We start from the raw sequence: 57,297 nt of genomic DNA, 5'->3' as shown, positions 1-57,297 counted from the left end.
CTCGTATACGGATTTAAAGGTATCATCTAATTGCTGTATATACCTTGGTAGAGATAAGCATTACTATACGGTACCATGCCAGCACATCGCAAAGACAGCACATGTCGCATATACCCGTACTTTGGTAAAAATCTACATCGAAGGAGAACTTGTTGCCACACATCAAAGAGACTATAGGCAGGGCAAATACACCATTGTAGAGGAGCACCTGGAAAGTCATTCAAAGGCATATCGCCAGATAAGTGCAGGCAAGTATATAGAACGTGCCAGTCATGCCCTAAAGGAACTTGGCGATGTAGTACACCACATCTTTTACAATTCAAGCATGCCACCTGAGGTACACTACAGAACATGTGAAGGATTGCTGCAACTGCAACGCAGCAGTGATCCGACTATCTTTCGAATAGCTTGTCAGACAGCCTTGAAGTATGGACGATGCAACTATGGCTTCATACGCTCACTCGTAGAAAGCAAGTGCGCCGGGGTATCCGCCTCACAGCCCGACCTTTTCTCTCCTGGCGAACATGAGAACATACGCGGAAAAGAGCAGTTTAAATAATAAGCTGCACATTATAATCCTTATAATCCCAATTATTATTAACCCACTAAAAAAATTATTATGGATGAAATTACAAATGCCCTAAAAAGTCTTAGAATGCCCGGAATGGCGCATCACTGGACTACTATGCAGGAGACACGCCAAGCTGACGCACTCTCTCTTAAGGATGGTCTGCAACTGCTTATACAGGCCGAGTTGGATAACCGTACACAAAGTCGTAACTCGCGGCTTGTTAAAAATGCCCGCTTCCGTTATCAGGCTTCTATCAGCCAAGTTATTTACGACAGTAAAAGAGGAGTAGACAAACAGAAGGTACTCAACCTGGCCACATGCGACTATGTAAGAAAAGGAGTAGCGGTACTCATTACAGGAGCGGCAGGTACAGGCAAGAGTTGGATAGGAACAGCATTGGGCTATCAAGCCTGTATGAATGGACTACGGGTTGCATACTACAATGTGTATCGACTCTTTGAGGAAATTACACTGGCTCGCATATCCAGTACATTACACCGGTTCTTTGCAAAACTTGCACAAATGGATCTACTCATCTTGGATGACTTTGGCATCAGGGTATTAGACGGACAACAGCTACTCGATTTTATGGAAATCATAGAAGAACGTCATGGACAAAAAGCCACGATTATTATCTCCCAACTACCAGTGGCAAATTGGTATGATGTAATGAGGGGAAATACGACTGCAGCGGATGCCATATTAGACCGATTGGTGCATACCAGTGTACGCTTCGAACTCAAAGGTACCAGTATGAGGCAAAAAAAGAACACTAAAAATACTGAGATAGAAGAAAAAGACTAATTTTACATCGCCATTAGGATAAGACAGAAAAGTGAACGGGTATCACCGTTTTTAGTGGGTGGATATGGGCCGTTTTCGCCAGGGAAAAACAGGAGGATGTAAATGGTAAAATGTTACATTAGCATTACAAGATAATAGGAGTACCTCCTGACAAAGCTTCAACAAATATGACCTTAGATTAAATAATAATTACTCCTGCACTTTCAGGAGGTATCAGAAAGAAACTCATAGAATAGATAGCCTCTATAAATATTGGAAAGGGAATTCTATATATCTTTTAACGGAAAAGATAAACGAAAAATATCCTCCTTATAATTATCTATTGCAATATTTTAAAGATCCTAAAGCTTATGTGACAGGAGATGAACCGTTCTTTCAGGGTAACTTTAAAGTGATTTTTCAAGGTGAACATAGTTATATATTTAATCTGCATAATGGTAGGATATATTACATTGAACAGTGTCAAATAAGGTTCTTGGGTAAAATTATATTGGATAATTATTCAAGCTTGCAGCATCTTTTTTATATTATCGAAGATAGAGATAAAGAAGAGGTTCTTGTTTTTGGACCAATAGAGTGGGCAGAAAATCAAAACACTCCTTTACCCAATGTAAATAGGGTAAGAATTGAAGATGTTATGGATAGATTTAATTTACTCAATCCATAAAGTTATGCTCATATTACACTAATGAGATGTAGATTTAGCTGATATAATTGATGAAATTCTTATCTTCCGAAAACTTAGGTCCGATAGTCGTTAACAAATCACCTACAATGGCAGCATTGATTCCAATATATACAGCCTTCTCTATAGCATTCTTGCTTAGTTGCGAGCGTCCTCCGGCAAAACGTAGAAAAGCTGTAGGGTTAATGAATCGGAAAAGAGCAATGGTTGTTAATACCTCCTCCTCTGATAAAGAAAGAACTTTCTCTAAGGGAGTTCCCGGAATAGGTTGTAAAAGATTCAACGGTATGGATTGTATGCCCAGTTCTTTAAGTGTGAAAGCAAATTCAATGCGCTGTTCGAGCGTTTCTCCCATTCCGATGATACCACCACAGCATACGTCTATTCCAACTTCACGAGCAGCCCGGATGGTATTTAACTTCTCTTCTTGTGTATGAGTCGTACAAAGTTTGTCGAAGTAAGAAGCAGAAGTTTCAAGGTTACAATGATATCGTGTAATGCCACTATCTTTTAAACTTTTTAATTCGTCTTTAGTCAATAAACCCAGAGAGGCGCATAACTGAATGGAAGTGTTTTCCTGTAGAAGAGCAACTGTATTACATAGTTCACTGAAGTTTTTGCCGGAGAGTTTGCGCCCACTCGTCACCAGTGAAAAGCGTTTTACGCCTTGTTGGGCATTGTAGCTTGCCTGACGAAGACATTCCTCGCGTGGTATAAGATCGTAGCTTTCTGCACTTGTTTGGTAATGAGAGGATTGTGCGCACCATTTGCAATCTTCGGAACATTTACCCGATTTGGCGTTGATAATGGAACAAGTGTCGAACTGACGAGATGCTTTTTGAACAGTTATTTCGTGTGCAGCTTCGTATAATATGGGTTTAGGAATAGCTTTTGCTAAGTAAAGGCTTTCCTGAACAGATAGTTCGCCACCGTTTAGTATATGTTTTTTAATAGAGTCTATCATTCTATAAGAGTTTTATATTAACTGTCGGCAAAGATAATTCTTAACTCTTAAACTGCTGAATTCTTGCCTCTAAATACATTGTAAATCTGAATAAATAATTGTAATTTTGCGCAACACAGAAAAAAGTAAATTATGAGAGTACTGTATTACATCTATCAAATATGCATTGCTTTACCTATCTTACTGGTTTTAACTATACTGACTGCTTTAGTAACTATTATCGGTTCTTTAATAGGTGGTGCTCATATATGGGGGTATTATCCAGGTAAGATCTGGTCAATATTGATTTGTTTTTTTCTATTGATTCCCGTAAAAGTTCGGGGAAGAGAGAAGTTAAAGAAGCGAACTTCTTACGTGTTTGTGGCCAACCATCAGGGAGCTTTTGATATTTTCCTTATTTATGGCTTTCTGGGACGTAACTTTAAATGGATGATGAAGAAGAGCTTACGTTCCATCCCTTTTGTGGGTAAGGCTTGTGAGAGTGCCGGACATATATTTGTAGATCGATCCGGTCCCAAGAAAGTATTGGCAACTATCAAACAAGCCAAAGCTTCTTTAAAAGATGGAATCTCATTGGTCGTTTTCCCGGAAGGTGCCCGTAGCTTTACCGGACATATAGGGTATTTTAAAAAAGGTGCTTTCCAATTGGCCGATGATTTACAATTGCCTGTAGTACCACTTACCATTGATGGCTCTTTCGAAATACTTCCTCGAACAGGTAAATGGATACATCGCTATAGAATGATTCTGACTATACATGATCCTATTCCTCCTAAAGGTAAAGGCATAGATAATATAAAAGAAACAATGGCAGAGGCTTACGCCAAAGTTGAAAGTGCTTTACCAGAGAAGCATAAAGGCATGGTAAGGAATGAAGATCAGGAAGTCGAATAGTTATTGGCAGGAATTGTTGTATTGATATTGTTATGATTTGAACCGCAGAGTTACGCAGATGGACGCAGAGTTTTTAATCTATGAAACTACCACTCTGCGATAATCTGCGTAACTCTGCGGTTCAAAAAAAAGATCTATACTTTGATTAAAATATCATTCCCTCTCCACTTTCTTCAAACTACCACTTTCCGGATTAAACCAAACTTTGATTGTTGAATTCTTATTGAATAGGGCAGGAGCTAAATATTCTATAATTCCGAATTGGGTAATCAGTAAGTCTCCATCAAAGACTTTATCTTTTCCGTACATAATGGTTGCATTCGCTTTGCCGGGTACATTATAGGCAACCCCTTCCAGTTTTTTACTCTTCTCATCCGTTGCAGGAGGAATGGTGATGGAGTGTTGATTCTTTAAGTTGAAATAGATAGGATCGCCCGCCAGATTGTTTTTGTCGAGTACTCCCAACCTTCTTGAAAAACGAAAAGCAACTTCATTGGAGAACTCTTTGTTGGGAGTTAACTTAATGGTATATGTGCGTTCTTCTTTCTTTGTAACACCCGAGAACATTTCCAACATGGCACGTTCCTGAATATCTAATTTCTCAAGCATCAATTTTAATTGTGCACCATCGGTAGGCATGGTGTCAGCTTGTCCGCGTACTAAAGCATTTCGGCTTTCGCGGATATAATAAATTTCTTTGGATACAAGTTCGGCCATTTTGGCTGTAGAGTTGGCCATTAAGATTTCTTCGGTAAAGAAGTCTCTGGGGTTAATTGGCTTTGATGCAGGTGTTTGAGAGATACTTGCTGTTTTTGTTTTGGGAGTGGCAGGCACATTAATAGATGCAATTAAGCCATCCTCGGTTAGTTCTACCAAGGGGGCTACTGTTTTATCTTTCAGCTTAATGAAGTATGTATTTTCACTATCAGGTATCCCGACCGCTTGTGCGGAAACACTAACCAGCTCCCAATACTCTTCAGGATCTCCGGATACATTGTTAAGGCGAAGATATCTGTCGGCATATCGACTGAACTCTCCCGGTGTGTATACTACTTTATTAACTTTTACTTCAATATTTATTTCTGTTTTGGGAAGCGTGTAGAGTACACCGTAGTCTTTTCCGCGGGTTACGCCTGATAGAATCTCTGTCTGTGCGTATGCTACAGAAGATAGTAAGATGCTTATTGCGATAAGATACTTTCTCATTTAATACTATGTTATAACGTTTCTGAAACAACAAAGGTAATAAAGAAGTTTAAATATGCATCCAGGCAGCAGGTAAAAACTCAATAATGTCACTTGCTGTAAGTCCGATTACTCCATATTTTTGTCGGGCAAGATCACCTGCTATGCCATGTATAAATACTCCGATCTTAGCAGCTTCTTCGGGTGCGTAGTTTTGTGCCAGTAAGGACAGAATGATACCCGTTAATATGTCTCCACTACCGGCTGTGGCCATTCCCGGGTTGCCTGTAGAGTTGAAATATACATTGCCTTCAGGAGTTATAACAGCCGTATATGCTCCTTTTAACACAATGTATATCTTGCAATTGTGTGCCAGATCACACGCTTTCATCAAACGTTCGTAAGAGTTTCGGCATTTACCCACAAGGCGTTCCAATTCTTTTGGATGTGGAGTGAGGATAGAACCTTTAGGCAATGAAGTTAGTGCTTGCTTTTGAGTAGCTAATATATTCAATGCATCCGCATCAATTACCATAGGTGTTTGGGCAATAGATATCTGCTCCAATAAAGCAAATGCAGTTTCTTGACTCTGCCCAAGTCCCGGTCCGATTCCAATTACCTGATAATCATCATTATCCACAGGAGTACTAAAGCATAAATCATGAATGTCTGTTTTTACAATAGCCTCCGGCACAGAGGTTTGCAAGATGTTATTATTCTGTCTTGGAGCATATACAGTGAGTAACCCAACTCCGGAACGTAAGCATGCTTGGGCAGATAAGATAGAGGCACCCGCCATTCCGTAAGAACCGGCAATGAGAAGTGCGTGACCGAAGTTTCCTTTATGAGCAAATTTGCTTCGTTCTTTAATTAAAGGACGTATATTTTCCTCTTCTAACAAATAATAAGGTGTTTCGGTTTCTTCTATAGCTTGTTTACTCAATCTTATATCGAGTAATTTCCATTCGCCTACAAGGTCGCCATTCTCGGCAAATAGGAAAGAGAGCTTGGGAAGTTGCAGACTGAAAGTATAATCTGCCTGTATAATTGTAGATCGATTATTGAAAGTATTATCTTCTCCCATTAGTCCTGAAGGAATATCGATTGCTACTACAGTGGCTGGCGAAGCATTGATGTATTTCACTACAGCGGCAAACCCGCCGGTAAGGGGCTTGTTTAGTCCGGAGCCAAAGAGGCCATCAATCACTACATGCGATGAAGTGAGACTTGGAGGTACAAATTGAGTACTTACTTCTGTGAAATTAACATTCTCTATAGTTTGTAGCCTTTCCTTATTTGTTTGGCAATCGGCAGATAATTCTCCCTGCGGGTTAAATAGATAGGTGGCTACATTATAGCCTTTTCCTATTAGCATACAGGCTACAGCCAATGCATCTCCACCATTATTACCCGGACCGGCAAATATAGTGACAGGGGTGTTATGTCCCCACTGGTTGATGAAAGTATTAGTTATTGCCTGGGCAGCTCTTTCCATTAAATCGATAGAACTTATTGGCTCATGTTCTATAGTATATGCATCTAATGCGTGAATGCTTTTGCTTGGAAATATCTTCATAATTGTCTTTCTTATTTAGATTACAAATATACAATACTTCTTTGCGTTAGTGGAATAAAAAACGTACTTTTGCCCTACTTTTTAAAAGATTAGTTATGGATTCTATTAAAATTAAAGACAAATGTTTCTCTATATCTATTAAATCTGAAGAGATTCAAAAAGAAGTAACACGTGTAGCTGAAGAAATAAACCGTGATTTTGAAGGGAAGAATCCACTCTTTCTAAGTGTCCTCAACGGAGCGTTTATGTTTACCTCCGATTTGATGAAACAGATCACCATTCCTTGTGAAATATCATTTGTGAAGTTGGCTTCTTATCAAGGGGTGCTTTCTTCCGGACATATCAAAGAAGTCTTTGGCCTTACGGAAGATATAACTGATCGTGTGATTGTAATTGTAGAAGATATTGTAGATACAGGACTTACTATGCAACGCCTGCTGGAATCATTGGGCACCCGTAGCCCACGCGAAATTCATATTGCTTCTTTACTTCTGAAACCTGATAAATTGCAAGTTAGTTTAGATGTGAAATATGTAGCAATGCGAATTCCCAATGATTTTATAGTAGGATATGGATTAGATTATGATGGCTTTGGACGAAATTACCCCCACATATATACAATTGTAAACGATTAATTTTTTTTAGAGGTATTAAGATGCTAAACATTGTTATTTTTGGTGCTCCCGGATCAGGAAAGGGAACACAAGGCGAACGTATTGCCGAAAAATTCGGATTAAACCACATTTCTACAGGAGAAGTGTTGCGTACCGAAATAAAGAAAGGCAGTGAATTAGGTAAAACCGCTCAGAGATACATCGACCAAGGGCAATTGATTCCCGACGAGTTGATGATTGATATTCTGGCAGGAGTACTCGATGGTTTCATTGATAGTAAAGGAGTAATCTTCGATGGTTTTCCACGTACTATTGCCCAAGCTGAAGAGTTGAAAAAAATGTTGGCAAACAGAGGACAAGAGGTTTCAATTATGATTGATCTTGATGTTCCCGAAGCTGAACTAATGGCCCGTTTGATTAAACGTGGAAAAGATTCAGGACGTGCCGATGATAATGAAGAAACAATCAAAAAACGCTTGTTAGTGTATAACACACAAACAGCTCCATTGATTGACTGGTATAAGAACGAAGGCAAGTATTGTCATATACAAGGACATGGCCCGCTGGAGGAAATTACCGAAAAAGTACATAAAGAAATATTTTCAGTGGCTGGGGTTTAATTATTAGCCCGGCTACTATCTACTAACTACTAAATCCTACTGAAAAAAATGGCCGAATCTAATTTTGTTGATTATGTGAAGATATACTGTCGCTCCGGTAAAGGAGGGAGAGGATCTACACACATGCGTCGTGAGAAATATGTTCCTAACGGTGGCCCTGATGGGGGAGACGGAGGAAGAGGAGGCAATGTAATATTGCGCGGAAACCGAAATTACTGGACACTTCTTCATTTAAAGTACGAACGCCATGTAATGGCAGGACACGGAGAGTCGGGAAGTAAAGCCCGTAGCTTTGGTAAAGATGGAGCAGACAAGGTAATAGAAGTACCCTGTGGAACTGTTGTTTATAATGCCGAAACCGGCGAGTATATTTGCGATGTAACAGATCATGGTCAGGAAGTTATTCTTCTGAAAGGCGGACGTGGAGGATTAGGTAACTGGCATTTTCGCACAGCTACCCGTCAGGCTCCTCGTTTTGCACAACCGGGAGAACCTATGCAGGAACTGACGGTTATTATGGAGCTGAAACTATTGGCCGATGTGGGTCTTGTAGGATTTCCAAATGCCGGAAAGTCCACATTACTTTCATCCGTCTCGGCAGCCAAACCTAAAATTGCCGACTATCCGTTTACTACGCTGGAACCCAATTTAGGAATTGTGTCTTACCGCGATGGTAAATCCTTTGTAATGGCCGATATTCCGGGCATTATTGAGGGAGCCAGTGAAGGAAAGGGGCTGGGACTCCGTTTCTTGCGCCACATTGAACGTAACTCCTTGTTATTGTTCATGGTTCCTGCCGACAGTGACGATATTCGTAAAGAGTATGAAATTTTATTGAACGAGCTTCGAACTTTCAATCCGGAGATGATGGATAAGCAAAGGGTATTGGCTATCACCAAAAGTGATATGCTCGATCAGGAACTAATGGACGAAATAGAACAAGATTTGCCGGAAGCTATTCCTCATGTCTTCATTTCTTCTATTACCGGATTGGGTGTGTCCGTACTTAAAGATATTCTTTGGGAAGAGTTGAATAAGGAAAGCAATAAAATTGAAGCAACTTCTATCGTACATCGTCCTAAAGATATTCTTCGATTAAAGGATGAACTTAAAGCTCAGGGAGAGGATGAAGACTTTGTATATGAATACGAAGATGACGATGAAGACGATTTCGATTATGAATACGATGAAGAAGACTGGGACGAAGAATGATTTCATTAACTACAGATAAAAGAATGTTGGGATACGAAATGTTAAGTATGTATCCCAACATTTCTCATTTTGTGACTACCCGAAACGGTGGGAGTGGCACAGGAAATTATACCTCTTTTAATTGCTCTCCCTATTGTGGAGATGAGGCAGAGGTTGTGAAACATAATCAAGAGTTATTGCGTCAGGGACTTTCTCAACCCGATGCCCAACTAATTATACCCCGGCAAACTCATGGAGCTGATATTGGTGTAATTGATGAAGTTTTTCTGAATTCTTCGGAAGAAGAGCAACGTAAACTGCTGGATTCTAAAGATGCTGTAGTCACTAATCAGAAAGGATGTTGTGTTTGTGTTTCTACTGCCGATTGTGTTCCTTTGTTATTGTATGACCAAAAGCAGCAAGTGGTAGCCGCCGTACATGCCGGATGGAGAAGTACAGTTTCCTGTATTGTAGCCAAGACATTGAAGTTAATGCAGGAAGTATACAAAACAAAAGGAGAAGATGTAGTTGTAACCATTGGACCAAGTATTTCACTTATTTCATTTGAAGTAGGGGAGGAGGTTTACAAGGCTTTTGATGTGGTGGGTTTTGATATGAATCGTATTTCTTACCGGGACCAGGATTCAGGAAAACCACATATAAACTTGCAGGAAGCTAACCGTATGCAATTGATAGACTTTGGCATTCCTCAAAGTCAGATAGAATTGGCTAATATCTGTACATATATTAATCATGAGGATTTCTTTTCGGCACGACGATTAGGAATTGATTCGGGACGTATGCTATCGGGTATTATGATTCGTACAAAATAAGGGGTGAGCGTGTCAGAAGTTGTATTTTAACCACAGATTAAAGGATTTCACGAATTTGTTAATTTACAGATTGTTGATAATCAAAGCCTTATAATCAGTGTAATCTGTTAATCTGTGGTTAATTTGCACCATGCATGACTTTATGACACACCTTCATCAATCTTTTACCTTAACCTTCTCAATATCTCCTCCGGAAACACAGGCATTGCTCCACTTTGCGTACAAACATACGCCGAAGCATCCACCGCCAACTTATGCGCTTCCCGAATACTCTTGCCTCCCAGAATAGAAGCACAGAATGCCGCCGTAAACGAATCGCCTGCCCCTACCGTATCAGCCACCGAAACAGATGGAGTCTCAAGGAAGGAAACCGCCCCCGGAGTAAATACATAACTACCGTTTGTGCCACAAGTAAGAATCAGCATCTTTAAATTATACTTTGCCAGAAGTATCCAGCATTTATCTTCAAGATCAATCCCCGGATAACCAAACATCCGACTGACGATAACCAATTCTTCATCGTTAATCTTTAGTACATTACACTTTTCGAAAGACTCACTTAACACCTCTTTGGTATAGAAGTGCTGACGAAGATTAATGTCGAATATTTTAAGATTTCCTTCAGTATCAGGCATCGTATCCAGAAAACGGTTGATTGTGTTGCGACTTACCGAATTACGTTGCGCCAATGAACCGAAACAGACTGCACGGGTACGAAGTGCCAATTCTTTTAATTCATCCGTAAAAGGAATATTATCCCAAGCTACATTTTCTTTTATTTCATAACAGGGGATGCCCTCATCGTCTAAAGTAACCTGAACGGTTCCGGTTGGATAATCAACTCGTTGTATCTGGTGTTTCAGTTTCTTTTCGCTTAATACATCGAGTATCTCGTCTCCTAATTTATCATTCCCCAATGCGCTGACTACACAGCTATTTAAACCAAACTGAGAAACATGGTAGGCAAAGTTTGCAGGAGCACCACCAATTTTTTTTCCTTCGGGCAGCATATCCCATAATGCTTCGCCCATTCCTACGATTATATTGTTCATTGTTTTATTCTTTTTGAACCACAGAGTTACGCAGATTTGCGCAGAGTTTTTACTTAAGAACTCAAATTTATAACTCCGCGTTAATCTGCGTAACTCTGCGGTTTATATTATTTCTTAATCTTTGTAGTAAAATACAATAAATACAGCACCCCAATCATCATTACTGCTACCGCCCCAATCTGAGCATTCACAGCATCCGAAGCCACTCCCATAATAAGCGGGAAAATAGTGCCGCCAAACAATCCCATAATCATTAACCCGGAAACTTCGTTCTTTTTATTAGGTAAATGCAACAATGCACCCGAGAAGATAACCGGAAAGATATTCGAATTACCAAAACCAATCAGAGCCACACAAGCATAAATAGCCATCTTGGTATCGAAGAAGAAAAGCCCCGCCATACCCAGAAGCATTAACACAGAGCTGATGCCAAAGAATATTTTGGATGAAAACTTAGCTAAAATGAAAGTGCCGGAGAAACAACCGATGGTACGGAATAGAAAATAAACACTGGTAGCATAGATTGCTTCATTAAGCGGAATCTCCAAACGTTCGATTAATATTTTAGGAGCAGTAACATTCGTACCTACATCAATCCCTACGTGACACATAATTCCCAGGAAAGAGAGCAAGATCAGTTTATCGCCCAACAGGGTAAAGCACTCTGCAAAGGTGGAACTTTCTCCTTTTTCATCGTCTTCATTGATGTTTGTCATTCCCAAAAAGATGACTGCCAGAATAGCCACTACCATAAAGATGGGGAAGAGTATCCGCCAGTTATCGAACTGCAATGCACCCCAACTGGCTATAAGCGGAGCAATAAACGAAGCAATTGCTTTTACAAACTGCCCGAACGTAAGCGAACTGGCCAATCTGTCACCACTTACCACATTGGATAATAAAGGGTTTAAAGAAACCTGCATTAATGCATTACCAATACCCAACAGAGAGAATGAGAGTAACATACTTATAAATGAGTAGCTAACTATCGGAAGCAAAAGCGAAACCGTAGTTACTACCAGACTAAGAAGCACGGTTTTACGACGGCCAATGCGGTTCATTAACATACCTGTAGGTACTGAACATATCAGGAACCAGAAGAAAACCATAGACGGAAAGATGTTAGCCATCGTATCCGAGAGCTGCAAATCGTCTTTTACATAATTGGTGGCTGTGCCAACCAAGTCGACAAATCCCATGGCAAAGAATGCCAGCATAATAGGGATAAGTTTTACTATTGTATTGTTGCTTTTTGACATATAATTATAGATATAGAACACAGAGGCACAGAGGCACAGAGTTATTTAATTTAGAGATAAGAAGCAAAGATAAAAACTCTGTGCCTCCGTGTCTCTGTGTTAAAAAAGAATTAAATCCCCAACGGGAAAATTTTGAAATCCGAAACCGTATAACTACCACCTTTCGAATAAAAACTAATACGATTATAAGGCTCCGAAGGGAAAACAAGATTAGTCATCACAAAGCGGCCGTCATTGCCGAAGATCTCAATACTTGCTTTGTCTACAAATATGCGGAGTTTCAATTCCTTACCACTGGTAACGGGTGCAGAGGTTACTGTAGGAAATTCCGGACTGAAATCAACCAAGCCACTCTTATTACGATCCATTGAGAATTTATTCTCCGTCAGGTTGTAGTAGCAGTTGACTTCTTCGCCTTTGCTGTTGAAGAGTTGAAAACCGATTACTTCTGCATTTTGGTTGGTGAAAGACATCTCTATCTCGTAAGTACCTTTATTATCTTTCAATAGGTCGTCGAGGTTATGAGTACGTTCTACTTTGAAAGAACTTATCTTTGTTTCTTTTCCTCTTAATGCTTCCAGCTCTTTGGAAGGTGTGTTTTTAATAAATGTTTCACCTTCAAAAGTATATAGATTCAAGTCGCGTGGGACGGAATTTGAACTGCGGAACTGTTGTGTAGGAACCTGATTGGCATACTGCCAGTTGCTCATCCATGCAATAGCAATGTTGCGGTTATCCGGTGCATTGCTCCATGTAACCGTTGCATAATGATCCTTGCCCCAGTCCATCCACTGCGGCAAGGTGCCGCTGCCAGGTTCCCTGTGGGTAGCAGGTGATTCGTTTACAAACCTCTTTCCATCAAAACTACCCACAAAGTACTGTGTAGCCGAGCCGCCGAACGGTCCGCCGGGGTTGAGGTTACAAATCAATACCCATTTCTTTTCGTTCGTGCCTTCTACGGGGAGTTCAATTAGGTCGGGACATTCCCATACACCACCATGTGCACCTTGTCCTTCGCCGAAACTGCTTTCCATTTTCCAATCTTTTAGATTAGAAGAAGAATAGAATTGCATCTCCTGTCCGGCTGCCAGAATCATAATCCATTTGCCGGACGGTTTGTGGCGGATAACCTTTGGGTCGCGAAAATCGGGAATGTCCGACGTAACCACCGGATTACCTTCATATTTGGTAAACGTGCGACCGTTGTCGAGGCTGTAGGCAATGCTTTGCGTCTGGCGTGAACCTGCCGAAGTGTAGAAAGCTACAATTGCATCTTTGCCAAATCCGGCAGTATTGTCTTTATCTACCACAGCACTGCCACTGAAAATGGCACCCAGCGCATCCGGAGCAATTGCATCGGGAAGATGTTCCCAACTAACAAGGTCTTTAGAAACGGCATGTCCCCAATGCATATTTGCCCACATAGAACCATAAGGGTTATGTTGGTAAAAAAGATGATATTCGCCATCTTTGTAAACCATTCCGTTGGGATCGTTCATCCAACCATATTGTGGAGAGAAATGATAAACCGGGCGATGATATTCGCGGTTGGCAGTATCGAACGTATCGGATAGTTTTAATTCCTGCCACCCCATAGCCGAATTTACAATGTGGTGGAAATGAAACAAAATCTGTTTTCCGGCAAAAGCTGAAAGATCAATCGGCACATAATAATCAATCCGGTTAACTGCCAGGCGGATGTGCATGCTCTGTACCTCTTCGTTATTAACTATCATCTTTATCCATGACTCTTCTGCCTTTTCTTCTATGGGAATTAGCAGATATTTCGATGGTTCATCAATGCGGATAATACTCTGATTATCTCCCAGATGCTTTACTATATAAGGAGGATTTGTTGCCATGCACGAAAAGAAAACAGTTCCCATACAGAACATAGAAAGCGTTGCGCGAGCAAATCGTTTTTTTAAAGTATTAATAATCATGTTGTTGCTGGTATTAAATTAATCTTAGAAATAAGTTTGGCCGGAAAGCTATCGGCAAAGTAAGAAATTTAATAGGCAGCAAGATATAACAAATGTTTCAAAGGGTAGCAAATTTGATACATGGGAGTTGAGAGTTGACAGTTGAGAGTTGAGAGTTACGATGCCGCATGGAACTCTCAATTCTCAATTCTCAACTCTCAACTGATTTGTATCAAACGTTGCAACGTTTGAAACAAATCTTATACTCCATTCCCTAACTTTCTTGTTACTTTGCAAGCATAGAATCGAAGAAGCCCGGAAAGCATCTTGTGAGACTAACTTAATTTGTTAATTTTAAAATCTAATATGTAATATGAGGAAGTTATTTACCAGCCTTATCCTTTTATTATTAGTAAGTATTACTGCCGGTGCGCAGAATATGACGGTAAGAGGAAACATAAAATCAACCACAGAAGCAGATGGAGTAATAGGGGCCAATGTCAGCGTAAAAGGACAAACTCTTGGAACCATTACCGATCTCAACGGAAATTATGAACTATCCGTTCCTTCCGGTGCCACACTGATATTCTCCTATATAGGATACGATACACAAGAAATTCCCGTAAACGGACGTACACTGATTAATGTTACCTTAAAAGAATCGTCTCTGATACTCGATGAGGTTGTTGCCGTAGGTTACCGTACAGAACGAAAGGCCGACCTTACCGGAGCCGTTTCAGTTGTAAAGGTAGACGATATGATGTCGGCAGCCGAAAACAACCCAATTAAAGCCCTGCAAGGACGTATCCCGGGAATGAATATTACCTCCGATGGTAACCCAAGCGGTTCGGCCAGCATACAAATTCGTGGTGTATCATCGCTTTCCGGCGATTCCAGTCCGCTGATTATTATTGACGGGGTACAAACCACATCGGGCATGCACGAACTTAACTCACACGATATCGAAAGCATTCAGATTATGCGCGACGCTTCTGCTGCAACTATCTACGGGTCGCGTGCGGCGAACGGTGTAATTGTTGTTACCACCAAGAAAGGAAAGAAAGGAGAAGTAAAGGTAAACTTTGATGCTTACGTAACGGCAAGTTACTACCATAATAAAATAGATGTACTCAGCTCCAAAGAATATGCCGAAGCCTTGTGGAAAGCATCCGTTAACTCGGGAGTAGACCCCAATAGCAACAACCTCGGCATCCGGTACGAATATGATGGAAATACATTGAAGAATGTGATGTTCCCCGAATATCTCGATGCCAAGAAAACCATGAAGCCAGCTAATACAGACTGGTTTGATGAAGTAACCCGCACAGGTTTGGCTCAATCCTACAACCTATCAGTTAGTAATGGTACCGACAGAGGAAACTATTATTTCTCCCTTGGATATTATGATAATGAAGGTTTGGTAAAGAACACAGATTTTGGTCGTATCTCCGCCCGTATGAATACCGATTTCAAGCTTTGGGGCGACGTAGTAACCATTGGCGAAAACTTCACCATGAACCGTACTACCGAAGTAACACAACCTCATCAGATTGTAGAAGCTGCGCTTATTGCCGTTCCCTTTATTCCCGTTCATACCGAGGATGGTAAAGGCTGGGGAGGCCCTATCATGGGATTGCCCGACCGTCAGAATCCCGTTCGCCTTATCAACGACAACAAAGATAACCGCTATACTTACTGGCGTATGTTTGGTAACGCGTTTATCAATATCCAACCCATCAGTAAATTGAATATCCGTTCCAGCTTTGGGGTAGATTATGGTAACTTCTACAAACGTTCGCTAACTTACAGCTATACCAGCGGATACATGCAAAGCGATAAAACCATGTCGAATATAGAGCAGGCACACTGGCTGAAATGGTCGTGGAGTAACGTAGCAACTTACGACTTTGAAATCGGCAAGAACCGTTTCGAAACCATGGCTGGTATGGAAATGTACCGTCAGGAAGATATAAACTTCACTTCCTCGCGCGAAGGTTTCGCCCTTGAAACTCCCGATTATATGTGGCCCGACCTGGGTACAGGAACAAGTAATGGTACTGGTAATGCTACCGCTTACTCCCTGATGTCATTCTTCGGAAAAATAAGTTATGCTTATGACGACAAGTATCTTCTTTCAGGAACCATTCGCCGCGACGGCTCATCCCGCTTTGGTAAGAACAATCGTTGGGGAGTATTCCCTGCATTCACTCTGGGATGGAAAATTAACCAGGAATCCTTTATGGAGAATACACAAAGCTGGCTTAATGATTTGAAACTTCGTTTCGGGTGGGGACAAACCGGTAATCAGAACATGAACAATACCGCCATCTATGATATTTATGTATCCGGATACGGCAAAGAAGACCCTACATGGAACGCAGTATGGGGAACGGCTTACGATTTCGATGGTAAAGGCTCCGGTCAGTTGGCTTCCGGTTTTAAACGTTCACAAATCCAGAACCCCGATTTGAAATGGGAAACAACCACTCAGACAAATATCGGTCTTGACTTTTCACTCTTCAATAACAGTCTGTATGGCTCGGCCGAATATTATATGAAGAAAACAAAAGATATGCTGTACCAACCCGGCTATGTAGCTATTATTGGTGAAGGTGGAAACAAATGGTACAACGGTGCCGGCATGGAAAACAAAGGTTTTGAATTCTCGTTGGGTTATCGTGGCCGTACAAACTTCGGTTTACAGTACGATGTTATGGGTAACATCTCTACCAATGAAAATGAAATTACCTACCTGCCTGAATCTGTGAAGAACTCTTATGGTGGAAACGGTACGTATGATAATATCCTGGGTCGTCCGTTAGGTTCCATGTACGGATATGTAGCCGATGGCATCTTCAAATCACAAGATGATTTAGATCAACACGCCCGCCAAGACGGTAAAGCACTCGGACGCATCCGCTACCGCGACATCAATAACGACGGTGTTATCGACTCCGACGACCGCACATGGATAGGCGATCCGTTTCCGGATTTCTCTTACGGCTTGAATATCAATCTATCATATAAGAACTTCGACCTCACAGTTTACCTGCAAGGTATTCAGAATGTAGATGTTATTAATACTGTAAAATATACCACCGACTTCTGGAGTGTTTCGGATACTTCTTCTAACAAAGGTCGTCGTTTGCTCAACGCTTACGATCCGGTGAAAAATCCTGGTTCAAACATTCCGGCTTTATCTTATACCGATGCAGCCAACGAAGCGCGTTTCTCTACTTATTTTGTGGAAAATGGTTCATACCTGAAACTGCGTAACCTTCAGTTAGGTTATAATCTGCCGAAAACATTCCTCAGCAAAATAAAGGTAAGTAACTTCCGTGTTTATGCTGCTGCACAGAACTTGTTTACAATTAAGCATAAAGATTTTACGGGTGTCGATCCTGAGAACCCTGCATGGGGCTATCCAATTCCTTTGACAGTAACCTTTGGTATTAATGCAGCATTCTAAAAGAAAATATTTATGAACCGCGGAGTTACGCAGAGTCACGCGAAGTATAAAAATAAGAATTAAAACTCTGCGAAACTCGCGTAACTCTGCGGTTCAAAAAACAAAATAATACAATCATGAAAAAGATAAGATACATAACATTGGCTCTTGCCACAGCTCTAACAATAAACAGTTGTGATTTCCTCGACGAAACTCCACAAGGCATTCTTAGTGAAGAAGAGGCCAAAGCACCTTCCTCCATCGAAGGACTTGTTACCGCCGCCTACTCATCACTTGGCAACGATCATTACGATAAACCATTTAGCCTCTGGCCTTACGGAACCATCCGCTCCGATGATGCATACAAAGGCGGTGGCGATGAAAACGATATTGTAAACTTCCACTTCTATGAAATATCCGAAAATATCAAGACTGACTTCGGCGAAGCCGACGGACTCTGGTTTCAGGTATTCCAGGCCATTTCTCGTGCTAACTCAGCTTTGAGCGTATTGAAACAAACAGAAGAAAAGAGTTTCGAACTAAAGAATACCCGTATGGGCGAAATGTATTTCTTAAGAGGATACTTCTATTTTATGCTTAAACAGGTATTCGGTAATGTACCTTTTGTAAACGAAGATACCCCGATTGCCGATTATGAAAAGACCCCAAACAATCTGCCCAACGATAAGCAATGGGCATTAATTTGCGACGATTTCAAGAAAGCATACGATTTGCTTCCTGCAATCCAATCGCAGGTAGGTCGTGTCAACAAGATAGCTGCTGCCGCTCATCTGGCTAAAGCATACTTATATAAAGCCTACCGTCAGGATAATGCGAACTCCAATGTGCTGACTTCCATTAATGCAGCCGATCTGGAAGAAGTGGTAAAATATACGCAAGTAGTGTTAAACTCTTCTTATGATTTGGAACAGGATATGGCTTGCAACTTCTTGCCGGGAGCTTATGAAAACGGAAAAGAATCTATCTTTGCCATCCAGTTCTCTGTTGACGATGGAACCATGTTCGGCCGCCTCAACTTCTCCGACGTACTTTCCCTACCCATGGGATTGGGTTGCTGCGATTTTCACAAGCCCAGCCAGAACTTGGTAAACGCCTTTAAAACAAAGAACGGATTACCCGATTTCGAATCCTACGATACGGATAACTATCGCATTGGCGAAGATGCTGTCGACCCTCGTCTATATCATACTGTTGCACTTCCGGGAATTCCTTACAAGTACAACGAAGAACTTATTTACGAAGAAAACTGGAACCGTAACATCAATACTTATGGTATTTATGCTTCTTTGAAAGAAAATGTTGATCCCTCGTGCGATTGTTTTAAGAATCTATCTCCATTCTATGGCAACTCAAAAAATAGAATTGTTATTCGCTATGCTGATGTTATCCTTATGCAGGCCGAGGCGCTTATCGAACTGAACCGTCAGAATGAAGCCTTATCCCTTATCAACCAAATACGTGAGCGTGCGAAGAATAGTACATTGTTTATTCCGTATGCCAAGAACCTGCAAGTTAGCCTCTATCAAGATGGTGTTAACTGCACCTGGACACAAGACTTTGCCCGAGAAGCCCTCCGTTGGGAACGTCGTTTGGAGATGGCTATGGAAGGAAGCCGCTTTTTCGACCTTGTACGTTGGGGTATCGTTACGGATGTTATGAACGACTTCTTTACTACTGAATCAAAACGACGCGTTTATCTGGCCAATGGTAAGTTTGATAAGAATAAAGATGAGTATATTCCTATTCCGCAACAGCAGATTGGGTTTACCAATGGATTGTATGAACAAAACCCGGGTTGGTAGCGGCAAGGTGCCGCTGCCAGGTTTCCATGCGGATGGAATGATTTATAATTAAAATTCAAACTAAAATGAAAAAACATACAATAATAGCAATCCTCATCGCCCTGATAACCGGCCTCACCGCCTGTAGCGATGACAACTACAACGCTCTCGACATCTCTGGCGAAGTAAAAATCCTTTCGTTCACAGTGAATGGCTCCAAGCTCAATATCCTTGACGAGAAAACTGACTATATTGAAGTAATAATGCCCAGTGGTACTGATCTTACTGAGCTTGTTCCCACCTATACCCTTTCGGAAGGGGCAAGCATTGCACTTCCCAAAGAACCCAACAGCCCGACAAATTTATCGGTACTCACAACTTACCGCGTAGTCAACAAGAATCTTTACCACGACTACAAAGTGCTGGCTAAAACCGTAGATAAGGTAACTTCTTTTACCGACTTTACCATCGGTACATACAAAGGAGTGGTTGATAACGATGCACGTACCATTGTAGTGAAGCTACCGTTAGGATCGGAGGTAACAGCACTTCGCCCTACCTTTAATTTGTCGGAAGGTGCCGAACTTACTTCACCCAATGGAACCACTCATAACTTTACCAATCCGGTAAAATATACCATTTCTTATTTGGGCGAAAGTTTTACTTACGATGTTACTGTTGAGTTGGTTGACTTCCGTAAAATGGCGTTTCTGGGGGCTCCGGCTACAGCTAACGATATCACTAATTTAGATGATAAAGCCGCCTGGACCTGGTTCTCGGAGAACTTCCCGGTAACAGAATATATTTCGTTTGCCGATATCAAAGCAGGAAAAGATTTAAGTGAATATGCAGTAATATGGTATCATTGGGACTCTTATGATAAAGGTGGCGACCCAGTTATTCATGCCGATGCCAACAAACCCGAAGTTATTGAAGCCATGAACAATTATCTGGCGCAAGGTGGTGGATTGTTCTTAAGCTCGGCCGGTCTTACATTAGGAAATGTGCTTAACATAACTAAGAGTGGTGGTATGTGGAATAACGCTTGGGGATTTGAACGTACTGAACCATTAGAAGTAAACGATGGCAATGGCATGGGCTGGGGAATGCGAATTACCGGACATGAACAACATCCTATTTATAAAGGAATACGTATGGCTCCGGGAGAAATAGATCGCTTCTTTTTATTGAGTAACGGATGTCAGGTATTAGCCCATAATGTTATCTGGAACTTTGAAGAAGCGTGGACCGGCTGGAACGAAGATGTTGCCCGGTGGGAAAATGAAACAGGAGGTGTACATTTAGCAGCTTTCCATTGGGATGATTTTATGAACAAACGTGGCCTGATAACAGAATATCCTGCAACCGACAATAGAGGCCCGGTTATTACCACAGGTGCCGAGATGTACGACTGGCATCAGGAAGGTGGATCGGCCAATACTTTCCGCGATAATCTGGAGAAACTGACTTATAATATATTGAACTATTTAAGCGAATAACTATGAAACATATATTCACAACCCTGTTTGCCTGCGCAGCCCTAATGGCTTGCAGCGACAATGAATACACCAGCAACGACCCCACAGCAGCTCCCGATGCTCCTGCTGTGTATAATGTAGATGATTTGAAACTCAACTACTCCATGTTCTTTAAACCATCCAATGGATGGACAGGCGACCCAATGCCCTATTTTGAGAATGGTAAGTTTCATGTATTCTATTTGCAGGATGCGCGCGATGGAGCCCCAACGTTTCACCCTATATACGGTGCTACAACTACCAATTTCCTTTCTTACGAAGACAATGGTGAAATGATTGCCTGTGGCGAAGACAATAGTCGTGAAGATGCACTCGGAACCGGTTCCGTCTTTAAAGAAGGCGACACCTATTATTTCTTCTATACAGCCCACAATGCCAATCTGGACCCAAAGGAAGAAATATTCCTCGCTACATCTAAAGATCTGAAAAACTGGGAGAAGAAAGGATATGTTCAAAACGGTTGGGGCGATGGCTACGACCGCAACGACTTTCGCGATCCTTTTATCATCAAAAACGAAGACGGAACATATACCATGCTTGTTACCACCCGTGCCGACTATAAAGGTTCGTGGCGTGCGGTACTGTCGCAGTTTACCTCGGACAAGCTAACAGAAGGTTGGACCCGCCGGGAACCTTTCTATGACAGTGAAATTACCACAAACCTTGAGTGTCCCGATGTATTTGTAATGGGAGGATACCAATACCTTATCTTCTCCGAACAGAACGACCGCCGCGGAGTACATTACGTATATCGCCCTGTAGGCACTACCGATTGGACCGTACCTGCCAATAACTTCCTGGATGGTTATGCTTACTATGCTGCCAAAACCGCTTCCGACGGAACAAACCGTTATCTGTTTGGATGGTGTCCCACTCGCGATGATGCTTCGGATTACAATAATTATAGTTGGGCAGGTGCTTTAGTAGTTCATCAACTTGGGCAGAAAACTAACGGTGAACTTACGCTAAGTATTCCATCACCTGTAAATCAGGCACTTAGCAATAAGGTAAGTTCAAATAGCTATTCATTAAAAGCTACTGATGAAAAAGCTGTTGTTGTATTCCCCCGTTTCGAAAAAGAGGCAGTCAATAAAATATCGGCTACCGTAAAAGCCAACTCGGCTAAACGCTTTGGCTTAGAATTCGGAGCCGGTGGTAGTCGCAAATATGTGTACGATCTTGTTCTTGATACCGAAGCCGGAAAGATAAAACTCGACTATGTAGTGAATGGCAAAACCGAACGCACATTTACCGAAGCCCGTTTGCCCGAGGCTGTAAACGGTGAATATCGGCTAACCGTTGTAGTAGAGAATTCGGTATGTGTTGCTTATGTGAATAACGAAGTGGCACTGACAAACCGTATTTATCAGATGACGCAGAACCCCTGGGCCGTGTTTGCCGAGGATGGGGAGGCAGATTTTACGGTAGAGCTTTATAGATAAGAATACAAACATTAGAGTAATGGAAATGAAAGTACAGACTTTTACAAATCAAAGACTGTACTTTCATTTTTAATTTTCCGGAATTTTACTTTTGGGAGATGTGCGTCTTATAAATTAATTATATTTGCATCTATAATACTATGCAAATTATGTCCAGAAATCTAATACTGATAGTTACGTTAATTTTATTCCTATGTTCCTGTGGTAGCGATACCCCCCGATACAAAATAGGCGTTTCGCAATGCAGCGAAGATGAATGGCGAAATCAGGTAAACCAGGAAATCCTGCGCGAAGCCATGTTTTATGATGGCGTAGAAGTAGAGATACGCACCGTAAAAGACGATACCGAAAAGCAAAAGCAAGATATCCGTTACTTTATAGATAAAGGAGTCGATTTAATAGTACTTGCTCCCAACGAGGCTGCTCCTATGACTGCTATTGTAGAAGAAGCATTCGATAAAGGCATTGCCATCATTGTATTCGACCGCATGATCCTATCCGACAAATACACCGCATGGGTAGGAGCCGACAATTACGAAATAGGCAAAAGCGTAGGAAACTACATCGCTTCCATGCTCAAGGGCAAAGGCACCGTTGCCGAACTGGCCGGGCTGACAGGCTCAACTCCTGCCTTAGACCGTCATCAAGGGTTTATGAGCGCTATCAGTCATTATCCCGACATCAAACTTCTATGTAAAGAAGATGCCGGCTGGCTTCGCGAAGAAGCCGAAATAAAGATGGACACCATCCTGTCTCGTTTCAATCAAATAGATGTACTGTATGCACAAAACGATCGCATGGCTTCCGGAGCCTATCAAACAGCATTGAAGCGCGGCAGGCACAGCGACATAAACTTTATAGGCATAGATGCCACCTCCGGCGAAGGATACGGAGTCGACATGGTAGAGAAAGGTGTTCTGGATGCCACCTTCATTTATCCCACAGGTGGCGACAAAATTATTCAGATTGCCATGGATATACTGGAAGGCCGCGAGTATACACGCGAAACCCTTCTGACTACCGCCGTAGTTGATGCTACCAATGCCCATGTAATGACACTGCAAACCAATCAGATATCCGAACTGGATAATAAAATAAAAACCCTCAATGACAAAATTGATGTATATCTTTACCAATTTGCCACTCAACAAGTAGTACTTTATGGTAGTTTGATAATCTTATTATTAGTTGCAGGTTTATTGATAGTTGTGTACAGTTCGCTCCGTTCTAAAAACCGCTTGAACAAAGAGTTGTCCAAGCAAAAAGAACAATTGGAGCAGCAGCGCGATCAACTGATCGAACTTTCTCGTCAACTGGAAGAGGCTACACATGCCAAACTGGTGTTCTTTACCAATATCTCACATGACTTTCGAACTCCGCTTACTCTGGTAGCCGACCCTGTAGAACATCTGCTGACAGATAAATCTCTCTCTCAGGAACAATCACAACTTCTCCGGATGGTGAAAAGAAATGTCGATATCCTTCTGCGGCTTGTAAACCAGATACTCGACTTCCGTAAATACGAAAACGGAAAACTCGAATTTAATCCTGTTAAGTTGGAATTATCAGAATCTTTGCAAGGATGGAATGGCGCATTTCTGGCAGCAGCCCGCAAAAAGCACATTCACTTCTCTTTCGATTTTACTCCGGATACGCAATTTTATATGGAAGCCGATATGGAGAAGATGGAGCGAATTTACTACAATCTCTTATCCAATGCCTTTAAATTCACTCCCGAGAATGGAAAAATATCCGTTCGCCTCAATGATATTATACAAGCAGATGGTCGTCGTGTTTACCAATTAATAGTAGCCAATACCGGAAGTCTTATTTCATCCGAACACATTAAAAGCATCTTCGATCGGTTTTATAAAATAGATATGCACCATTCCGGTTCCGGTATAGGTCTGGCTCTTGTAAAAGCCTTTGTCGAACTGCATGAAGGAACCATATCCGTACAGAGCGACGAACGCATGGGAACAGTCTTTACTGTGGAATTTCCTGTTAATACAGAATATCTCACAGAAACAGAAACACGATCCTTCTCTTCTTTACCCGAGCTTTTGATAGAAGAAAATAGCGAAGAAGAAACTTACGATCCCTCCAAACCCACCATTCTGGTTATTGATGATAATGCCGACATCCGCATTTATATCCACAGTTTGTTACAGACAGAATACTCCGTTATTGAAGCTGCCAATGGTTCAGAGGGTATCCGCAAAGCCATGAAATACGTGCCCGATGTTATCATCTCCGATGTAATGATGCCCGGAATGGATGGCATAGAATGTTGCCGTCGCCTAAAAAGCGAATTGCAAACCTGTCACATCCCTGTAATCCTGCTTACTGCCTGTTCCCTCGACGAGCAACGCATCAAAGGTTATGATGGCGGAGCAGACTCTTATATCTCCAAACCTTTTAACTCACAGGTGCTTCAATCGCGTATTCGCAACCTGATAGACTCTGCCCATCGCATTAAGCGCGCATTCAGCGACAACGAGATCATAACCCGCGAAAACGTATGCGATATGGACAAAGAGTTTGTCGATAAATTCAAAACCCTGATCGAAGAACAAATGAGCGATACAGCTCTGAATGTAGAGGATATCGGCAAACAAATGGGCTTGAGCCGGGTGCAACTATATCGGAAAATTAAATCGCTAACCAATTATGCTCCCAACGAGCTGCTTCGGATGACACGTTTAAAGAAGGCTGCATCTTTGTTGGCTTCTACAGAATTAACCATTGCCGAGATTTGTTATGAAGTTGGGTTTACTTCGCCTTCCTATTTCTCAAAGTGTTATAAAGAGCAGTATGGCGAGAGTCCGTCGGAGGGAGTAAGGAAGAGGAAGGGGTGAATAAAGAAATATCCTTAAAGTTTAAATAGAATGTTTACTATAACTGTATCAAACGAAATAAAAGAAGTTTGCCCTCAATTTGTGGGAGCTGCTGTATATGCCTCAGTAAAGAATACGTCTTTTAATGAAAAAATGTGGGAAGAGATTGATGCTTTTACCAAAGAACTATTGGCATCCACTCAGATAGAAGACATCAAAAAACAAGCAGCCATTGCTGCCACACGAGAAGTCTATAAGAAATGTGGTAAAGATCCCAATCGGTACAGACCATCTGCCGAAGCATTGCGAAGAAGGTTAGTACGTAATATTCCTCTTTATCAAATAGATACATTGGTTGATTTAATAAACCTTGTCTCTCTGCGAACAGGCTATTCCATTGGTGGATTCGATGCAGATAAAATTCAAGGAACCTCCTTGGAACTTGGGGTAGGGAAAGCTGGTGAATCCTTTGAGGCAATCGGTCGCGGCATACTAAATATTGAAGGGCTGCCCGTATACAGAGATCAGATCGGAGGAATCGGCACTCCAACCAGTGATGAAGAACGCACAAAGATGAGGCTCGAAACTACTCATATATTAGCAATCGTCAACGGATACAGTGGAAATACAGGAATAAAGGAAGCTGCTGAAATGATTCAACACTTATTAATACAATATGCTGAATCGGATGGTGGAACCGTTACTTACTTTTAGTCTATAAATTCCAAACATGCAGAAATCACATATAGAGCAAGAAAAGCGAACAGTAGAAATTATGATTAGATTATACTGTAGAAAGAAAGAGAAGAATCCGGAGCTATGCGATTCTTGTAAGGAGTTGCTTGCTTATGCATATACCCGTTTAGATAGATGTCCGTTTGGCGAAGAAAAAACAAGCTGTAAGAATTGCACGGTACATTGCTATAAACCGGTCATGCGCGAGAAAATGAGAGTCGTGATGAGGTACTCAGGGCCAAGAATGCTGCTTTATCATCCTAAGGAGGCGATATTGCATTTAATTAGGAAGTAGTTTTGATTTTTTGTTTGCGATGAAGTTGTGCGTACATTCAAAATTTGAAGAATCATTTTCAGCGTTCAGAGTGATTTTTTTGATCAAAAAGTGTCACAAGTGTCACAATCGTTCTAACAGGTTGATTTACAGGATTAAATAGAGGGTGACACTTTTCTAAAAAGCATCACGGAAGTGTCACAAGTGTCACACTTGAAAAATGGCATATTGTCTTGAATTCGGATATAGTTTTAAACTTCTTTCTCCACCCGGGTGGAGACGTCTTCCACACCTGGGTGTAAGTGAATTATACACCCGGATGGAGAAGAGTGCTCCACCCGGGTGTGGAAAAATTTTTCAAATAGTTAGTAAAAACTATGAGACCAATCTCATAAGGTTTAAACGGTTTTTAAGTGTATGTATAAAACATTTTGATAAATTGAAATTAAAGACTATCTTTGCATAAAGATTGCGAGAATTTATGAGGAATAAGTTCACTTTTTGTCCCTCACCTTTAAATGAGTCTTTGTAATCTTTTGATTTCTAATCAGTTAGAATGATCTGGGCTAGACTGGATTTGACAGCGGGTAGAAATGGTATGTAAGCATGCAGTGCGTCAGTGATTGGCACTTTAATCTCAGTTACTAAAATTTTATCTGGCGAAAATAACTACGCTCTTGCTGCTTAATCGAATCACAGTAGATTAACTTAATCCCGATACAAGGTGTTGGGACGAGACATCACTCGGAAGCTCTGGCTTCGAAGTATTCCGGCTCAGTGGTGCAGTTAAATCGGAGATAGTTTGCAATGGCCTCGAATTGCAAATGAAACTTTAGAGGATAAGGTATAAGTTGATGGCTTTGGTTCTGCTTATACACGAAAATTTAGACAAAGATAAGCATGTAGAAAGCTTATGGTTTCCTCGTTTGGACGAGGGTTCGATTCCCTCCTGGTCCACAAAAGCGCACTTAAATGGTGCGCTTTTTTTAGATTAAGTTCACAAGTATTGTGGGTGTGTTATAGTAACGATGCACAAAGACTTCGTATTTTTTCCAGTTTCTGCGATAGGTTACTATCTTTTCGAGCAGTTTGTGTATTATATCGTGTCTGCATATTGATAAATAGGTCAGCTTCAATATTGAGGGCAGCCTCAACACGTAGGCTGAAATCTACCGACATAGGGCGTTTCCCATTCAGTATCTCATTCAATGCAGTATAGGGCACATCTACCACTTCTGCAAATCGCTTTTGTGATATTCCTCGCTCATGCAATTCGTCTTTGAGTAATTCCCCTGGGTGTGTAGGTTCAAAGGGTATTATGTTGTTTGCTATCCTTTTAGGATCTATGCCATTAAGTGTAATCATATCATTTCATTTGTAGTGGTTTGACAATTCTAAGATGTTGCACACGGTAATAACAGGTTCCATATCTTCGCTGCTAACAGTAAACTCTATCCGATATTGGTTGTTTACCCTTATAGAGGAAATGCCAGCCTTATTACCTTTGAGAACTTCATAGCGTAGGGAGTTGATGCGGTACAGTAATTCAACCGACGGAGCAGCTACAAGTGTATCAATACAAAATCGATACTTGCGAACTATTTCCGGTTGGTATCGGTGCTTCTTGTCGCTGCATTTCCCGAACTCATATAGTTCCAACAAATAATCTTCCTCAAAAGTTACTACCATTGTTTATCATCTTTTAGTGATACAAATATAATACTTATTTTAATGAATTCACAAAAAGAGTGAATATTGTTTTGTGCCTTGTCTGTATGAAACGTTATAGGAAATTTCTCTCTTTCAATATTACGAACTCTTTAGGTACTCTATATTTGTACTATATGGTATCAAGTATTGCGATTAGATTTGCATAAAACACCCTAATATTCCTTGAATAATGATATTGTCTATTTTTCGGTTGCATAAAACCCGATAGAGCTTTAACTTTGCAATGGAACTAACATAAGCGAGATGGAAACGGAAAGAGATATATTTTACAAAGCATTTCTTGAAAGAGACAGCTCTTTTGAAGGTGTATTTATAGTTGGAGTGAAAACAACGGGTATATTTTGCCGTCCCACTTGTCCCGCTAAGCCCAAGTTGGAAAACTGTGAGTTTTTTCCTTCTGCAAGCGAAGCTATGCTTAATGGTTATCGGCCATGTAAAGTCTGCAAACCATTGGAAAAACAAGGAAATTTGCCCGATGGAATTAAGAAGTTGCTGAAATACATGGAGGAGAACCCTTCGGTTAAGATAAAAGATTCCGATTTGCTGGAATTGAATTTAGAACCAAATCAAGTGCGTCGGTGGTTTCTGAAAAACTACAAACAAACCTTTCATGCCTATCAGAGAATGTATCGGGCGAATAATGCCTTTCAACGCATACAATCGGAACAAAATGTAATGGATGTAGCGCATGATTCGGGTTACAATTCGTTGAGTGGTTTTAATAGCATGTTCAAAAGTGTTATAGGTGCTTCTCCGCAGAAAAGCAAGAATACACAAATTGTTAATATTGCATATATTGAAACAGATTTGGGGCTGATGATTGCTGCCGCAACGAGTAAAGGTATTTGCATGTTTGAGTTTGCAGATTATAAATTGATTGATTTGGAGTTCCGGCAATTAAGTGAAACATTTAAAGCTCCACTTGTACAGGGCGAAAATCCGCACTTTGATACACTTCGAAAACAATTGGATGAGTACTTCAAAGGTGAACGCAAAGTCTTCGATATTCCACTGGATTTAGCAGGTACGGAATTTCAGAAAAAAGTGTGGCTTAGCTTGCTGCAGATACCATACGGCTGCACAACAACTTATGGAAAGCAGGCCGAACTTTTGGGTATGGCTTCTGCTGTAAGGGCTGTTGCCAATGCGAACGGGAAGAATAAAATTTCCATTATACTGCCTTGCCACAGGGTGATTGGAGCCGATGGTTCTCTTACAGGTTATGGAGGGGGAATGTGGAGGAAAAAGAAATTGTTGGAGTTTGAAAGAGGAATATCTCAATAATATGTACCTTTGCACGAAATTTGTGTAAAGACACGTTATGATTGATACTACTGTATTTCAAAATAAAACTGCTGTATATTATACATTAGGTTGTAAACTGAATTTTTCCGAAACCTCTACTATTGGTAAATTACTGACTGATGTTGGAGTTCGTACTGCCCGGAAAGGCGAAAAAGCCGATATTTGTGTTATAAATACTTGTTCTGTAACAGAGATGGCCGACAAAAAATGCCGTCAAGCAATTCATCGGATGATTAAACAGCATCCGGATGCATTTGTAATTGTAACAGGATGTTATGCTCAACTGAAACCGGATCAAATAGTTCAAATAGAAGGAGTCGATCTTGTACTTGGCGCTGAACAGAAAAAAGATATTTTTAAGTATTTGGGTAATTTGCATAAGAACGAAACAGGAGAAGCATATACCACTACCACTAAAGATATAACATCATTTGTGCCTTCTTGTTCGCAAGGCGACCGTACACGTTACTTCTTGAAGGTGCAAGATGGGTGTGATTATTACTGCTCTTATTGTACAATTCCTTTTGCCCGCGGAAGAAGCCGCAACGGAACTATTGAGTCATTGGTGAAACAAGTAGAGAAAGTTGCAGACGAAGGAGGCAAAGAAATCGTATTGACAGGAGTTAATATAGGTGACTTTGGACGGAGTACAGGAGAGAGTTTCCTTGATTTGATTAAAGCATTGGATCAGGTAGAGGGAATTGAACGTTATCGTATTTCTTCTATCGAGCCCAATTTGCTTACGGATGAGATCATTGAATTTGTGGCTTGTTCAAAGCGTTTTATGCCTCATTTTCATATTCCTTTGCAGAGTGGGTGCGATGAAGTATTGAAACTAATGCGCCGCAGGTATGATACTGCATTGTTTGCGCAGAAAATCAAGAAAATTAAAGAAATTATGCCTCATGCATTTATTGGAGTAGATGTAATTGTTGGTACAAGAGGTGAGACAGAAGAATACTTTAATCGCGCTTACGATTTTATTGCTTCTTTAGATATTACACAGCTTCATGTTTTCAGTTATTCCGAGCGTGCCGGAACTCAAGCCCTGAAGATAGATTATGTGGTGTCTCCTCAGGAAAAGCGAGAGAGAAGTCAAAAGTTGTTAAACTTATCAGATTCGAAAACAAAAGAGTTTTATAAACGTTATATAGGCGACACAGTGAAAGCATTAATGGAAAAGTCTAAAAGTGGTGCGCCTATGCACGGTTTTACGGAAAACTATATACGTGTGGAACTGGAAAATGATAAAACACTTGATAATAAGATGGTAACTCTATGCCTACAAGGATTCAATCATGATGAAACTGCACTCCGGGGAACTATCTTGCAAAACGATAAATAATACAATGGATAAGGTAGCAGTAGTCATTTTAAATTGGAACGGAATGGAAATGTTACATACGTTTCTTCCTTCTGTAGTGAAGTATTCCGATATGGAGGGCGTAACAGTTTATTTGGCAGATAATGCTTCTACAGATGCTTCTGTTTCTATGGTTCGTACGGCATTCCCTTCTGTTCGAATAATTGCACTTGATGAAAATTATGGCTATGCTGATGGATATAATATTGCTTTAAACCGAATACAAGCAGAATATGCCATATTGCTTAACTCGGATGTAGAAGTAACTGAAAATTGGCTTCAACCAATGATTGAGTATATGGACGAACATCCTATAGCTGCTGCTTGTCAGCCTAAAATACGTAGTTGGCGCAATAAAGATAGCTTTGAATATGCCGGAGCTTGTGGCGGATTTCTCGATAAATATGGTTATCCCTTTTGTCGGGGACGAGTGATGAATACTGTAGAAAAAGACAATGGTCAATATGATTCGGTTATTCCTGTGTTTTGGGCAACGGGAGCATCCCTCATGGTTCGTTTGTTAGAGTATCATGAAGCTGGTGGATTAGATGGGCGTTTTTTTGCACACATGGAAGAAATCGACCTCTGCTGGAGATTTCGTTCGCGTGGTTTGGAAGTGGCGTGTATTCCTGAAAGTGTAGTATACCATGTAGGAGCCGGCACATTGAAAAAAGAGAATCCACAAAAAACGTATCTCAACTTTCGTAATAATCTTGTAATGTTATATAAGAATCTTCCTGCTAATGAATTGTCAAGAGTTATGCTGGTAAGGCGTTGGCTCGATTATATTGCAGGTCTTTCTTTTTTGTTGAAAGGACAAATAGAGAATGCAAAAGCAGTGTTTAAAGCTATCTCCGATTTTAATGTGGCACGACAAAGTTTTTCTTCGGCAAGGGTTGAAAACCTGGAAAAAACAATTGTAGATTCTGTTTGGGGAAAGGTGGATTTTAGTATATTGCTGAAGTATTATATAAGGAGAAAGAAATATTTCTCGCAATTAAGAATAAATACTGACGAAAGATGAAGAATTTAGTAAGAAAGATAGGGTTGGTGGCACATGATGCCATGAAGAAAGACCTGATAGAATGGGTTGTTTGGAATTCTGAATTATTGATGGGGCATAAATTCTATTGTACCGGAACTACAGGAAGTCTTATTCTTGCTGCTTTGAAAGAAAAGCATCCTGAAGTAACATGGAATTTCACCATATTCCGATCAGGACCATTGGGCGGTGATCAACAAATGGGTTCTCGTATAGTAGATGGAGAAATAGATTATCTATTCTTTTTTACTGATCCCATGACCTTACAGCCTCATGATACGGATGTTAAAGCGTTGACACGTTTGGCCAGTGTGGAGAATATTGTATTTTGCTGTAATCGCTCTACGGCAGATCATATTATATCAAGTCCTTTATTTTTAGATCCGGAATATAAACCTATCCGACCGGATTATTCGAACTATACTAAACGTTTTGAAAACAAACCGGTGGTACAGGAAGCTGTAGAATCTGTGAAGAAGAGAAAAAAGAAGCATGTAGAATAAAAAAGAAAAAGACAACTAACAAAGAAGTTGTCTTTTTTTGCTTTTTTCCTATGAATATACTTGTTTCATTGAATGATAAATATTATTTTTGTGTCGTGAACAGTAAAAGATGGTAGATTTTGTACTGTTTACAGATTTTGTCGTGTTTTATTTTGTGTTTGTGTTGTGAGGTCGTCTGCCTGTGAGGGTCGGCGATTTTTTTTTAGAAACGGTTTATATCCACCACCCTTTCCGGCCCATAATCATTCAGCAGATGCTTGGCAAAGTGAAACCATAATTTCTTTTCGAAGAAGTCTTCTGGTATGCCGCTGTAAGCATGCCGGGTGCCGGGTAAAATTACGAAGTCGAAGTTTTTGCCGGCCTTTATCAAAGCATTAGCCAGGCGAATGGTATGTGCCGGATGAACGTTCTCGTCCATATCTCCTGTGACAAGCATTAAATGACCTTTCAGGTTACCTGCCAACTCGCTTGTGGTGGCAACTTTAAGTTCGAATTTTGTTTCCCTTTCAATAATGATAGTATCTTTTCCGGTTTCAGGATCTTTCTTTCTCTTTTTAATATCCTTTTGAATCTCTTGTATTCCTTGGTAGGTTTCAACAAATGGTTTATTATAGATTGTATTATCATAGTTGCCCGAAGCTGCTACAGCCGCTTTATAAAAGTCGGGGTAGGTGAGGAGAGCGGTTGCTGCCATCATTCCTCCTCCCGAATGACCAAAGATTCCTACGCGCGAAAGGTCAATAAACGGATATTTCTCTGCCAATTGTTCCAATCCGTATTTATCATCAGCTAAAGGATAATCTCGTAGGTTGCCGTATCCAAAGGCATGGTAAGCTTTGTTTCTTAAAGGGCTCCCACCACGATGACCGAAGTTAACCACAATAAATCCTACTTGTGCCAACGCAGTATTGTATCTTGCAGAAATACTAAATTCAAGAGATAACAATTCGGTTTGCGGACCGGGATACACATACGAAATCACCGGATATTTTTTAGCCGGATCGAAATTGAACGGTTTCCACATATATCCGTAAAGAAGAGTTGAATCATCCGCTGCTTTTACAACAATAGGTTCGGGCATTTGCCATCCTGTGGCATAAAGTGCACTTAAATCGGGCTTGGCTAATTCTAAGATTTCTTTACCTTCGATGTTTCTGACTACATGGCGTGGTTCCAGATCGGCTCGCGAATAGCTGTCGATAATGAACGATTTACTTGGAGTGAGCCTCACATTATGAGTTGCTTCTTCGGGAGTGAGTATCTTAACTTTTCCTTTACCATCTATGGATGCTTTGTTTAAACGAGCATAGTAGGGAGATTCTCCGGCTACTTGTCCGTATGCCTGAAAGTAAATAACTCGTTTCTTCTCATCGGTTTCTATTATTTTTCCGGCTGTCCAGTTTCCCGAAGTAATGGTGTTTAGCAGGTTTCCATCGGTATCGTAGTGGTAATAATGCCCTCTACCACTTCTTTCCGACCAGAAAATAATTTCTTTCGCATCATTGATAATCTCAATATGAAAAAGTTCATCGGCAAGATATGGGCTCGACTTTTCGGAGATAAGAATCTTTACTTCGCCCGTGCAGAGATCTACCTTGCATACCTCCATTTCATCGTTTGTTCTTTTCTTACGCCAGAAAAATATCTGATCTTCCCATTGGCTTTCTTTACCGGTACTGTTTATTAGTTTCACACTTTGGTCTTTCCATTTGCTGATGTTTACTTGCCGCGCTGTGAGGCTATCGGTATTGAATATCCAAAGTTCAAACTGAATTACGTCGGGAGCACCTGCCAGAGATGTTTTAATATCTTTTGTTTTGGTAGGATCTCCCAGCATATTTATGGTGGGGATGTATGTTACTTTTCTGACATCTTCTTTTAACTGAAAAAAATACTTGGAATCAGAACTCCAATGAATAAGAGGAGGGGTGCGATAAGGGTTATCATCTGCCCTCATTCCCATAAATATCTCTCCACCTGTATACGAATAATATTTTTCTCCATCATTTGTGAGTTGTGTTGTGGTGGCTTTTTTTGTATTGGTAATATACATATTATAGTTCTCGGCATACACTACGTAGGTGCTGTCGGGAGAATAACTGCCAAATATATTGCTTTTAGGAACAGAGCGTTGAGAATGTTTTTTCTCTTGTTTTTGAAGATTTTGGGTATGTATGTTAAATTCAAACTCAGTACCTTTGTATTGAAAATACAGGATGCTATCATTAATATCATCATAAAAGAATTTTGTACTGAACTCAGATTCAATTATTTTGGTTCCTGTAAGTGTTGAGAGTCCTTCACAAAATATCTTCTTATCCAGTAGCTTACGGTGTATTTTAGCTTTAGGATCAGCATAAAAATACTCTTCTCCGGTTGGTGTTTGAAAGGCATACCAGAATTTATCTGTGTTTTTGAAGAAGTAAGGTTTAATACTGAGCGTTCCTTCTAAGTGCTTCACTTTATTCTTCATGAACTTTTCTGCGGTTTGGAAGTCGCCCTTCTGTGCATGGCTGCCGCTGTATACAAATAGGCAAATAATGAGTCCGAATAAATATTTCATGATATCCTCCTGTGTTTTAAATATTCAAAGAGGGTGCGTTACACACCCTCTCTTGGTTCTTGCTTACTATTCTTTATTGTATTTTTCGAGAATAGCTGTTATCTTTTCTATTTCGCTTGGGCGCGGAGCGCTTGAGCTGATAATTTTAAAGTCCTCATCAATGAGCAGGAATTTGGGTATTCCGGGCACATTCCAATTGTTTCTTAAGTCGGGATCGGTAGATAGCAGTTCTATCACATTGGCGTGATCTTCGTTTTTCACATACCCTTCCCAAGCTTTTTTATCTTCATCAATAGAGATTGCTATAAATTGAATGTTCTTATACTCCTCACTCAATTTCTTATAGTGCGGAGTTTGCATACGGCATGGTCCGCACCATGTAGCCCATAGATCCACATAGATGGTTTTTCCTTTAAAATCGCTTAACATTTTCTCGTTTCCGTCTATATCCGTTAATTTAATATCCGGTGCAGGTTGTCCCTCCATTAAGCGTGTCACGGAATTTAGTCTGTTGAGATAGCGTGTTTTAAAATCATCGTAGGTGATGTTATCTCCATAGGCTTGCAATTCGCTGACAATTTCGGGAGTAAGCTCTTTTTTCATCCGATCCATTTGGTTAGATACCTCGATCAGCTTTTTGAATCTATCAGACTGATTGACAGTAAATACATCCATCTTGCTTGCACGATAAAGAACAAGGCGAACTACTTCTACTTCCAGGTATCGGTCGTCGGAGGCAATATCTTCCAAAATGGGCTGAACATACTGTTTTATGTTTTCGAAGTACTCGTCCGTTTGGGCCTTGTATTCTTCCGATGACAGAGTGAACTCCTGCAACTTATAGAGTTTATAAGAAGGATAATAGAGGAAACTATTAACGTAATCGGCTATAATTCGTTTGCTTTCCAATTCTTTAAACTCTTGGCTGACGTTTGTTACAGCAGCAAGTTCTTCTTTGCGCACAGTTACAAAGCTGTCGAGCGTGTTTAGCATTTCCTTCATATCCAGTTTTAGATTTTTCCCTGCATCCAAGTAAGATCCTCCTTTGGGGAAAATCCGTTTTTTAAGATACGTATTTGCATCAACACCTTTGCTTCCGGTTATGCTACTTTGGGCAGGATCTTCTTCTACTATAATGTGTATACTATCGCCCGGAGTCAGGTAAAGCTGGTTTCTGTAAATTGAAAAGTAAGTAGGCTTATCTATTTCAATTGTAAGATCGAAGTTCTTGTCGGAATCTTCGGCCAACTCATACGACCCCTCTTCGGATAAAAATGCTAATGATCCGGCATAAGATAGTTTAAGCGAACTGCTCTTGATGTTTTTAAATGATCCGCTTATCTTAACGGTTTTGCTTTCCTCTGCTTTGCCGCACGATATAATTATCAATGCGGCTAAAGCTAATAGTATCTGTTTCATCTATTCTTTTTTTGTTTTTATAAGAATATAATGTCTTTAATATCACCAAATTCTTTGTATACTTGAGCAGAGCCTTCTAAATCTCCGATATTTGAGAGGTTGAGAATAACTAAATCAGATTTGCCTCCTCCCATATCGTATACAATTGCCAAACTTCGGTATACTTCGTGTCCGTATGCCGAGTAGTCTAAGTTTGTAGCATCTGCGCTTACAGACTGATAATGAGCAAATTTCATCGCTTTCACAGTACCACCGGAGTGTTGATAAACAGAGGTGTGGTTGTTCTCCCCATCAACAGAGTAATTAAGCCGGTATATTATATTGCCGTCGCTAAAAAATAATAGTCCGTTATAGAAGCAACTTGAAGCAAACTTAGCATCATCCTTTAATATATTGGGTCTTACGATGGTATAATAGTTTTCCAACACTTTTTTAGGAGATGAAGTCGTCGCATTAATGGAATTCATATTTATTTCATATACGTATGATTTTTTCTCATCTTTATTATCATTAGCTAACACACAACATTTAATAACATTCTTGTTTATTCCGGATGTTACTTTATTAGGTTGATAACCTGCTCCGATAAACTTTACATCTTGATTAACCGGAATGGAGTTCAAATCAATTGGTTGATCTGCATCAATAGTACGTTTAGGTAGGTTCAGAAGACTTGCTTTGTTTTCGTCTAACTCATAAAAACTGTTAGGCCAGTAACTATAACCTCCTGTAGAATTACCCGACGCTTTGTTGCCATTATAGTAGTTATAATATAAAAGTCTTCTGGCCTTGCTATCATAAAACATAGAATAATATCCCAGTTTAATGGCATGAGTAAGATTAACCGTCTTTTCACCACTAAGCTGTTCTGTTTTTGCTTTATAAAGTCTTGAACCGGCTGTCATTCCTTGATATAACTGCCCATCATTCAAGCACAATACACCGTTGAAATCTCCCGAATACAGAGTGGTTTTTTCCACTTTGAAACCACTTTCATGATCATCATAGAGCATTCTGGATAATTTATCTTTCTGGCTGAGCTTTTCTGTTTGAAAATAGAGACCGGATTCATCTATGTTATTAGTTATTACCATGAAAGCGTTGTAGTAATTTATACCAACTCCAGTAGTACCATAATTTACGGTTAATCTACTATTCACACCTAAAAGAATAGGATCATTCTTTAACTTTTCGCCGGTATTGTTGAAATAAGCATCGTTTTCTGCAATGCCTACTCCATCCGTATATTCTATTGCACCTATTCTTGTTTCTCCCTCTTGTTTATGAAGCACCATCCAAGCTCCCATATAAGGCTTGGTTACTTTTACGCTTGTTTCGAAAAAGTAAGGAATGCCTGTTTCTTTATCGTAAATATTCAGACGAAGATAGTGGGTGAATTGTTTATCGGTAGCCTTAATTTCTAAGGCCACTGTATCGGCTAAACTTAATGTATCTCCATAGCCTGCTGCATGAACGGAAGAAGATGTAGAGTGTTTCCACATAAAAGTAAGATTCTCCTTTTTGTCTAACAGTGTTTGAGATATTTTAGGACGAATAACCAATTCGGTATCTTCTAAACGAACTTTGTATACTTCATCAAGTTCTACCAATATTTCGTTTACATCGTTGTAGGCATAGTTACTATTATCGTCGCTGCAAGATGCTAAAAGTAACAGACCTATTGAAAATATAAATATCTTTTTCATATTATACAAGTTTAAATTTCAGTCATACTATCCCAGAATGAAATCCATGTATTCGGTGTACTGGCAGTTTCATCATAATAGGGAGGATAATTATTTGGATCGGCCTCAGACTTTTTTTTGTATTCTTTCAAAGCTTCTAAAACTTTGATGAATTGTGGCGTCTTTTCTATTTGCCAAGTTTCCCAGTTTTCTTGTGTAGGAGGGGAGAGCTTAGAGAAATCTGTTACTCCGGTTACAGTCATAATAAAACGGGCTTTGGTATTACTCCAGTTTCCATAACCGGTATCATAGATTTTCCAGGTAGCAAGATAACCACTATAAGAATATACCCAAAGATTCGTATTCATCTTTACAAGATCCATGTTTACATAATCGGTGATGCGTATCTTATACTTACTTCGTTCGGTAACTCCGGGTTGGAGGTCCATTTTGTCGTAGTCGAATTGTAGATAGAAAACGGTTGCCGTATCTCGTTCAACAGTTGCTCTATCTATTTTTATTTCCAGTACATTCCGAAATTCTCCGGCTTTAACTTCATAGTCCGAAAAGGTAAGTACGGGTGTATTACCATATTCAATTTTACCGGCTTTCAGAGCTACCGGACGAGCATAATCGGGTGTAAACCCTTGTGTTTCTACCGGAATTTTAAGAATAGTGTCTTTCAACTCTTCTCCAAGTTTTGAAACTCCGAAATTAATATTGTAAACTAACTCATCGGGATATGGGTTGTTGCTTCCCGGTTTTTCTACCAGAAAGTTAATCCTCTCATCTGTTAAACTATACGTAGCAATATCTTGTTCGCTACAACTGTGGCCCAAAAAGAATCCCACAAAAAGTATAGAATATATTATATGCTTTTTCATTTTTATGTTTTTGTAGAATTGATATTAGTTAACTGTTCCTCCGAAAATAGATTCATTATCGGGTGTGCGGAATTTATATTGATCGGGAGATAATTGACCTACTTCGGCCGGCAAATGAAGGAAAGTCTTAGCTCCTGTTCTTTTATAAAAATACCAAAGTTGGCCTTCGCCATAGAACTCTTTTCTGTATTCTATTCCAATCTGCTCCATCTTTTCTTCTTCTGTGTCGTAAGTAACCCGGCCGCTACCTCTTGCTCCGCGCACCATGTTCAGGTAATTGTAAGAAGTAGTATAATCGGTAGCACATTCGGCCAATATATAATACATCTCAGGAAGTCTGATTAATGGCATGGTGCCGGTAGTAGAATACCATAATCCTGTTTGATTGAACTTTTGGCATACTCTGACACCATTTTCGTATTCAAAGCCACTTCCGGGACGCACGCGGATGTCATTGGTTCCGTCTGCATCCACATTCATTTGTTCTTTGAAGAAGTCGTAATCGTTGATCACATAACTGGCCCTGCCGTTAAAGTCTTTCTCGATTGTATCTACAAACTTGTGTACGTGTAAAGAGAATATCAATTCGGTAGAATATACCCTGTCTTGGTTATTGTCCAGTACTAATTTGAATTGTTGACTCTCTATTACTTTATTGGCATATTCCGCAGCTTTGGTTTTGTTGCCTATATATAAGTATACACGGGCAAGAAGCGCTTGTACGGCATAATAATTCATTCGCTTATAGCGGTACACCAGAAATCCGTCTTTCGAATTTTCGCCGGGATAAACCACCGGGAAACTGAAATCTAAAGGATCTGTTTCTTTTAATAATGATTCGGCTTCCAATAAATCTTTGATAATAAGTTCTCCTGCTTCCGAGAATGTAGATGCGTTCAATACATCCCGGTTAAATTCGGTGCGGTAAACGATGCTCAACTGATTATTTCTGTCTTGAGGCTTACCGGGGTCATAACCCGGACCATACATTCTTAAAAGATCAAAGTGTAGAAATGCTCTTAATCCTAAAGCCTCTCCTTTAATTATTTCATAATAGTTGGGACTGATTAAAACAGAAGCATTTTTTTCGATCCATGTCAGCAGATTATTAAGATTGGCTATATCGTTATACAAGTTCTTCCATATTCCATTCATTCTCGATTCGTTTAAAGTTGAATTGAAATTGTAGTAATCGGGATCCTGATAATTTAAGCTACTGTTGCTGAAACGATAGCGTTGAGCCAAAATGTCCATAAAACCATACGTTAGGGTAGTGGCATACTGATCGGTAGATGCCATTTTGATATAAACCCCGGTTAAAGCTTCTTTAAAGCCTTGTTCTCTCGAAAAAAGCTCTTCCTCTTCTGTAAGCTTTTGGGGTTTTACATCCAGCCAGCTTTCGCAAGAAATAAAGAGGAAGCCGAATATAAATAGTATGATATATATATTATTCTTCATAATAAGTTCTCCTTATAATTTATTAAAATATTAGGTTTAAAGACATTGAGTAAGATCTGGAGAAAGGATATTCTATCCCTCTTTCCATTTTAATGGTAGATAACCGAAGAATGTCTTCAAAGTAGCAACCTACAGTTGCAGCACTTACTCCCAAGCGGTTAAGGAATGGGTGTTTTTTGTTGTCCATGCGATAAGAGAGGTTGATGGTTGAAATAGCGAACTCATTATTCTTCATAACAAACCGCGAAGTAGATTTGGTTATATCTCTTAATGTAGTCAGATACTCACTGCTTGGGTCGCTTCCGGAAAGACCTTTGAAAGAAGCAACATCTCCCGGCTTTTGCCAGCGGTCGTACAATACTCTTTTATCTACGTTCAGGCGTAAGTCGGCATTCTCTACCTTATCTACTAAAGTACGATTGTATTTTTGTCCGCCAAAGGTGTATCTTCCTGCTACGGTTAATGTAAGACCTTTATAGGCAAAGGTCGATGCCAATGTTCCCGACCAATCAGGTTCTGTATCTCCCACTCTTACAAGATCATTTGTCGACCATTGGGTGGTTAGTTCTCCTTCCCGGGTGATGAATATTTCCTTTCCGGTTACTGCATCGATACCGGCAGATTGCACTGCCCATATAGCACTCGGAGAGTATCCGCTCTCGTAAACGGGTAGCGGACGGTTATATTCGCCCATTTTGTTTTTCTGGTCTTCGTTCTGTTGTTTCAACGCATCGGATATTTTTTCAATTTTACTGCGGTTGCGTACTCCGTTTACTAAAATATTCCAGTATGCTTGTTTAGAAGCATCTTTATAAGGAGTCAGTCTGAAACCAAATTCAAATCCTTTGTTGGATATACACCCCAGATTGTCTTGAATGCTTGTGAATCCGGTAGATGGTGCCATATTCAGTCCTAACAACATATTATCCGTGTATTTGTAATAATACTCTAATTTAAGACTAACCAAACCTTTTAGAATGGTGAAATCAAGAGCAGCATTGTAGTTTTTGGTTTGTTGCCATTTCAAATCCGGATTTCCCATGCTGTATAATTCGGCACCTATTACGTCCGAACTGAGATACTCTTTCATGGTATTGGTATAGGTGTACATCTGTAGCGCCTGGTAAGAGTCGAACCCTTGCACACCGGTTATACCATAAGAGGTTCTGAGAACCAATTCGTCGAATACATTCAGGTCTTTAATGAATTTTTCCTTGTTTGCATTCCAGCGTGCTCCAACCGACCAGAAAGGGGCGAACCGTTTGTCTTTACCAAACTGTGAGGAAGCATCCAAACGCATACTATAGTCAAATGCATACCGTTCTTTATAAGAGTAGTTGGCCGTGAAAGCAAAACCCAACTTACGTGTCCGGCTTTCATTTCCTCCTAAACTGTTGTATGTAGTACCCATGTAAAACTCTGATAATTTATCGTTAGGATATCCGCTCATGTTTAATGAATAGTTTGTATTGTAACTCTCATTCATCATATATTGAGCGTAGAGTGACATTAAATGATCTTTGTTGAACAATTTATTGTAAGATCCTGTAAGCATCAATCGGTAATCCCAGCCTTCTCTTTCGGATTTGGTAAAGCTTCCTTTGCGTGAAGGGTCTGTAAAGTATTCCATTTCGGTGTGTTCTGTCGATTTGAAGATATCTACACTTTCATCAAACCTGCTGATTGTGAAATCGGCAGCCAGACGCATATTTTCTATCGGATTGTACTCTACTTTGAGGGCTTCTTTTACAGTGAACCCTTGTGTTTCGTTTCTGGAGTCGAACAATGTATTCCAAAGCGGATTTAACTGTTTGGGGTCGTAACCGCCAATAGCGAGATTGGGACTAAGATTTTTCTTAATGTTACCATATTCATCGTATGGAGTGTAGTAAGGATTCATTTGAGTATACAATGAAAATTGTCCGTAATTAGACTCCCGACGACCTTTTGAATAATCCAAATATGTTTGATTCATAAACATAAATTTGCCCGAACGATATTGAACATCAACGCGTCCGCTCTTTGTGTTCAGGTCGGTATTTCTCATAACACCGGGCGCGAAACTGGCACCCAAATAAACTTTGTATCTGAGCGATTGTTCTCCTCCTTCGATGTTTAACCCGTGGCGATGAGTAAATGCATTCTGCACCGGTTTGGCAAGCCAGTCGGTATCTACTCCTTTTTCTACCTGACGTTTCAGGGTGGTGTAGTATCTTAGAATTTCAATGTCGTTGGTGTTATAATATCCTGCAAGTTCTTCGATTTCGAGTTTTTCGCGTGCATCAGCAAGGTTATACTGGCTCAAATCGGGGGTTGAAAGTCCATATACTCCACTATACGAGAATCTTAACTTTCCGGATACCGGACGTCTTGTTTCTACTACAACTACTCCGTTGGCAGCTTCCGAACCATAAATTACGGTGGCCGCTGCATCTTTCAGAATCGTGATAGACTCTACCTGATCGGGGTCGATGTCGGTAATGGCGGTAGACGATACTCCAATAACACCATCCAACACGAATAGCGGTTGATTGGGGCGGCTATTATAATCTCCACGCAGCATTACAGCATCATTTTCCATATAATCGCCCAAACTGGCCTGACCTCTTAATGAGAAATTGGCTACCGCATTCGGGTTAGACCCGGCAAGGTTGCTGGTTTCTATTTTAAAGCTGGGGTCTACAATTTCAAGTGCCTTCAATACATTGCCCGAAGCATATTGTTTTATTTCTTCGTGCGTAATCTTTGTAGTAGAACCGGTAAATCCTTCTTTCTTTCGCGTGAAGATACCTGTAACGATTACCTCCTCCATTTGTTCTTCATCTTCCACCAGCATTACCCGTAAATCTTTCTGTCCGGTGTATTTAACCTCTTTTGTTTTCAAACCCACAAAAGAAATTACGAGTATGATATCTTCTTTTGTTTTAGGTACAGAAAACGCAAAGCTACCTTCGTCGTTTGTTATAGTACCGGTTTGGGTTTCTTTTATGCGAATCGAAGCACCCGGAAGAGTTGCTCCATACTGATCCACCACTTTTCCTCTGATGATAATGTTGCCCGGAGCCTGGCGTGTTTCTTCATTTTTAGGCTTAATGATAATTACTTCATTTTCAACTTCATAAGTCAATGATGTTTCTTTCAGAAGTTCCTCCATTACTTCCTTCATACCTGCGTTGTTCACCTTGAAGTCTCGGTTGTTGTACCTACTCACTTCATTGTCGCTATATAGGAAACGATATCCCGACGAGTTTCTTACGGCTTTGATAATTTCGACCAAGTTCGAATTCTCAAGGTCTAATGAGATGTTCCGTTGTGAGAATCCTTTAGCCGGAATAGCAAAAGCGATTAATACCAAGAGTATAAAAAATACCCTCATCATACTGAGATTCTTAAGCCAGTCTTTACGATGTCTTAAGGCATAAAAATTCTTTGCCTTCTTCATAAATACGGAAATTTTACAGTTTAAAAACATTAATAGTGGTTTCGCTTATTTTAAATTTAATCTTTGTTACTTTTTCAAGCATCTTCAAAGAAGTTGAGAAGTCTTTGTATCGTTCCAGATCGCCGCTGAAGCGAATGTCTTTTACCGATTCATCTTCATACTCGATGCTTACGTCGTACCATCTGGCAAGTGTTTTCATAATGTCCTCAAGGCGTTTGTTGTCGAAGATGAATTTGCCGTCTTTCCATGCCGAATACGTATCGGAATCTACGGCTATCTTACTAAAGTACATTTCTTTTTTGTTGAAAATAACTTGGTAATGAGGCTCAATAATCACTTGCCGACTATGGCTACCCATTTCCACTTTTCCGGTATTTACCGTAGTTGTAATAGATGCATCGGTTTCATAAGCCGAAATATTGAATTGAGTTCCCAATACTTTAACGCATATATCTTCTTGGGTTTTTACTATAAAAGGCTGATCGGGATTCTTTTGTACATCGAAAAAAGCCTCTCCTTTAATCATTACAAGGCGCTCTTTTCCGGTAAATTTCACGGGATAAGTTATTTCTGTATCTGAATTTAGCCACACGGTGGTTCCGTCCGATAGAATAAGTTTGTACTCGCCACCCTTAGGTATGTATAATGTGTTTAGTTGAGGCTCAACTATCTGCTCGTTTTCAAGATACTTTAAAGAGCCTTCTTTTTTCTCTATAAATGAGCCGGAAGCGCTTATGCTGTCTTCCTGAACCTCTTCCAATATAATTTGTTTTCCGTCGGCCAATGTTAAGACCGCCTTATTGGTGCCGGGAGGGATGAGTGGCGCCTGAACAATGTTTAGCGGTTCACTATAATACTTATCGGTATAATTATACATAAATATCCCCATAACAATGATTGCGGCAGTTGCTGCTGCATATTTTATAAATGTAAGGGCTTTCTTTTTTCTTTTGAAAGGAATGGTTTTATGAAGCTTATTCCATTCTTTTATAAGTTCTTTAGAGTCGTAATATGATTTATTCTCTTTGTTTTCTAATCTGCTTTTAATCTTATTATAAATAAGGCGATGCTCTTTTTTTGCATTCAGCCAGCTTTCCAGTTCTTGTTTTTCACTATCGGATATGACGGACGTTAAGTCTTTCGCTATCAGTTCAGCTATCTGTGAATGTATATTAAATGTTTTCATCCTTTATACGCGTATTAGTTTTAACTATGTGATATAGATATGCTTTGAAAGCAAACAATCTGTTATTGCATAAATAATCAGATTATTTCCCCTCTCTGTTAATTAAAACACGTAAATGCAAAAAAGGATGAATGGAGAAAGCGTTTTTTTTCTTAGGAAAGTGATTTTCTTGCTAATTAGCCCATAAGCTTCATGAAAAAAAGTAGAATAACGATGTTTTCTTTCAGAATATCTTTTAGCTTTTTAATGGCATTATATTTTAACGTTTTGACAGTGTTGACTGATATGCCCAATTTCTCTGCAATTTCTTGATTCTTTAACCCTTTTATAGACATCTTTATAATTTTGCTGCTTTGAGAAGGCAATTGGTTGATGGCTGTATATAAAAGATTGATGGCTTCTTCTTCTAACAAAATAGCTTCGAAATCCGCTTCGGGGTTATCCGATATTTCTGTGATGGGTAATGATTCTGTTCTGTGATCGCGTATATGGTTCAGGCAAAGATTTTTGACAGTAATGAATAGAAATGATTTAATAGCCAGCAGGTGCTCGAAACCTTCTTTTTTATTCCACAGCCTGATAAAAGCTTCCTGAGCCATATCTTTGCTGAGATTTTCGTCTTTGAGATAGTTGTCGGCTATCCCACATAACAGAGGATAGAATTTCAGGAAAAGTTGCTTGAATGCTTTTTCATCTCCTGTTCTAATTTTATCGACTATATCCATTCCAAATTAGGGCGTAATAGTTTAAGACCATACAAATATATGAAAATAATTTGAATGTGATTTATTCTTGGAAATTTAGCAACCTGGATTATTCAATACTCAGCCTCATGAAATGGTGGGGCTCAAGTTAAGGCTAAATCTCATCGGTTTGAGTATTTATTCTCAAGCCGTTGAGTATTAATTCTTAAGCTCTTGAGTATTTGTACTCAAGCCGTTGAGAAAATATTCTCAAGCTGCTGAGAGAAATGAGAATCTGCCTATCTGAGAATTGAACAAAACCCTCTATAAAACAATAAAGGTCTATGAAAAACCTCTCAAAGACCTTCTGTGTGACCCCGGCGCGATTCAAACGCGCGACCTTCAGAACCGGAATCTGACGCTCTATTCACTAAGCTACGGAGCCAAATCCGAATGCAAAAGTATAAAAAAACTTGGGAGCTTCCTAATGAATTACTCTTTTTTGTTAATATCACCTATAAAGAATCATTTTGTTCTTGATTTCGATAAATATGCATTATATATTAAATATTATTTCTATATTTGCGTACAAATAATAAATAAAAAGGCAGCATATATGAGCTATTTGATAAAACCAAAGGGATATAAACCTTTGTTGGATTTAAAGCAGACAGAGCTTGGCATTAAACAAATAAAAGATTTCTTTCAAATGAATCTCTCTTCAGAGTTGAGATTGCGTCGTGTTACTGCACCTTTGTTTGTATTGAAAGGCATGGGTATTAACGATGATTTGAATGGAATAGAACGTCCGGTGGCTTTTCCTATTAAAGATATGGGAGAGGTAAGCGCAGAAGTTGTACATTCTTTAGCGAAATGGAAGAGATTGACTCTTGCCGATTATGGTATTGAGCCGGGATATGGAATTTATACAGATATGAATGCCATTCGTCCGGACGAAGAAATGGGCAACTTACACTCATTATATGTAGATCAGTGGGATTGGGAACGCGTTATTACAACCGAAGATCGAAATGTTGAGTTCCTGAAAGAAATCGTAAATCGTATTTATGCTGCCATGATTCGTACGGAATATATGGTTTACGAAATGTATCCACAAATTAAGCCTTGGCTTCCTGCTAAAATACATTTTATACATTCAGAAGAACTTCTTCAACTTTATCCGGAACTTGATCCTAAAGGTCGTGAAGATGCTATTGCTAAAAAATATGGAGCCGTATTTATTATAGGTATAGGTGGCAAATTAAGTAATGGAAAGAAACATGATGGACGGGCACCCGATTATGACGACTATACCACCCTTGACTCTAATGGTTTAGCTGGACTCAATGGAGATCTTTTGGTTTGGGATGAAGTTTTACAACGTTCAATCGAACTTTCTTCTATGGGTATTCGGGTAGATAAAGATGCATTATTAAAACAGTTAAAAGAAAAAGGAGAAGAAGCCCGACTTGAACTTTATTTTCATAAACGACTGATGAACGATTCTTTACCACTCTCTATCGGAGGAGGTATCGGACAATCCAGACTCTGTTTATTCTATCTGCGTAAAGCTCATATCGGTGAGATTCAAGCAAGCATCTGGCCGGACGAGATGCGAAAAGAGTGTATGGAATTAAATATGCCTTTGATTTAGGTTTTTAGGTTTATAAGTTTTTGGGTTTATAGGTTTTTCTGTATCTTAGTTGCCATACTTTTTACAAAGTAGAACAATATCTATAAACTTATAAACTCACAAACTTTAAACCCCAAAAGCTAAAATGAACGTACAGATAGAAGACAGTTGGAAAGAACAATTACAACCTGAATTTGAAAAAGATTATTTTCGTGCACTGACAGAGTTCGTAAAAAACGAATATACAACCTATCAAATATACCCTCCCGGTAAACTTATCTTTAATGCATTTAATCTTTGTCCTTTCGATAAAATAAAAGTCGTAATTATAGGGCAAGATCCTTATCATGGTCCCGGGCAAGCTCACGGACTTTGTTTTTCTGTAAATGATGGTATACCATTTCCTCCTTCTTTAGTTAATATTTTTAAAGAAATAAAGAGTGATATTGGAACCGAACCTCCAACAACAGGAAATCTTACTCGTTGGGCAGAACAGGGAGTTCTGTTGCTGAATGCCACGCTGACAGTACGTGCTCATCAAGCCGGATCTCATCAAAGAAAAGGGTGGGAGTCATTTACGGATGCTGCTATCCGTGCATTGGCAGAACAGCGAGAGCATTTGGTGTTTATTCTTTGGGGAGCTTATGCACAAAAGAAAGGGGCTTTCATTGATCGGAATAAACATTTGGTGCTAAGCTCTGCACATCCTTCTCCACTATCTGCTCATAACGGCTTTTTTGGTAACAAACATTTTAGTCGTGCCAATGAATATTTAAAAGCAAATAATATTCAGGAGATTAATTGGTAAACGACGCGCTTTTTAGTTTGAACCGCAGAGTTACGCGGTTCAAAAAGAAACATTATATAGTGCAATTTATTTGTTTAATACCACTGTATATTGCTTTGACTCTGGCTTCTTTGTTCCCATTTCAAATCCTGAAGAATTTGCGAGCTGGCACGAATGGTGAAGTTGTATGACTTCCAACGGCCAAATGGAGAAAAACTGGCAGTAATATTAAAACAGTGTAAGTCACGCGAAACATTAAAGGTGGTTTGAGTGATTTCTTTTGCATCGAAATCATACCCCGAGTTAAAGTTCACATTCCATTTGTTGGTAAGCTTTACATTTCCCGAGAAATTTAATGTATGTCTAAGCGAATAAGGGTAACGCATTGTTTTCTCATTAATAGGCTTGGAAGTGTCTTCCTGAATGGTTACACCATAATTAAAGTTGAGCGACCAAGGCATTTGGAATGCTTGATATCCATCTGCTCCGGCTTTAGCTTTTTCTACACGTTTTGCAGGAACTTCCTCTTCCTGTAGCTCTTCGTCTTCCGTTTTAGCTTCCTTATTGGTGTCTTCTTTACCTTCTTTAGGAGCAAACCACTTTTTCCAGGTATCATTATTGAATGTGTAGTTGAATGACGTATTCCAACCTCTGAAACGTCCAAAGCGTCCATAAGACCATTCTGTACGATCGCCAACTACTACATTTCCTTTATCATCAAATGTATAGGCATACGTAGCAAATGAAGTATTTAAACTGAATGTATAGCTTTTAGATAGCTTTAAACGAAGATTCATAGAAAGATCACTCCAAGGTCTTACTTGTGCTGCTGTGTTGTAAGACATGCTGGCACTCAGATCATCAATTAAGCTTACTTTTTTGTAGCCGGTTGAGTCTCTCTCTGTTTTCATCTTCATCTCTACATTGTTAGCTACACTGAAATTAATGGTTCCTGAGCGTTTGCTTGGATTGCTTCCCATCGGCTGTCCTTGATAGAGGTAGTAAGTTGTAGTCTGTGGATTTCCTTCAGTATCTGTATAGTGTACTATTTCGTTGAAACCATAACCGGATGTTGTGAAGTCCGGAGAAGCACTTAAACTTACCTGAGGTGTAAATACATGACGTATTTGTAGTTCCTTACTCTTCATGAACAACGGCTTGTACATACCATATAATTTTGTATTCACACTAACACTTGCGGAGTAGTTGTAGTCTCGGTGAAAACCATATATAGTATCTGTAGGAGCTAAACGATTGGTTTCGTAATCCCAGTCCTGCTTAATTTTCTTTGTATGCCAACGTTCGGTGTAATTAACCGAAGGAGTAACATTAAAGTAATTGAATAGAGTAAAAGTTGCACTAACAGGAACATTATGGCTCATACCATTAGACCAATCTTTCACTAAACTGGAGTTAAAGAGCTGATCATCTTTTGTTCTAATGCTGTTAGTTAAACGTCCGGAATAGCTCAATGAAATCTTCTCATACCACTTTTCTTCTCCCACTCTGTTTTTCTTTTTAAGAGGGTATATACGGCTCAAAGAAATGTTTAAATCCGGAAGAGTTACTGCAATGGACGAATCTCTCATTGTTTGAGCAATATTGAAAGTACTGGAAAGAGTTAACTTTTGATCCGGGAAACTACGGGAGTAGCTGATACTTGATGTTTTAGTATTTTGTGATTGCAATTGCGGGTTGTAATAATTCCCCAGATTATTTCTTTCATAACTACTTGTAGTATAGTTTACACTGGCAGAAAAGGTGCTGTTTGGGCTTGCTTTAGCATCCTGACGGTGCGACCATATAATCTTGAAGTCTTTATTTACAGCGTAGTCCGGCATGTTTTTGTCGCCTGTTTTGCTGACTTGATAATTGGCTTGCAAGGCTCCGGAGTATTTGTAGCGTTTCAGATAATTGGTTTCTACTCCCAAAGCCCACGATCCTTTGGTAAAGATATCTCCAATAACTTTAGCATCCATTATCTCACTGAAAGCAAAATAGTATCCTCCTCCGGTAAGTCCGAAACCACGTTGTGAGTCGTCCATATAAGTCGGCATAATAAATCCGGAAGAATAGCTTTCGCTCATTGGGAAGTAGAAAAATGGTAATGCAAATGGTAAAGGCACATCTTCAATAACCAGATAAGCGGGTCCGGTAATCACGTTTTTCCCTTTCTTTTTAGCACGGATAGCCTGTATGTAGAAGTGAGGATGGTCATGATGATCACATGTACTATAGGTAGCTGTTTTCATGAAGAATTCATCATCAGCTCCTTTTTTTACATCTATTCCAACCAGATAACCTTCTCCTTGCTGAGTAACAACATTACTGATAATTCCTCGTTTACTCTTGAAATTGTACCGGATTGTTTTAGTTTCGTATGGGGTTTCGCCATCTTTAAATACGGGTTCTCCTTTGGTTGTACCTAATGAGTCGGTAGAGCCACGGGCATATACCGAACTGCTATCCATATTCATGGTGATTATTTCGGAGGTAAGCTCTATCTTTTCGTAGTTTACCTTTCCTTGTCCGTATAAGTGCGCAAATCCACCTTGTTCAAAGATGATGGAGTCATTGGCCTCATAAACAACTGGGGCATCTAATGGCTGTTTCTTTTTTGCCGGAACAGTATCAATGGGAATACTATCTTGCAACAGAGAATCTTGCTGTAATGAGTCTATCGGGGTTATCGTTATTTTATCGGGTGCCTCCGCATGCTTTCTTCTGCGTTGAGCCATAGCTTCCTCCGGCAGCAAAAGAAAAACGAATAGTAGTAGAAACGATATGATTGTTTTTTTTTCCAAATGCGTCATCAAGATTATGTGTTTACGCTACAAGTGGCAAAAGTACACATTCTTCATTAATTATGAGAGGGAATATTCTTTTTTAATTATTTTTTAGTGCCTATAAAAACAAATCACACCAATGATTGAAGCGTATTACGCCTTCTTCACCATGTTTTGCTATACTTTTCCGTGCTTTCTCCACAGATTTCTCTTGATCGAGGTGTGTTTTGGAGAAGAATTTATCGGCAAAACATACAACTTGCTCTTCCAGTCTTATTGGAATCATCTCTTTATGAGGTACAGGTAAGTCTCTTTCTATTATTTCTTTTAAAGATAGTCCGGCACCCGTATGCCGTTCACATACAAAAGCATATTCTGTATACCCCTCTTTGCGCATTAATTCGGCTCCTAAATATCCATGACAAATATATGGAGAATCTCCAAAGCAATATATATTGGGGGCATTTGTCATAAAGATGCCGATATCATGCAATAAAGAAGCTTCATACAGGAAATTTTTATCAAGATTCAGTTCCGGGTGTTTATTGGCAATCCACAGTGCCTTATCTGCTACAGAACGACTATGAGTCAATAAAATGTGTTTCAGCTCATTGTTCTCAGGATAATATTTATCTATAATATGTGTAGCTATCATTTAAAAACGTTGTTCTTATAGAAGGTATTTGATATTTTTGTGCAATATTACAAAAAAGTTCTCATAGATATGAATACAAATTACTTTTTAAGAAGTGTATTGTTTGTCTTTATACTTGCGATATATCCGATCATTACAAAAGCAGAGATACTTCCAGGTGCTTTTCGCATAAGTGAATATCTACCATTGTTGGAGGGAAAATGTGTGGGGTTGGTTGTTAATCATACTTCTGTTGTTGGTGATGGTCAGGTACATTTATTAGATACTTTAAAAAGCTCCGGAGTAAATATAGTGTCTGTATTTGCACCCGAACATGGTTTCCGGGGAGATGCTGATGCAGGAGAAACCGTTCGAAATGGTAAAGATGTACGTACCGGAGTACCTATCTTGTCTTTATATGGAAAAAACAAGAAACCTACTGCCGAACAACTAAATAATTTAGATGTCATTGTATTCGATATTCAAGATGTTGGTGCCCGTTTTTATACATATATTAGCACCATGCATTATGTTATGGAAGCTTGTGCCGAAAATAATAAAGAATTTATAGTATTAGATCGACCCAATCCTTGCGATTATGTAGATGGTCCTGTATTAAAACCACGTTTTAAGAGCTTTGTGGGGATGCATCAGATACCCATTTTGCATGGTTGCACTGTGGGAGAACTGGCACAAATGATAAATGGAGAAGGTTGGTTGCATGGTAAAAAGAATAGTTGTCAACTTAAAGTAATTCCAGTAAAAGGCTGGAAGCATGGGCAACCTTATTCTTTGCCTATAAAGCCATCTCCTAATCTACCAAATGATCAGTCTATACAACTGTACGCTTCTCTTTGCCCATTTGAAGCTACAAAAATAAGTGTGGGTCGAGGTACTGTTTTTGCTTTCCAGGTATTGGGTGCTCCTGATAAGAAATATGGCACCTTTACATTTACGCCGCGCTCTTTACCGGGATTTGATAAAAATCCGATGTATAAAGATCAATTGTGTTATGGAATTGATTTAAGAGAAGAAGCAAGCGTTAACGGTTTTACGCTTAAATATGTACTCGACTTTTATAAAAAATCGGGTGAAGGCGAAGCTTTCTTCTCGCGTGCTCGTTGGATGGACTTATTAATGGGGACTGACAGTGTACGGAAAGCCATATTGGCAAATAAACAAGAGCCGGAAATACGTGCAATGTGGAAGGAAGAGTTAGAACAATACAATAATATGAGATCCCGCTATTTGCTTTATGAACTTTTATAGCAGATTGTTTGTTTACATCAGACATAGTAAACTAATAAAATGAATTTTATATGGCAGCTACGAAGTTTAGTGGAAATCCGGTGAAAATAGCCGGCGAATTTGTAAAAATGGGAGCAATGGCTCCGGATTTTAAATTAGTAAAGACCGATTTGTCTTCTTTATCTTTAAGTCAATTGAAGGGTAAGAATGTAGTATTAAATATATTCCCAAGTTTGGATACCGGTATATGTGCAGCTTCTGTACGTAAATTTAATAAGCTGGCTTCAGGTATGAAAGAAACTGTAGTATTAGCAATTTCGAAAGATTTACCTTTTGCACATGCTCGCTTTTGTACTATAGAAGGTATTGATCATGTAATTGCTCTATCCGACTTCCGTGTATCAGGTTTCGATAAAGAATATGGTGTACTTATGGAAGATGGTCCACTTGCAGGGTTGTTAGCTCGCTCTGTGGTAGTGATAAACAAAGAAGGTAAAGTGATTTATACTGAATTAGTGCCTGAAATTACTCAGGAACCGGATTATGATAAGGCTTTGGCGGCTTTGATTTAGTAGTGTATTTTAGTAGTCAGTAGTTAGGAATTGTACTTAAACTAACTACTGACTTCTAACTCCTAACTACTTCTTTTTCATTCCTTTATATACAAGGAACCCTACCACGAAAATAGCTATTCCGATAAAAATATACCCAATTTCCTTGCTGTATTCGGTTACTTTGGCCAAGAGTTGCTCTTCGGTTTCGATGCCTGGAACTGTTGATAAATAATAGCCAATAGCTGCTAATATAGTATTCCATATTCCCGCTCCAAGTGTAGTATAAATAAGAAAAGTCGATAACTTCATCTTGGCAAGACCTGCCGGAATGGATATAAGTTGACGAACAGCCGGAATTAATCTGCCAATAAATGTAGAAAGAGCTCCATGCTTATCAAAATAAGCTTCGGCATGTTGTACTTTTGCTTCATCTATAAGGCATATATGTCCAAAACGGCTGTTGGCAAATTTGTAAACGATAGGTCGTCCCAACCATTTTGCCAGATAATAATTGATTAAGGCTCCTATATTAGCCCCGATAGTGGCAAATAGAACTACCAGATAGATATTCATCTCATCGTTTACTGCTGCTTTGTATGCAGCAGGAGGTACAACTACCTCGGATGGGAATGGAATAAAAGAACTCTCAACTGCCATTAATAAAGTGATCGTCCAGTAGTTAAGATGATCTAAACACCATTGTATAAATGCAACAGATTCCATTTTTTGTTTTTATAATTATTGTTATTTAGTCGTATAATTTATCATTTTCAAGTCTCAGAAGCAATAGATTGGCTTCGGGAGTAAGATCAGAGTAATCGATTTTTAATATCTGTAAGAGCGTATCTATATCGGGATGAACCTCTGTCTCTAAACTTAAAAATAACTTGTTTCTGTAAATGAGAAATTTTTCCACATCTCCTAAGTACAAATATAAAGTAGTGAGGTAACGATTCGTTTCTTCGTAATCAGGTTCAAGCAATTCAACTTTTTCGAAGAAAGGTTCAGCGTTGCTATAATAACCGGCATTAAAGGTAGAAGTAGCCATTTGATACCATACAAAAGCTGAATTGGAAATCTTTAATGCTTTCTGCCAATAACTAAGAGCTTCTGTTAAATCACCATCTTCCATATATAATGTTCCGTGAAGCAGAAAACCGTCTGCAAGATCTGGAAAATTATTCTCTAAAAGTATGCAATAATCGTATGCTTCTTTATCTTTTCCGATGGCGCGGGCACATCTCACTATATTTTGTATGATATGGATAGAGATCGTATCATCGATTTCGGTATGCTCTAATGCCTCGGAAAATTGGTAATAGGCTACTTCGTCTTGTTGTAAGCCTATATAACAATACCCCATAAATAAATGAAGATATAGTGGGCTAAGGTCGCTCAACTGATATTCTTCAAGTGCTTTTTCATAATTGTTAAGCTGCAAAAATGCATTGGCTTTAAGGCTGTGTGCTTCACCGTTACTTTCATCGGAAACCAGCGCAAAGTCTATAGCTTCTATTACTTTATTGTATTCTGCCTGACCAAATAAACAATTAGCCAGTCCAATCCAATATTCAGAGTTGTAAGGATCAGTGTCTAATAGCTCGTTATAAAGTAGTGAAGCTTCATCATTCATTCCAAGAATGGAGTAACCTTCTGCTAAAGCTGCTTTGAATACCTCATCTTCGGATGGATTATTTAATATATTTGCGTGGATCCATTCAAGCGCTTCATCCGGCATTTCTAATTGAGAGAATAAGAATGTTATGGTGACCATCAGAGAAAAATCTCCTTTCAGGTCTTCCATTTTGATGCTTTTCAATATGGTTCTAGCAACTTCTTTTTCTCCTTCATGAGTAAGTAGTTCTCCTTCGGCTACTCTGGCATAAATATTATTTCTATTCGGAATGCTTTCTAACACTTCTCTTGCTTCTGTTAGCTTGTCTTCTGCAATGTACAGGCTAACTTGTATGGATAAAAGAACTGTATGATTAGGGTGTATCTTTAAACCACGATTTATAGCGTCGTGACCATTTTCTATTGCATTTTCTCTCAAGTAGAAGTTAGCAATATCACAATAATCTTCCGAATCTAAGTAAATCGTTTTGTTTGTTTCCCTTGCTGTTTCAAATTGCTCTAAGAGCCGGTTAAAATCTTTTTCCGGCCCTGAGTTATCATTCATCATTTATTTTGCGTATTTATTTTCCCCCAGTTATCTTTCAAACCAACAGTACGGTTAAATATTAATTGTTCCGAGGTTGAGTCTTTATCTATATTGAAATATCCGATACGTTGAAATTGCAGATATGAAAGAGGGGGGAGTTCTTTCAGGTATTTTTCGACATAACATTTCTGCACTTTTAATGAATCGGGGTTTAGCAGCTCCCGGAAATCAGCATCCTGTTCGGCTCCCGGGTTTTCTACCTTGAAAAGTCGGTCGTATAAACGTACTTCGGCTGATATACTGTGTGCACAACTTACCCAATGTAGTGTTCCTTTTACTTTTCGTCCGCTTTCCGGCATGCCGCTTTTGGTATTAGGATCGTATTCGCAATAAACTTCTACTACTTCTCCGTTTTCATCTTTCTTGCAGCCGGTACATTTTACAATGTAGGCACTTTTTAAACGAACTTCTTGTCCGGGAGTCATACGGAAGAATTTTTTTGGAGCATCTTCCATAAAGTCTTCACGTTCCATCCATAGCTCACGGCTAAACTCAATGGGGTGACTTCCGGCTGTTTCATCTTCCGGGTTGTTGATTGCTTCCATTACTTCCACTTGTCCTTCCGGATAGTTGGTAATAATTAGTTTTATCGGATTGAGAACAGCCGAAACACGTGTGGAACGTTTGTTTAAGTCTTCGCGCACAGCAGCTTCAAGCAAACTAATATCGTTTAAGGCTTCGTATTTGGTATATCCAATCATATTGATGAAATTGCGAATCGCTTCCGGAGAATAACCGCGACGACGGAAACCGCAAATAGTCGGCATACGTGGGTCGTCCCATCCATTTACCAGATTTTCTTTTACCAGCGTAAGCAACTTACGTTTGCTCATTACGGTGTATGTAAGGTTTAAACGATTAAACTCAATCTGACGTGGACGATAGTTTTCCTTACCCCCAAGAGTTGGTATATCAATCAGTTCATCAATAAAATAATCATATAGTGGGCGATGTACTTCAAATTCGAGTGTACATAATGAATGGGTAACTCCTTCGAAATAATCACTTTGTCCATGTGCAAAGTCGTACATCGGATAAGCTTTCCAAGTATCGCCGGTACGATGATGCGGATGTTTGATTACACGATAGATGATTGGGTCGCGGAAATGCATGTTTGCGTTTGCCATATCTATTTTTGCGCGCAACACCATAGCACCTTCTTCTATTTCGCCTGCATTCATCTTTTCAAAAAGAGCAAGACTCTCTTCTATAGGGCGATTACGATAAGGGCTATCTACCCCGGGTTGAGTAGGGGTTCCCTTCTGTTTGGCTATTTCTTCGGCAGATTGTTCATCAATATAAGCTTTCCCTTTTTTTATAAGAGCTACGGCGAAATCCCATAGATGCTGAAAGTAATCAGAAGCATAATAAATGTTTCCCCATTCAAAGCCCAACCATTGGATGTCTTCTTTGATAGAGTCTACATATTCAACATCTTCCTTTACCGGGTTGGTATCATCAAAACGCAGGTTGCAAATACCATTATGCTCTTGAGCTAATCCAAAATCAAGACAAATAGCTTTGGCATGCCCAATATGCAGGTATCCATTTGGCTCGGGCGGAAAACGAGTTTGTACTTTACCACCGTTTTTACCTTCTTTCAGGTCATTTTCTACTGCGAATTCTATAAAGTTGAGGCTTTTCTTTTCTGTAGTTTCCTCATTCCGATTATCTGCCATAATAGTAAGTGTTAACCATTTTTTTGAAGTTACAAAAGTAAATTATTTATTTATCATGTGCAAGCTGTAATGTGAATGTAATCTATTTGAAATATGCGCGACAGAGAGATTTTCTATCTTTGCGCAGAAAAGCTGATACATTATTAATGCGAATCAGTAGTTGAAATCACTCGCTGATTCAGTTAGTTAAAATGTTGTTATTCAGTTAATTATCTCATTAAAACATTTCTGTATCTCCTTGAAAA

Annotated in this window: 43 protein-coding genes, 1 tRNA gene, 1 other RNA gene and 1 pseudogene; 24 read left to right on the top strand and 22 right to left on the bottom strand. The window is 39.6% G+C overall.

The window, feature by feature from the left end:
* The 3 genes from D0T60_RS09210 to D0T60_RS09200 form a co-directional block, all read left to right on the top strand.
* On the top strand, positions 1–559 hold a 559-nt coding region (locus D0T60_RS09210), incomplete at its 5' end, for a Mu transposase domain-containing protein (protein WP_407925791.1).
* 60 nt (positions 560–619) lie between these two features.
* The gene (gene istB, locus D0T60_RS09205; protein ID WP_163217887.1) at positions 620–1,375 is read left to right on the top strand and encodes an IS21-like element helper ATPase IstB; all 756 of its coding nucleotides are present in this window, start codon (positions 620–622) and stop codon (positions 1,373–1,375) included.
* A 352-nt stretch (positions 1,376–1,727) separates the two neighbouring features.
* Complete coding sequence (locus tag D0T60_RS09200; RefSeq protein WP_163217886.1) at positions 1,728–2,042, top strand: hypothetical protein; 315 nt, start codon at positions 1,728–1,730, stop codon at positions 2,040–2,042.
* A gap of 49 nt (positions 2,043–2,091) precedes the next feature.
* Here the strand turns inward: D0T60_RS09200 and bioB are convergent.
* A pseudogene (gene bioB / locus D0T60_RS09195) lies at positions 2,092–3,024 on the bottom strand (biotin synthase BioB); the annotation flags it as partial.
* A gap of 132 nt (positions 3,025–3,156) precedes the next feature.
* Between bioB and D0T60_RS09190 the strand changes: the two are divergent.
* Positions 3,157–3,918: a 1-acyl-sn-glycerol-3-phosphate acyltransferase gene (locus D0T60_RS09190; protein ID WP_163217884.1), complete on the top strand. Its 762-nt coding sequence runs from the start codon at positions 3,157–3,159 to the stop codon at positions 3,916–3,918.
* Between the two features lie 153 nt (positions 3,919–4,071).
* Here the strand turns inward: D0T60_RS09190 and D0T60_RS09185 are convergent, their stop codons facing one another.
* Both D0T60_RS09185 and D0T60_RS09180 read right to left on the bottom strand, forming a co-directional pair.
* Positions 4,072–5,124, bottom strand: coding sequence for a DUF4831 family protein (locus tag D0T60_RS09185; RefSeq protein WP_163217883.1), 1,053 nt, complete (start codon positions 5,122–5,124; stop codon positions 4,072–4,074).
* 49 nt (positions 5,125–5,173) lie between these two features.
* The gene (locus tag D0T60_RS09180) at positions 5,174–6,679 is read right to left on the bottom strand and encodes an NAD(P)H-hydrate dehydratase (RefSeq protein ID WP_163217882.1); all 1,506 of its coding nucleotides are present in this window, start codon (positions 6,677–6,679) and stop codon (positions 5,174–5,176) included.
* A gap of 95 nt (positions 6,680–6,774) precedes the next feature.
* On the opposite strand from D0T60_RS09180, the gene hpt reads away from it, so the two are divergent.
* Genes hpt through pgeF form a run of 4 tightly spaced genes read left to right on the top strand, consistent with a single transcriptional unit; the run spans position 6,775 to position 9,937 of the window.
* On the top strand, positions 6,775–7,314 hold the full coding sequence (hpt, locus tag D0T60_RS09175) for a hypoxanthine phosphoribosyltransferase (RefSeq protein ID WP_163217881.1): 540 nt from the start codon (positions 6,775–6,777) through the stop codon (positions 7,312–7,314).
* 20 nt (positions 7,315–7,334) lie between these two features.
* Positions 7,335–7,913 carry an adenylate kinase gene (locus D0T60_RS09170; protein ID WP_163217880.1) on the top strand — a complete coding sequence of 193 codons (579 nt, stop codon included), beginning with the start codon at positions 7,335–7,337 and terminating at the stop codon, positions 7,911–7,913.
* A gap of 48 nt (positions 7,914–7,961) precedes the next feature.
* On the top strand, positions 7,962–9,125 hold the full coding sequence (obgE, locus tag D0T60_RS09165; RefSeq protein ID WP_163217879.1) for a GTPase ObgE: 1,164 nt from the start codon (positions 7,962–7,964) through the stop codon (positions 9,123–9,125).
* Entirely contained in the window at positions 9,122–9,937 is an 816-nt protein-coding gene (gene pgeF, locus D0T60_RS09160; protein WP_163217878.1) for a peptidoglycan editing factor PgeF, read from the top strand. Before obgE ends, pgeF begins: the two co-directional genes overlap by 4 nt.
* A 164-nt stretch (positions 9,938–10,101) precedes the next feature.
* Here pgeF and D0T60_RS09155 read toward each other — a convergent pair whose 3' ends face one another.
* From D0T60_RS09155 to D0T60_RS09145, 3 genes are all read right to left on the bottom strand, one after another.
* Complete coding sequence (locus tag D0T60_RS09155; protein ID WP_163217877.1) at positions 10,102–10,989, bottom strand: carbohydrate kinase; 888 nt, start codon at positions 10,987–10,989, stop codon at positions 10,102–10,104.
* A 107-nt stretch (positions 10,990–11,096) separates the two neighbouring features.
* On the bottom strand, positions 11,097–12,248 hold the full coding sequence (locus D0T60_RS09150; protein ID WP_163217876.1) for an MFS transporter: 1,152 nt from the start codon (positions 12,246–12,248) through the stop codon (positions 11,097–11,099).
* A gap of 110 nt (positions 12,249–12,358) precedes the next feature.
* On the bottom strand, positions 12,359–14,191 hold the full coding sequence (locus D0T60_RS09145; RefSeq protein WP_163217875.1) for a GH32 C-terminal domain-containing protein: 1,833 nt from the start codon (positions 14,189–14,191) through the stop codon (positions 12,359–12,361).
* Positions 14,192–14,543: 352 nt separating this feature from the next.
* Between D0T60_RS09145 and D0T60_RS09140 the strand changes: the two genes are divergently transcribed.
* The 8 genes from D0T60_RS09140 to ssrA all read left to right on the top strand — a co-directional run bounded on the left by D0T60_RS09140 (position 14,544) and on the right by ssrA (position 27,206).
* Positions 14,544–17,639 (top strand): TonB-dependent receptor, encoded by a 3,096-nt coding sequence (locus D0T60_RS09140; protein WP_163217874.1) that lies wholly within the window; start codon positions 14,544–14,546, stop codon positions 17,637–17,639.
* 116 nt (positions 17,640–17,755) lie between these two features.
* The gene (locus tag D0T60_RS09135) at positions 17,756–19,441 is read left to right on the top strand and encodes a RagB/SusD family nutrient uptake outer membrane protein (protein WP_163217873.1); all 1,686 of its coding nucleotides are present in this window, start codon (positions 17,756–17,758) and stop codon (positions 19,439–19,441) included.
* Between the two features lie 65 nt (positions 19,442–19,506).
* The gene (locus D0T60_RS09130; protein ID WP_163217872.1) at positions 19,507–20,919 is read left to right on the top strand and encodes a DUF4960 domain-containing protein; all 1,413 of its coding nucleotides are present in this window, start codon (positions 19,507–19,509) and stop codon (positions 20,917–20,919) included.
* Positions 20,920–20,921: 2 nt separating this feature from the next.
* On the top strand, positions 20,922–22,400 hold the full coding sequence (locus D0T60_RS09125) for a glycoside hydrolase family 32 protein (RefSeq protein ID WP_163217871.1): 1,479 nt from the start codon (positions 20,922–20,924) through the stop codon (positions 22,398–22,400).
* Positions 22,401–22,549: 149 nt separating this feature from the next.
* A complete protein-coding gene (locus D0T60_RS09120; RefSeq protein WP_239059529.1) occupies positions 22,550–25,258 on the top strand; it encodes a substrate-binding domain-containing protein in 2,709 nt (902 codons plus the stop codon).
* A 30-nt stretch (positions 25,259–25,288) separates the two neighbouring features.
* Positions 25,289–25,951, top strand: a complete 663-nt coding sequence (locus D0T60_RS09115) for a B3/4 domain-containing protein (RefSeq protein ID WP_163217869.1) — start codon at positions 25,289–25,291, stop codon at positions 25,949–25,951.
* A gap of 16 nt (positions 25,952–25,967) precedes the next feature.
* A complete protein-coding gene (locus D0T60_RS09110) occupies positions 25,968–26,267 on the top strand; it encodes a nitrous oxide-stimulated promoter family protein (RefSeq protein ID WP_163217868.1) in 300 nt (99 codons plus the stop codon).
* A 542-nt stretch (positions 26,268–26,809) separates the two neighbouring features.
* Positions 26,810–27,206: a transfer-messenger RNA gene (gene ssrA, locus D0T60_RS09105) on the top strand.
* A gap of 57 nt (positions 27,207–27,263) precedes the next feature.
* Here ssrA and D0T60_RS09100 read toward each other — a convergent pair.
* Together D0T60_RS09100 and D0T60_RS09095 are read right to left on the bottom strand one after the other, a co-directional pair.
* Positions 27,264–27,611 (bottom strand): HigA family addiction module antitoxin, encoded by a 348-nt coding sequence (locus D0T60_RS09100; protein ID WP_163217867.1) that lies wholly within the window; start codon positions 27,609–27,611, stop codon positions 27,264–27,266.
* Positions 27,612–27,617: 6 nt separating this feature from the next.
* Positions 27,618–27,935, bottom strand: coding sequence for a type II toxin-antitoxin system RelE/ParE family toxin (locus D0T60_RS09095; RefSeq protein WP_163217866.1), 318 nt, complete (start codon positions 27,933–27,935; stop codon positions 27,618–27,620).
* Between the two features lie 285 nt (positions 27,936–28,220).
* Between D0T60_RS09095 and D0T60_RS09090 the strand changes: the two genes are divergently transcribed.
* The 4 genes from D0T60_RS09090 to D0T60_RS09075 are packed head-to-tail and all read left to right on the top strand — an operon-like array spanning position 28,221 to position 32,190.
* Positions 28,221–29,261: a bifunctional transcriptional activator/DNA repair enzyme AdaA gene (locus D0T60_RS09090; RefSeq protein ID WP_163217865.1), complete on the top strand. Its 1,041-nt coding sequence runs from the start codon at positions 28,221–28,223 to the stop codon at positions 29,259–29,261.
* Between the two features lie 37 nt (positions 29,262–29,298).
* Positions 29,299–30,627, top strand: coding sequence for a tRNA (N(6)-L-threonylcarbamoyladenosine(37)-C(2))-methylthiotransferase MtaB (gene mtaB, locus D0T60_RS09085; protein WP_163217864.1), 1,329 nt, complete (start codon positions 29,299–29,301; stop codon positions 30,625–30,627).
* Positions 30,628–30,631: 4 nt separating this feature from the next.
* Positions 30,632–31,669, top strand: coding sequence for a glycosyltransferase family 2 protein (locus D0T60_RS09080; RefSeq protein ID WP_163217863.1), 1,038 nt, complete (start codon positions 30,632–30,634; stop codon positions 31,667–31,669).
* Entirely contained in the window at positions 31,666–32,190 is a 525-nt protein-coding gene (locus D0T60_RS09075) for a methylglyoxal synthase (RefSeq protein ID WP_163217862.1), read from the top strand. Before D0T60_RS09080 ends, D0T60_RS09075 begins: the two co-directional genes overlap by 4 nt.
* Positions 32,191–32,392: 202 nt before the next feature.
* On the opposite strand, the gene D0T60_RS09070 is transcribed toward D0T60_RS09075, so the two are convergent.
* The 9 genes from D0T60_RS09070 to D0T60_RS09030 all read right to left on the bottom strand — a co-directional run bounded on the left by D0T60_RS09070 (position 32,393) and on the right by D0T60_RS09030 (position 45,955).
* A complete protein-coding gene (locus tag D0T60_RS09070; protein WP_203558310.1) occupies positions 32,393–34,753 on the bottom strand; it encodes a DPP IV N-terminal domain-containing protein in 2,361 nt (786 codons plus the stop codon).
* A gap of 66 nt (positions 34,754–34,819) precedes the next feature.
* Entirely contained in the window at positions 34,820–36,172 is a 1,353-nt protein-coding gene (locus tag D0T60_RS09065; protein WP_163217861.1) for a TlpA disulfide reductase family protein, read from the bottom strand.
* Between the two features lie 17 nt (positions 36,173–36,189).
* Positions 36,190–37,878, bottom strand: coding sequence for a PKD-like family lipoprotein (locus tag D0T60_RS09060; protein ID WP_163217860.1), 1,689 nt, complete (start codon positions 37,876–37,878; stop codon positions 36,190–36,192).
* An 11-nt stretch (positions 37,879–37,889) separates the two neighbouring features.
* Positions 37,890–38,741 carry a hypothetical protein gene (locus D0T60_RS09055; RefSeq protein WP_163217859.1) on the bottom strand — a complete coding sequence of 284 codons (852 nt, stop codon included), beginning with the start codon at positions 38,739–38,741 and terminating at the stop codon, positions 37,890–37,892.
* A gap of 24 nt (positions 38,742–38,765) precedes the next feature.
* The gene (locus tag D0T60_RS09050) at positions 38,766–40,199 is read right to left on the bottom strand and encodes a RagB/SusD family nutrient uptake outer membrane protein (RefSeq protein ID WP_163217858.1); all 1,434 of its coding nucleotides are present in this window, start codon (positions 40,197–40,199) and stop codon (positions 38,766–38,768) included.
* A 22-nt stretch (positions 40,200–40,221) separates the two neighbouring features.
* Entirely contained in the window at positions 40,222–43,641 is a 3,420-nt protein-coding gene (locus tag D0T60_RS09045; protein WP_163217857.1) for a SusC/RagA family TonB-linked outer membrane protein, read from the bottom strand.
* A 13-nt stretch (positions 43,642–43,654) separates the two neighbouring features.
* Positions 43,655–44,827 (bottom strand): FecR family protein, encoded by a 1,173-nt coding sequence (locus tag D0T60_RS09040; RefSeq protein ID WP_163217856.1) that lies wholly within the window; start codon positions 44,825–44,827, stop codon positions 43,655–43,657.
* 176 nt (positions 44,828–45,003) lie between these two features.
* Entirely contained in the window at positions 45,004–45,552 is a 549-nt protein-coding gene (locus D0T60_RS09035; RefSeq protein WP_163217855.1) for an RNA polymerase sigma factor, read from the bottom strand.
* A gap of 330 nt (positions 45,553–45,882) precedes the next feature.
* Positions 45,883–45,955, bottom strand: a tRNA-Arg gene (locus D0T60_RS09030).
* A 171-nt stretch (positions 45,956–46,126) separates the two neighbouring features.
* Here D0T60_RS09030 and asnA point away from each other — a divergent pair.
* Together asnA and ung are read left to right on the top strand one after the other, a co-directional pair.
* Positions 46,127–47,164 (top strand): aspartate--ammonia ligase, encoded by a 1,038-nt coding sequence (gene asnA / locus D0T60_RS09025; protein ID WP_163217854.1) that lies wholly within the window; start codon positions 46,127–46,129, stop codon positions 47,162–47,164.
* 124 nt (positions 47,165–47,288) lie between these two features.
* Positions 47,289–47,951 carry a uracil-DNA glycosylase gene (gene ung / locus D0T60_RS09020; RefSeq protein WP_163217853.1) on the top strand — a complete coding sequence of 221 codons (663 nt, stop codon included), beginning with the start codon at positions 47,289–47,291 and terminating at the stop codon, positions 47,949–47,951.
* A gap of 74 nt (positions 47,952–48,025) precedes the next feature.
* Here the strand turns inward: ung and D0T60_RS09015 are convergent, their stop codons facing one another.
* Positions 48,026–50,743: a putative LPS assembly protein LptD gene (locus D0T60_RS09015; RefSeq protein WP_163217852.1), complete on the bottom strand. Its 2,718-nt coding sequence runs from the start codon at positions 50,741–50,743 to the stop codon at positions 48,026–48,028.
* Positions 50,744–50,834: 91 nt separating this feature from the next.
* The gene (locus D0T60_RS09010) at positions 50,835–51,371 is read right to left on the bottom strand and encodes an HD domain-containing protein (protein WP_163217851.1); all 537 of its coding nucleotides are present in this window, start codon (positions 51,369–51,371) and stop codon (positions 50,835–50,837) included.
* A 69-nt stretch (positions 51,372–51,440) separates the two neighbouring features.
* On the opposite strand from D0T60_RS09010, the gene D0T60_RS09005 reads away from it, so the two are divergent.
* Both D0T60_RS09005 and tpx read left to right on the top strand, forming a co-directional pair.
* A complete protein-coding gene (locus D0T60_RS09005; protein WP_163217850.1) occupies positions 51,441–52,619 on the top strand; it encodes an exo-beta-N-acetylmuramidase NamZ domain-containing protein in 1,179 nt (392 codons plus the stop codon).
* Between the two features lie 50 nt (positions 52,620–52,669).
* Positions 52,670–53,170, top strand: a complete 501-nt coding sequence (gene tpx, locus D0T60_RS09000) for a thiol peroxidase (RefSeq protein WP_163217849.1) — start codon at positions 52,670–52,672, stop codon at positions 53,168–53,170.
* A gap of 66 nt (positions 53,171–53,236) precedes the next feature.
* On the opposite strand, the gene D0T60_RS08995 is transcribed toward tpx, so the two are convergent.
* The 3 genes from D0T60_RS08995 to D0T60_RS08985 are packed head-to-tail and all read right to left on the bottom strand — an operon-like array spanning position 53,237 to position 57,052.
* Positions 53,237–53,875, bottom strand: a complete 639-nt coding sequence (locus tag D0T60_RS08995) for a DedA family protein (protein WP_163217848.1) — start codon at positions 53,873–53,875, stop codon at positions 53,237–53,239.
* Between the two features lie 25 nt (positions 53,876–53,900).
* Positions 53,901–55,334: a CDC27 family protein gene (locus D0T60_RS08990; protein ID WP_163217847.1), complete on the bottom strand. Its 1,434-nt coding sequence runs from the start codon at positions 55,332–55,334 to the stop codon at positions 53,901–53,903.
* Entirely contained in the window at positions 55,331–57,052 is a 1,722-nt protein-coding gene (locus D0T60_RS08985; RefSeq protein WP_163217846.1) for a glutamine--tRNA ligase/YqeY domain fusion protein, read from the bottom strand. Before D0T60_RS08985 ends, D0T60_RS08990 begins: the two co-directional genes overlap by 4 nt.
* Positions 57,053–57,297 lie beyond the last annotated feature (245 nt).

The sequence above is a fragment of the Bacteroides sp. 224 genome, assembly GCF_010500995.1.
In the GTDB taxonomy this organism is placed as follows: Bacteria; Bacteroidota; Bacteroidia; order Bacteroidales; family Bacteroidaceae; genus Bacteroides.
The sequence above is the reverse complement of the archived record's forward strand: the minus strand, read 5'-3'. Positions and strand labels throughout refer to the sequence as shown.

Excerpts from the sequence above, each read along its gene's own strand:
- istB (WP_163217887.1), top strand. The coding sequence starts at position 620 with ATGGATGAAATTACAAATGCCCTAAAAAGTCTTAGAATGCCCGGAATG.
- D0T60_RS09190 (WP_163217884.1), top strand. The coding sequence starts at position 3,157 with ATGAGAGTACTGTATTACATCTATCAAATATGCATTGCTTTACCTATC.
- D0T60_RS09185 (WP_163217883.1), bottom strand. The coding sequence starts at position 5,124 with ATGAGAAAGTATCTTATCGCAATAAGCATCTTACTATCTTCTGTAGCA.
- D0T60_RS09180 (WP_163217882.1), bottom strand. The coding sequence starts at position 6,679 with ATGAAGATATTTCCAAGCAAAAGCATTCACGCATTAGATGCATATACT.
- hpt (WP_163217881.1), top strand. The coding sequence starts at position 6,775 with ATGGATTCTATTAAAATTAAAGACAAATGTTTCTCTATATCTATTAAA.
- D0T60_RS09170 (WP_163217880.1), top strand. The coding sequence starts at position 7,335 with ATGCTAAACATTGTTATTTTTGGTGCTCCCGGATCAGGAAAGGGAACA.
- obgE (WP_163217879.1), top strand. The coding sequence starts at position 7,962 with ATGGCCGAATCTAATTTTGTTGATTATGTGAAGATATACTGTCGCTCC.
- pgeF (WP_163217878.1), top strand. The coding sequence starts at position 9,122 with ATGATTTCATTAACTACAGATAAAAGAATGTTGGGATACGAAATGTTA.
- D0T60_RS09155 (WP_163217877.1), bottom strand. The coding sequence starts at position 10,989 with ATGAACAATATAATCGTAGGAATGGGCGAAGCATTATGGGATATGCTG.
- D0T60_RS09150 (WP_163217876.1), bottom strand. The coding sequence starts at position 12,248 with ATGTCAAAAAGCAACAATACAATAGTAAAACTTATCCCTATTATGCTG.
- D0T60_RS09145 (WP_163217875.1), bottom strand. The coding sequence starts at position 14,191 with ATGATTATTAATACTTTAAAAAAACGATTTGCTCGCGCAACGCTTTCT.
- D0T60_RS09140 (WP_163217874.1), top strand. The coding sequence starts at position 14,544 with ATGAGGAAGTTATTTACCAGCCTTATCCTTTTATTATTAGTAAGTATT.
- D0T60_RS09135 (WP_163217873.1), top strand. The coding sequence starts at position 17,756 with ATGAAAAAGATAAGATACATAACATTGGCTCTTGCCACAGCTCTAACA.
- D0T60_RS09130 (WP_163217872.1), top strand. The coding sequence starts at position 19,507 with ATGAAAAAACATACAATAATAGCAATCCTCATCGCCCTGATAACCGGC.
- D0T60_RS09125 (WP_163217871.1), top strand. The coding sequence starts at position 20,922 with ATGAAACATATATTCACAACCCTGTTTGCCTGCGCAGCCCTAATGGCT.
- D0T60_RS09120 (WP_239059529.1), top strand. The coding sequence starts at position 22,550 with ATGTCCAGAAATCTAATACTGATAGTTACGTTAATTTTATTCCTATGT.
- D0T60_RS09115 (WP_163217869.1), top strand. The coding sequence starts at position 25,289 with ATGTTTACTATAACTGTATCAAACGAAATAAAAGAAGTTTGCCCTCAA.
- D0T60_RS09110 (WP_163217868.1), top strand. The coding sequence starts at position 25,968 with ATGCAGAAATCACATATAGAGCAAGAAAAGCGAACAGTAGAAATTATG.
- D0T60_RS09100 (WP_163217867.1), bottom strand. The coding sequence starts at position 27,611 with ATGATTACACTTAATGGCATAGATCCTAAAAGGATAGCAAACAACATA.
- D0T60_RS09095 (WP_163217866.1), bottom strand. The coding sequence starts at position 27,935 with ATGGTAGTAACTTTTGAGGAAGATTATTTGTTGGAACTATATGAGTTC.
- D0T60_RS09090 (WP_163217865.1), top strand. The coding sequence starts at position 28,221 with ATGGAAACGGAAAGAGATATATTTTACAAAGCATTTCTTGAAAGAGAC.
- mtaB (WP_163217864.1), top strand. The coding sequence starts at position 29,299 with ATGATTGATACTACTGTATTTCAAAATAAAACTGCTGTATATTATACA.
- D0T60_RS09080 (WP_163217863.1), top strand. The coding sequence starts at position 30,632 with ATGGATAAGGTAGCAGTAGTCATTTTAAATTGGAACGGAATGGAAATG.
- D0T60_RS09075 (WP_163217862.1), top strand. The coding sequence starts at position 31,666 with ATGAAGAATTTAGTAAGAAAGATAGGGTTGGTGGCACATGATGCCATG.
- D0T60_RS09070 (WP_203558310.1), bottom strand. The coding sequence starts at position 34,753 with ATGAAATATTTATTCGGACTCATTATTTGCCTATTTGTATACAGCGGC.
- D0T60_RS09065 (WP_163217861.1), bottom strand. The coding sequence starts at position 36,172 with ATGAAACAGATACTATTAGCTTTAGCCGCATTGATAATTATATCGTGC.
- D0T60_RS09060 (WP_163217860.1), bottom strand. The coding sequence starts at position 37,878 with ATGAAAAAGATATTTATATTTTCAATAGGTCTGTTACTTTTAGCATCT.
- D0T60_RS09055 (WP_163217859.1), bottom strand. The coding sequence starts at position 38,741 with ATGAAAAAGCATATAATATATTCTATACTTTTTGTGGGATTCTTTTTG.
- D0T60_RS09050 (WP_163217858.1), bottom strand. The coding sequence starts at position 40,199 with ATGAAGAATAATATATATATCATACTATTTATATTCGGCTTCCTCTTT.
- D0T60_RS09045 (WP_163217857.1), bottom strand. The coding sequence starts at position 43,641 with ATGAAGAAGGCAAAGAATTTTTATGCCTTAAGACATCGTAAAGACTGG.
- D0T60_RS09040 (WP_163217856.1), bottom strand. The coding sequence starts at position 44,827 with ATGAAAACATTTAATATACATTCACAGATAGCTGAACTGATAGCGAAA.
- D0T60_RS09035 (WP_163217855.1), bottom strand. The coding sequence starts at position 45,552 with ATGGATATAGTCGATAAAATTAGAACAGGAGATGAAAAAGCATTCAAG.
- asnA (WP_163217854.1), top strand. The coding sequence starts at position 46,127 with ATGAGCTATTTGATAAAACCAAAGGGATATAAACCTTTGTTGGATTTA.
- ung (WP_163217853.1), top strand. The coding sequence starts at position 47,289 with ATGAACGTACAGATAGAAGACAGTTGGAAAGAACAATTACAACCTGAA.
- D0T60_RS09015 (WP_163217852.1), bottom strand. The coding sequence starts at position 50,743 with ATGACGCATTTGGAAAAAAAAACAATCATATCGTTTCTACTACTATTC.
- D0T60_RS09010 (WP_163217851.1), bottom strand. The coding sequence starts at position 51,371 with ATGATAGCTACACATATTATAGATAAATATTATCCTGAGAACAATGAG.
- D0T60_RS09005 (WP_163217850.1), top strand. The coding sequence starts at position 51,441 with ATGAATACAAATTACTTTTTAAGAAGTGTATTGTTTGTCTTTATACTT.
- tpx (WP_163217849.1), top strand. The coding sequence starts at position 52,670 with ATGGCAGCTACGAAGTTTAGTGGAAATCCGGTGAAAATAGCCGGCGAA.
- D0T60_RS08995 (WP_163217848.1), bottom strand. The coding sequence starts at position 53,875 with ATGGAATCTGTTGCATTTATACAATGGTGTTTAGATCATCTTAACTAC.
- D0T60_RS08990 (WP_163217847.1), bottom strand. The coding sequence starts at position 55,334 with ATGATGAATGATAACTCAGGGCCGGAAAAAGATTTTAACCGGCTCTTA.
- D0T60_RS08985 (WP_163217846.1), bottom strand. The coding sequence starts at position 57,052 with ATGGCAGATAATCGGAATGAGGAAACTACAGAAAAGAAAAGCCTCAAC.